Source organism: Ideonella sp. FW305-24 (assembly GCF_058788035.1).
On the sequence record NZ_JBYTAI010000009.1, the window covers coordinates 56314 to 112106 of the forward strand.

A 55793-nucleotide genomic window follows, 5' to 3' on the forward strand; every position below is an offset into this window, starting at 1 on the left:
TGATCGGCTGCCGCATCAATGCCCTGGGCAGCGCGTCCACCCACGTCAATCCCGAGGCTGACCGGACCAAGAAGCTGCTGCTGCACAAGGAGCAGATCAAGCGCCTGGTCGGCAAGGTCGAGCAGCGCGGCTTCACGCTGGTGCCGCTGAACCTGCACTACAAGGGCGGCCGCGTGAAGGCCGAGATCGCGCTGGCCAAGGGCAAGGCCCAGCACGACAAGCGCGAGACGGAGAAGAAGCGGGATTGGGAGCGAGAGAAGGGGCAACTGATGCGCCACAAGGTCTCATCTCCCAGCAAGGACTGACCCTCCTGACTCGGGCCAGTCCTTTCGGTTTTGCTCAGGGCGTGAGCGTCACCTTGTACAACGTGCCGTTGCTGTACTTGCTGCCGCCGCCGGCCGTCATGCCGTAGAGGTTGCCATCGGCTGCGAGCGTGGTGCCGCCCCACGGGAAGCGCCCGTCCTGCTTGCCGCCTTCACCGAAGTTATGCAGGATCTGGAAAGTGTTGTTCTTCGGCTTGATGGCATACAGCACGCCGCGCTTGTTGTGGCCGCCCCAGCGGGTCGTGCCGAACAACACGCCGTCTTCGCGGCGCGCCAGCCTGGTGGTCGGGCCATACGGGTGCACGCCGTGGTGGATGAACGAGGACAGCGTGGTGATCGTGCCGTCCGTGCCGCGCTTGAAGACCGCGCCGTCGCCAAATTCGCCGCCGTATTCAGACACGCCGTAGAGGTTGCCCTCGGCATCCTCGATCAGCGCAGCGGATGACAGCGCCGGGTCCTGTTCACCGCCGCTGTGCATGTGGTTCACGGTCTGGAAGCTGCCGTCGGCCGGGTTCAGGCGGAAGATCACGCCGACGTTGCTGTCGCCACCGCTGCGCGTCGTACCGTAAAGCCAGCCGTCCTTGCTCAGCATCATGGGCGCCAAGGGATGCGCGCCATCGTCGCTGCCACCGGTGAAGTTGTGCAGCACCTGATAGCCGCTGCCGTCGGTGCGCAGCTTGAAGATCATGCCGTTGTCACTGCTGCCGTCATTGGCGGAGGTGCCATACAGCCAGCCATCCGGCCCGGCCGTGAGGAAGGTGTAGCTGACGATCGCGAACGGCTGCAGCGGCGAGAACGCGTGCAGTGTCTTGACCTCGTGGGTCTTCTTGTCGAAGCGGTAGACCGTGCCGTAGTTGTTCGCACCACCGAGCTGGGTCGTGCCATACAGCGCGCCGTCTGCGCCTTCCACCGGCGTGGAGCCGGGCTGGCCGCCCATGGTCTCGTTGCCCGGGAATCCGGCCAGCATCTTGACGATGCCCTTGTCATTGAGCCTGAACATCGCGCCATGCAGGTAGTCGCCGGTGCCGCCAATCGTCACGCCATACCAGGCGCCGTCGCTGCCGCGGACCAGTTCGGTGCGGCCGTCCTGGCCATCGTCCAGCTTGAAGGCGTACAGCTGGCTCATGGTCGCCGGGATCGGCGTGGTGGCGATGGCCACCTTCGCTGCGCCGCCCGCTGCTTGCGCCGCCTGCATCGGCAGGCCCAGCAGCATGGAGGCGGACAGGGCCAGTGCGGAGAATTGCCAGCCGCGGGCGCGTGAAGAGATGAAACGAGATGCCATGGTGAAGATTCGGCCTCCTGTGCCGGAAATCGCTGAGGTCTGGAACTGCGCGCCGAGGTTCGGCGCTTCATGAGGCGTGCCTTTTGGGCTGCCCTCGCTCGTGCCTGCGCACTTTGCAATATTGGGACCTGTTGTACGACAACCCACACTTCATTTGTGGGGGTATCTTCAAAATAACGCCAAGGTGCAAACGCCAACCGCAGGCCAGGCCGCCGCGAGGGCGCAGTGGCTTGCCGGACAATGCGACGATGCGCACCGCCCTCACCTCTCTGGACCAAGTCCTCTACCCGCCCATCGAGCCCAACCGCACGGGCCGGCTCGCCGTGGACGAACTGCACACGCTGCACTGGGAAAGCTGCGGCAACCCGGCCGGCATCCCGGTCGTCTTCATCCACGGCGGGCCGGGGGCCGGCACGTCGCCCAAGAGCCGCCGCTTCTTCGACCCGGCGAAGTACCACATCGTGCTGCTGGACCAGCGCGGCGCGGGCCAGTCCACACCGCTGGGCGAATGCCGCGAGAACACCACGCCGCTGCTGATCTCGGACCTGGAACGGCTGCGCGAACTGCTGGGCATCGAGCGCTGGCTGGTGTTTGGCGGCTCCTGGGGCTCGACCCTGTCGCTGGCCTATGCGCAGGCCCATCCCGAGCGCTGCCTGGGCCTGGTGCTGCGCGGCATCTGGCTGGTCAGCGACGAGGAGATCGACTGGTGGCTCTACGGCATGCGCCAGTTCTTCCCCAAGGAATGGGAAGCCTTTGCGCAGCAGGTGCCTGAAGACGAGCGCAGCGACCTGCTGGCCGCCTACCACCGTCGCCTCGCCAATGACGATCCTGCCGTGCACACGCCCGCGGCGCGCGCCTGGAGCCGCTACGAAGGCTCCTGCCTGCAACTGATCCCCGATCCGGTGACGGTCGATTCATTCGGCGAAGATGCCATCGCGCTGGGCGTGGGCCGGCTGGAAGCGCACTACTTCCACCACCGCGCCTTCCTGCAGCCCGGCCAGTTGCTGGCCGGCGTGACCAAGATCGCCCACCTGCCCTGCGTGATCGTGCACGGCCGCTACGACGTGATCTGCCCGGTGCGCTATGCGTTTGCATTGGCGGACGCCTGGCCCAGCGCGAAGCTGGTCGTCGTGCCGGACGCCGGACACTCGTCCTACGAGCCCGGCATCGCCGCCGAGCTGGTCAAGGCGACCGACGCCTTCACGCTGGAAGACGGCGGCGGCTTCGTCGCCTAGTCTGCGGTCGTGGTGACGGCCGGAAACGTCGCCGGCGCCGCGGTTGCCGCGAGCTTCGTGAGGCCTTGCGCCAGGTCGGCAATCAGGTCGTCGGTCGCTTCGAGGCCGATGCACAGGCGCACCAGCGTGCCCTGGTAAGGCGTTGCCAGCTTGCGCATGCCCTTGGCTTGGTAAGGCACCGCCAGGCTGACCGGGCCACCCCAGCTCCAGCCGATGTGGAAGTAGCGCAGCCCGTCGACAAATGCATCAACCTGCGCCGGCGTGTACTGCGCGTTGATCTCCAGCGTCAGCAGGCCGGCCGCGGCCTTGCAGTGCGAGGCCCAGTGCGCATGACCCGGCGAGCCGGGCAGCGCCGGGTGCAGCACCCGTGCCAACTGCGGCTGGGCCTGCGCCCATTCGGCGATGCGGCGGGCCGAAGCGTCTTGCGCGGCATAACGCAACGGCAGGTTCGGCAAGGCGCGCAGCACCAGCTCCACGTCGTTCATGCCCACGCCAATGCCAAGGCGGCTGTGGGTCCACGTCAGCTTGTCGTTGAGCGCGTCGTCGCGGCAGGCGATGGAACCCATCAGCACATCACCGCCGCCGGACGGGTACTTGGTCAGCGCGTGGATGGTCACATCCACGCCCAGGCCTTCGCCCAGGTCGAAGGCATTGAAGGCAATGCCGGCGCCCCAGGTGTTGTCCAGCGCAATGACGGCCTGCGGCGCCTTCTCGCGCACCGTGCGTACAAGGGCGCGCAAGTCCGGGAACTCCAGCGTCACCGAGCCGGCAGCTTCCAGCCAGACCAGCTTGACCTCGCGGTCCAGCTGCGCCGCCAGCGAGGCCGGCTGCATCGGGTCGTACAGGCGCTGACTGATGCCCCAGCGCGCCAGTTCGTTGCGCGCAAAGTCCTTGCTCGGGTTGTACACGTTGTCCGGCAGCAGCATCGCATCGCCCTGCTGCAGCAGCGCCATGTCGACGATGGTCAGCGCCGACAGCCCGCTGGGCGCCAGGATCACATGCCTGGCGCCCTCCAGGCTCGCCAGGCGCGCCTCCAGCGTGAAGCTGGTCGGTGTGCCGTGCAGGCCGTAGGTGTAGCCGCTCTTGTCGGCCCAGGTGCGCTCGCGCAGTGCAGCCACCGTCGGGAAATAGACGGTCGAGCCTTTGAAGACCGGGACCGCAGGGGATTCAAAATCCGCCGGAGGCTTGTACGGGTGATGGATCAGTTCGGTGGCCAGCGTGTCGTCACGCGGGGTCGTCGGGGCGCTGCCGGCGGAGGATTCGCTCATGGGTGAGTGGGCGGTGTTCAGATCGGTTCACCGACCAGGTCATGGCCTTCGGCGGCCACGATGCGGGCACGGGCGAATTCGCCCATGCGCAGCTGGGTCGAAGCCTTGGCCGGTGGCAGCAGCCGCACCGTGCCGTCGATCTCCGGCGCATCCGCATAGGTGCGCGCCACGCCGCCGCGGCGGCCCATGGCCGGCGCGCTGTCGACCAGCACCTGCATCGTCGAGCCAATGCGACGGCGCAGCCGGTTGATCGACACCTCTTCGGCCACCGCCATGAAGCGCGCGCGGCGCTCTTCGCGCAACTCGTCGGGCAAGGCACCCGGCAGCTCGTTCGCCGCAGCGCCTGTCACCGGGCTGTAGGCGAAACAACCGGCGCGGTCGATCTGCGCCTCGCGCACGAAGTCCAGCAGGTACTGGAACTCCTCTTCGGTTTCGCCAGGGAAGCCGGCAATGAAGGTCGAGCGCACGACGATCTCCGGGCACAGCTCGCGCCAGCGCTGGATGCGTTCCAGGTTGCGCTCGCCGCTGGCCGGGCGCTTCATGCGCTTGAGCACGTCCGGGTGCGCGTGCTGCAGCGGCACGTCCAGGTACGGCAGCACCAGGCCTTCGGCCATCAGCGGCACCACGTCATCCACGTGCGGATACGGGTAGACATAGTGCAGCCGCACCCAGGCGCCGTGCTGTTTGGCCAGTTCGCCCAGCTTGGCCACCAGGTCCAGCATGCGGGTCTTGACCGGTTGGCCGTCCCAGAAGCCGGTGCGGTACTTCACGTCCACGCCATAGGCCGAAGTGTCCTGGCTGACGACCAGCAGTTCCTTCACGCCGCCTTCGAACAGCGCCTTGGCTTCCTTCAGCACATCGCCCACCGGCCGCGACACCAGGTCGCCGCGCATGCTGGGGATGATGCAGAAGGTGCAGCGGTGGTTGCAGCCTTCGCTGATCTTCAGGTAGGCGTAGTGCCGCGGCGTCAGCTTGATGCCGGCGCCCGGGATGCCACCGGGAATCAGGTCCAGGAACGGGTCGTGCGGCTTGGGCACGTGCGTGTGCACCGCGTCCATCACCTCCTGCGTAGCATGCGGCCCGGTCACGGCCAGCACCTTGGGGTGGATCTCCCGCACCAGGTTGCCACCGCCGTCGCCCTGCTTGGCGCCCAGGCAACCGGTGACGATCACCTTGCCGTTGGCAGTCAGCGCCTCGCCAATCGCGTCCAGGCTTTCCTTCACCGCGTCATCGATGAAGCCGCAGGTGTTGACGATCACCAGGTCCGCGCCCTGGTAGGTCTTGCTGGTGCGGTAGCCCTCTGCGGAGAGCTGGGTCAGGATCAGTTCGGAATCGGTCAAGGCCTTGGGACATCCAAGGCTGACGAACGCAACGGTAGGCGGCTGCTGGCTGGTGACGGGCACCGGCGGGCTGGCGAGGTCTTGGCTCATAGACCCCGATTGTCGCAAACCCCACCACCCAGCGCCCGGCCACCGGCCCAAGCCCGGCACCGATTTAGCTCATTTGTGGCTCACTTGGGCGGTTTGGGCCCCACGGGCGGCACAGGAAACACCGGAAAGAGCCCACCAGCCTGCTTCTGCATCTGCTCCTGCATCTGCACGAACAGGTTCTTGGACTGTTCAAGGTAGTTGCCCATCAGGCCCTGCATCATCGGGGCCTGGCCGCTCATGAACTGGGTCCACATTTCGGGCGTGAAAGCTGCGGGATCGTAGAGGCCGCGGGCCTGGTCGCCCAGGCGGCTCTGCATGTCGACGAAGGTCTGCAGGTTCTTTTCGAGGTACGAGCCCATCATGCCCTGCATGGCGTGGCCGTAGAAGCGGATGATTTGCGCCAGCATGCGGGCGCTGAACATCGGCATGCCGCCGGCTTCTTCTTCCAGGATGATCTGCAGCAGGATGCTGCGGGTCAGGTCTTCGCCGGTCTTGGCGTCGCGCACCTCGAATTCCGCCCCCTCGAGCACCATCACCTTCACATCGGCCAGCGTGATGTAGCTGCTGGTGCGCGTGTCGTAGAGGCGGCGATTCGGGTACTTCTTCAGGATGCGGGGCGCACTGGCCGACTCAGCGGCAGGCTCGGCACTGCCGGGTGCATCCGGGCGGGGTTCGGTCATCAGCAAAAGCTCCCTTCGCGGCCCTGGCGGGCCCGCACGAAAACACGGAATGCAAAAAACCGGGGGAGCTCGGTCAAGCCTGCGCTGCCAGCGCCGACGCCTGAGGCCTCACGGCACGTTCAACCATGCAGCACAAGCAAGCTGCATGCGCTGCTGTGTTCGATTCTAGGGTGCGCGCCCTGACGTGCCGCCGGGATTTGCCCTTGTCCTGCCGCGCCAGTTGCGCGGCCGCCGGAGCCAGAAGCTACCGGTGGCCGCGGCGACTCGGCGTTTTCAGTCGAGCGCGTTCAGGCCGTTGCGAACGGCGTCGTTGATGACGTGCAGTTCGGCCAGCGTCGCATCGATGTGCGCGCGTTTCTGCGACAGGTCGGCAATTGCCTGGCTGGTGCGGTCGAACACGTACTGCATCTGCTGGCGCCGGCCTTCGCCTTGGGTGCCATACAGGTCCAGGTAATGCTTGATTTCGGCCAGCGACGAGCCGATGGCCTTGGCGCGCAGGATCAGCGCCAGCCGCGCGCGGTCGCGCCGGGTGTAGACCCGCGTGCCATTGACGCGGCGCGGGCTCAGCAGGCCCTTGTCCTCGTAGAAGCGGATGGCGCGCAGCGAGATGCCGAAGGCCTTGCACAGTTCGGTGATGCCAAAGAGCTCGGCAGTGTCGTCGTCATGGTGGGCGGCCACCGCGTCTTCGGCCGACAGGCCTTGCATCGCGGCGTCTGAGGGCACGAGGTTGAGGACGGGGGAGGCAGACAAGCTGTTGGCCACGCTGGTGGCGAAGTCGGTCGCTGCCATCACAGCACCCGCTGCAGTTTGAGGGCCACGCTCATGTCGCCCGAGACCTTGAAACGGCCGGTCATGAAGCCGGTGGTCGGCTCCAGTCGCCCTGCAATCAGGTCGTCCAGTGTCGACAGGTTGAGTGCCACCGTGCAGGCGGCGTCGCGGTTGTGGTTGTCCACCGTGTTGGGTTCGGCGCTGCCATCGATCAGCACGACGCCTTCGTCGCCGCAGTCGAATTTCAATGTGGTGTTCAAGCCGCTTTGCGTGCCAACCTTCTCGCGCAAAGATGCGGTCGCGGAAGCCAGATCCATGGTTGTCTCCTGTGCTGTTGTATCGCGGGTGTGTTCGCTTTGTTATGTCATCTGGGCGACGAGCACCCGGGCCGCATCGTAGGCCTGCGCAACTGGCGCAACATCAGCGTATTTCCCTATCAGAAATACAGTTGACGTTAACGTCACCCTGTCGCCAAATCCGGCGCAGAAGCAGCGCTGTGTTCACCGCAGCCGCCGCTCACGCCAGAAGCCCGGCCATGACCGGGTGCACGGCGCTACACAGGAGACAAGACATGACGGCCCATTCCGCGCCGCGCCCTGCCCTGGGCGTTCCCGCAAGCGCTTACGACAGCGTGTTCCGCCCCGGCCTGCTGGCCGGCCAGCGCATCTGGGTCACCGGCGGTGGCAGCGGCATCGGCCGCTGCGTCGCCCATGAACTGGCTGCGCTTGGCGCCGAACTCATCCTCAGCGGCCGCAGCGAAGACAAGCTGCGCCGCGTGGCCGGCGAGATCGCCGAGGACGGCGGCCAGTGCAGCTGGCGCGCCTTCGACATCCGCGACGAAGCCGCCGTCAAGGCGCAGGTGGCCGAAGAGTGCGCCAGCGGCCCGGTGCACGGGCTGGTCAACAACGCTGGCGGCCAGTTCCCGGCGCCAATGATGGCCATCAGCCAGCGCGGCTTCGATGCGGTGGTGGCCAACAACCTCACCGGCGGCTTCCTGATGATGCGCGAGCTGTACCTGCAGAGCATGCAGGCCCACGGCGGCGCCATCGTCAACATGACCGCCGACTTCCGCAACGGCATGCCCGGCATGGCCCACTCCGGCGCCGCGCGTGCCGGCATGAGCAACCTGACGATGAGCGCGGCCTACGAATGGGCGCCGGCAGGCGTGCGCGTCAACGCGGTGGCGCCCGGCTGGGTGGCCTCCAGCGGCATGGACACCTATGGCGGCGCGATGAAGGCCATCATCCCGCAGCTGAAGCAGCATGTGCCCATGGGCCGGCTGGCCTGGGAGGCCGAGGTCAGCGCGGCCATCGTCTTCCTGCTCTCGACGGCCGCAGGCTTCATCACCGGCGTGACGCTGCAGATCGACGGCGGCGCCTCGCTGGGCAGCGCCATCTTCCCCATCCAGGACGCGACCCGCTCCACCGCCTGGAACGGCTTTCACCGCGCCAGCGTGCCACAGGTGTTGCAGCAGGATGGGCAAGACGGGGAGGCGCGCTGATGCCCGCGCTTGTCTCGCAGCTGGACCTGCAAGCGCCCGCCTTCCAGGCCAATGTGGCGCGCATGGCCGAGCGCTTGGCGGAAGTGCGGCAACTCGAAGCGCTGGTGGTGGCCGAATCGGCCGGCAAAGCGGCGCAGTTCGAGAAACGCGGCCAGTTGCTGCCGCGCGAACGCGTGGCCAGGCTGCTGGACCGCGGCAGCAGCTTCCTCGAACTCTCGGCGCTGGCGGGCCTGGGCATGCACGACGACGATGGCAAGAAGGTGGTGCTGGGCGGCGGCAGCATCGTCGGCATTGGCCAGGTAGCCGGCAAGCGGGTGCTGATCTCCGCCAGCGACTCGGCGCTCAAAGGCGGCACCGTCTCGCCAATGGGCCTGAAGAAGGCGCTGCGGGCGCAGGAGATCGCTGCCGAGAACAAGCTGCCGCTGATCTACCTGGTCGAGTCCGGCGGTGCCAACCTGATGTACCAGAGCGAGATGTTCGTCGAGGGTGGCCGCAGCTTCGCGAACCAGGCGCGGCTCTCGGCCGCCGGCATTCCCCAGGTCGCCGTGGTGCACGGCTCGTCCACCGCCGGTGGCGCCTACCTGCCGGGGCTGTCCGACTACGTGGTGCTGGTGCGCGGCCAGAGCAAGATCTTCCTGGCCGGCCCGCCGCTGGTGAAAGCGGCCATCGGCGAAGACGTGACCGACGAAGAACTCGGCGGCAGCGACACGCACGCCAGCGTCACCGGACTGGGCGAATACGTGGCCGAGAACGACGCCGACGCCATCGCGGTCACTCGCGAGCTGTTGGACAAGCTGGCGTGGGACGAAGCGCCAGCACGCGCCGCCGCGCCAGCGCCGCTGTACGACCCCGAAGAACTGATGGGCCTGGTGCCGGCCGACGACAAGACGCCGTACGACGTGCGGGAAGTCGTTGCCCGGCTGGTGGACGGCTCGGACTTCCTCGAATTCAAGGCCGCTTACGCCAGCGAGACCTTGTGCGGCCACGCCCGCATTGACGGCCACCGCGCCGGCATCCTGGGCAACAACGGCCCGATCCAGCCGGCGGGATCCACCAAGGCCGCGCAGTTCATCCAGCTGTGCGACCAGAGCGGCACGCCGCTGGTCTTCCTGCAGAACACCACTGGCTACATGGTGGGTCGCGAGGCCGAACATGCCGGCGCGATCAAGCACGGCAGCAAGATGATCCAGGCCGTGGCGAACGCACGGGTGCCGAAGTTCACCATCGTGCTCGGCGGCTCGTTTGGCGCCGGCAACTACGGCATGTGCGGCCGCGGCTTCGACCCGCGCTTCATCTTCAGCTGGCCCAGCGCCCGCACCGCGGTAATGGGCGGTGCGCAGGCGGCGCAGGTGATGGAGATCGTCAGCGCCGCGAAGCTTGAGCGCGCCGGCCAGCCGGTCGTGCCCGAGGCCTTGCAGGCCATGAGCGGCCAGTTGCGCCAGCGCATCGACCGCGAGTCGCATGTGCTGTTCGGCACCGCCCGGCTGTGGGACGACGGCGTGATCGCCCCGCCCGACACGCGCCGCGTGCTCGCGCTGTGCCTGGCGCTGGCCGCAGAGGCCGAGATCCGCACGCTGCGGCCCAACGCCTTTGGCGTCGCCCGCCTCTGAACAGTTTTCCGGTTCCGACAAGAAGAGGAGACCACCATGCAATTCACCCCCGAACACCGCGCGCTGGCGGACACCGTGACCCGCTTCGTCCAGCAGGAGATCAACCCCTTTGTGGCCGAATGGGAGGCTGCCGAGCAGTTCCCCAGCCACGAACTCTTCAAGAAGCTGGGCAACCTGGGCCTGCTGGGCCTCAAGTACCCCGAGCAGTTCGGTGGTGCCGGGCTGGATTTTGGCTACTCCATGGTCATGGCCGAAGCGCTGGGCGAAGCCAACTGCGGCGGCGTGCCCATGGCGATTGGCGTGCAGACCGACATGTGCACCCCTGCGCTGGCCCGCTTTGGCTCCGACGAATTGCGGCACGAATTCCTCGCGCCGACGATTGCCGGCGACTACGTGGGTTGCCTGGGCGTGAGCGAAGCCGGCGGCGGCTCGGACGTGGCCGCGGCGAAGACGACGGCCCGCGTCGAAGGCAGCGACTACCTCATCAATGGCAGCAAGATGTGGATCACCAACGGCCTGAAGGCCGACTGGTGCTGCCTGCTGGCCAACACCAGCGACGTGGCTGCCGCCGGCGGCCCGCACAAGAACAAGAGCCTGATCGTCGTGCCGATGGACGCCCCCGGCATCTCGCGCCAGAAGATCCACAAGATCGGCATGGACAGCTCCGACACCGCGCAGCTGTTCTTCGACAACGTGCGCGTGCCCCGCCGCAACCTGATCGGCCAGGAAGGCATGGGCTTCATGTTCCAGATGCTGCAGTTCCAGGAAGAGCGGCTGTGGGGCGCGGCCTCTTCGCTGCGCAGCCTGGACCGGCTGATCGACCAGACGATTGACTACACCCGCCAGCGCCAGGCCTTTGGCAAAAGCATCCTGGACAACCAGGTCGTGCACTTCCGCCTGGCTGAGCTGCGCACCGAGGTCGAAGCGCTGCGCGCCCTGACCTACCAGGCGGTGGACCTCTACCTCTCCGGCAAGGACGTGACCCGCCTGGCCTCGATGGCCAAGCTCAAGTGTGGCCGCCTCTCGCGCGAAGTGGCCGACAGCTGCCTGCAGTACTGGGGCGGCATGGGCTTCACGCGCGACAACCCGATCTCCCAGGCCTTCCGCGACAGCCGCCTGATCTCCATCGGCGGCGGCGCCGACGAAGTGATGCTCAGCATCATCTGCAAGCTCGAAGGCACCTTGCCGAAGGCGGTGAAGGCATGACAGAAGCGCTGTTGCTCGTGCGCCGAAAGGTGCTGCAACCGGCGAGCGCCGGCGCGGTGCTGCACCTCACGCTGAACCGCCCCGAGGCGCGCAATGCCATGTCGCTTGCGCTGGTGGACGCATTGCTCGCCGCGCTGGCCGAGGCCGAGGCCGCCGGCAATGTGCGCGCCATCGTGCTGCGCGGCGCAGGCGGCCATTTCTGTGCCGGCGGCGACCTGAAGGACATGGCCGCCGCGCGCGCCCAGGCCATGAACGGCAGTGGTGACGGTGAAGACCCGTTCGAGCGCATCAGCGCGCGCTTCGGCGAGCTGTGCGTGGCCTTTGCCAACACCGGCATCGCGACGATTGCGCTGTTGCAAGGCACGGTGATGGGCGGCGGCTTCGGCCTGGCCTGCGTGGTGGACGTGGCACTGGCCAGCGCCGACGCGCGCTTTCGCCTGCCCGAAACTTCACTGGGCGTGCTGCCGGCGCAGATCGCGCCTTTCCTGGTCGAGCGCCTGGGCCCGGCCGAAGCGCGCCGCCTGGCCGTTACCGGCGCCACGCTGGACGGCGCAAAGGCGCTGGCGATGCGCCTGGTGCACGAACTGCTTCCAGATGCGGAGTCGCTGGAAGCCGCGGCCGAGCAAACGCTCGCCGGCATCCTGCGCTGTGCCCCGCAGGCGCTGGCCGCGACCAAGCGCTTGATCGCCCAGGCCCGCTGGCAACCCGCACCCACGCTGGTGCCCGCCGCCGCGCAGGCCTTTGCCCGCGCGCTGCAAGGCGACGAAGGCGTGGAAGGCACGCTGGCCTTCCTGCAGAAGCGGCCGGCCTATTGGGTGCCGCAATGAGGGTGCCGCAATGAGCAAGCCGTTCACAAAAATCCTGATCGCCAACCGCGGCGAGATCGCCTGCCGCGTGATGCGCACCGCGCGCGCCATGGGCTACCGCACCGTCGCCGTCTACAGCGAGGCGGACGCGCAGGCGCCGCACGTGGCCCAGGCCGACGAAGCCTTGTGCATTGGCCCGGCGGCCGCGGCCGAGAGCTATCTGAACATCCCTGCGCTGCTGGACGCTGCGCGCCGCACTGGTGCGGATGCTGTTCATCCCGGCTACGGCTTCCTGTCCGAGCGGGCCGACTTCGCGCAGGCCTGCGGCGACGCCGGCCTGGTCTTCATCGGCCCACCGCCGTCGGCCATTGAAGCCATGGGCGACAAGGCCGGCGCCAAGCGCCGCATGCTGGCCGCGGGCGTGCCCTGCGCGCCCGGCTACCTGCCCGCAGACGGCGAGCCTCAGGACGATGACGAATTGCTGATCCGCGAGGCCCGCCGCCTCGGTGCGCCGTTGCTGGTCAAGGCCGTGGCCGGCGGTGGGGGCCGTGGCATGCGCTTGCTGCGCGAAGACGCGGACCTTGCCGATGCCTCCTTGGCCCAGGCGCTCAGCGGCGCCCGTCGCGAAGCCGAGAACGCCTTTGGCAACGGCCGGCTGATGCTGGAGCGGCTCATCGAAGGTGGCCGCCACATCGAGGTCCAGGTGTTTGCCGACGCGCACGGCCAGGCCGTGCACCTGGGCGAGCGCGACTGCACGGCCCAGCGCCGCCGGCAGAAGGTGATCGAAGAAGCCCCTTCGCCCAGTGTGTCGCCCGAGATGCGCGCGGCAATGGGCGCGGACGCGGTGGCCGCGGCGTTGGCCGTCGGCTACGTGGGCGCCGGCACAGTGGAGTTCGTCGTGGACGCCGATGGCCGCCACTTCTTCCTGGAGATGAACACCCGGCTGCAGGTCGAACACCCGGTCACCGAGGCGGTCACCGGCTTTGACCTGGTGCAGTGGCAGCTGCGCGTGGCGGCCGGCGAGCCGCTGCGGCACTGGCTGCCGCGCGGGCAGGACGACGTGCGCTTCGAGCCGGCGCGCATGGGCCATGCCATCGAGGTGCGGCTCTACGCGGAAGACCCGTACCAGGGCTTCCAGCCGCAGACCGGCACGGTGCTGCACTGGCAGCCGCGGCACGCCGTGGCCGCCGGCCAGCTCGCCGGCTGCGGCCAGCTGCAAGGCTCGGCTTCGGTGCGCATTGACGCCGGCATTGCCGAGGGCGGCCAGGTCTCGCCCTGGTATGACGCGATGGTCGCCAAGTTCATCGCCCATGGCACGACGCGCGAAGACGCCCGCCGCCGGCTGATCGCCGCGCTGCAGGACAGCCCGTTGCTGGGCCTGGCCACCAACCGCGGCTTCCTGATCGCGCTGCTGCAGCACCCGCAGTTCATCGCCAGCGAACTGACCACCACGCGGCTGGACGAATGGGCCGCCGAAGGTGCGCCGCTGCTGCGGCGCCCGGCGCCCAGTGACGCCGACTGGCGCCTCGCCGCCGCATTGCGCTGGTGGTCCGCGACGTCGCCTGGCGGCCTGGCCGACGGCTGGCGCGGCGCCGGCATGGCCAGCCAGAGCGTCACGCTGCGCTGGCGCGAAACCCAGCGCAAGCTGCGCCTCTCGTTGTCCGGCCGGGGCGATGCATTGACCGTGGCCGACGACAGCGGCGAGCAGACGCTGAAGCTTCTGTCCCGCGACGGCGCCCGCTGGCGAATTTCCGCTGATGGCGTGGCGCAGAACTGCATCGCGCTGAGTGACGCGCAAGGCGCCCTGCACCTGGCCGCCGCCAATGCCGACTTCGTCTTCACCGAACCCGCCGCCGCACCGCGCGCCAGCGACACGCCAGATGCCAGCCGCCTGTGCTCGCCCGTCGCTGGCACCGTTGCCAGCGTTACGGTGCAGCCGGGCGAGCGCGTGGCCCTGGGCCAGCCGCTGGTCTGCGTCGAGGCGATGAAGATGGAGCTGTGGCAACACGCCCGCGCCGCAGGCACGGTGCGCGCGGTGCACGTGGCGCCCAAGGCCTCGGTGCGCAGCGGCGCGCTGCTAGTCGAACTGATCCTGGAGGAGTCCTGAGATGAACGACAACGTGATCCTGACCTGCGCGCTGACCGGCGTGCTGACCGACCCCAGGCAGCACCCGGTGCCGGTAACGCCTGCACAAATGGCCGCCGAGGCCCGCGACGCCTTCAACGCCGGCGCCTCCGTGATGCACGTGCACCTGCGCCAGCAGCAGGACGGCATGGGCCACTGGCCCAGCTGGGATCCGGACGTGGCCGAGGCGGTGATCGCCGCGATCCGCGCCACCTGCCCCGGCGTCATCATCAACCTGACCACCGGCGTGATCGGCCCGGACATCAGCGGCCCGGCCGCCTGCATCCGCCGCGTGAAGCCGGAGATCGCCGCCTGCAACGCCGGCAGCCTGAACTACCTCAAGCTCAAGGACAACGGCCAGTGGGCCTGGCCGCCCATGGTCTTCGACAACCCGGTCGCCAAGGTCCAGCAATTCCTGGACGTGATGGCCGAATGCGGCACGCACCCGGAGTTCGAATGCTTCGACGTGGGCATCGTGCGCTCGGTCGCGATGTTCGTGAAAAGCGGCATGGCCCCCGCCGGCCAACCGGTGGACGTGAACTTCGTGATGGGCGTGGCTTCCGGCATGCCGTGCGACGCGGACCTGCTCGCACTGCTGCCACGCTGGCTGCCCGACGGCGCGCTGTGGCAGACCACGCTGATCGGCCGCGCCGAGATCTGGCCGGTGCACCAGAAGACCGCCGAGCTCGGCGGCATGCTGCGCACCGGCCTGGAAGACACCTTCTACCTGCCAGACGGCAGCCGCGCCAGCGGCAACGGCGCGCTGATCCAGCACCTCGCCGCCTGCGTCGAACGTGCCGGGCGCCGCGTGGCCTCCCCGGTCATGGCGCGCGCCCTACTGGGGCTCGCAGCAACATGACAGCGCCCCGAACGCGCGGTTGGCTTAATTTCAAGGCTTCGTGCAAGCACTTCAACGTGAATTGATCTTATAGCCCCTGTCCCTCCATAAGGTTGAGGACAGGGAAGCCAATTCCCGGCATCCAGCCGGGTAAGTGCTCCATTTTTTTGTCGTTCTCGGTTACACAATTGCTTGCATGCAACCTGATGTCATCAGGGCCGCTGACAACAAAAATCTGGAGGACTTTCTTGCCAAAAGATTCGCTGCAACTTCGCGACGACCTTCTCGCGTGCCTACCAAGCTTGGTGATCAATCGACTGCTTGCCGAATCTGGTCAGCGTGTGGTCTATCTTGCACATTTTGACGACTCAAAGATCCCACCGGACGTTCTGAAGCCAGCAGGGGACGATCCGGACGAGAAACCATTTCTGCACGGATGGGAGGCGTGGGCCGACATTGTCGTGAAAGTCGTGTCGGGCGCCGACTCACAAACGCTTGCGCGACTTCAAGCGGAGACCTCGATCTTGGAGGACGTCCGCCCATCCAACTTTCCTAAACTGCTTTATAGCAATCTCTTCACAGAAAACCCCGTAACAGAGGACCGATTGCCGGAACGGCTCTACATTAGCGTTGAAGAGTTCATTGACTCGAGGCCACTCAACGAACTATTCGCTCAATGCTACCGGGACCAGAACCGCGTGGCCGAACTAGCGCTCGGCATAGCCAATGCATTGCTACCACTATGGCAACATCCCAAGCGATTTGTGCATCGCGACATCAAGCCGGCAAACATCCTTATTCGTCGCACGGGCGAGGTTGTTGTAATTGACTTGGGCATTGCGCGGGAAACCGGTGCCGAAGGCTTGACGGACACCGGATGGGGCCGGGCACCATTCACCGCTGGCTATGCAGCACCTGAGCAAATTGCCAATGACAAGGTTGCAATTAGCTTCAAGACGGACTTCTTCTCCATAGGGGTTCTGATGTATCGGCTCCTATCAGGCTTCGAGCCTTTTCGACCCAGAGCGGGCATGAGCGAACATGAAGTAATGATGGCCGCCCAGGGCCACCATCCGCCCGCTCTGACGGCTGCAGCCAACTCCTCGCCGGCATTTTCTGATTTCGTCGCGAAGACGCTGCAAAAGGAACCCTTTAGAAGACACCGCACACCCGCGATGTTTATTCAAGAATTGCAAGCTTTGCGCACAAAGTAGAAGGAGAAATCATGACGCTTGGGCTGCTTCATCAAGTGGGACATAACAGCAACTGGAACGTCGAATCATTCGAACGGGAGTCTTGCGGGGACGGACTGATCCTAAGTCCGCTGCATCAAGCAATGGCCACAGTCGAGCGGCTAAGCACCCAGACGCGTGCAGCATCGATTTTCGACCCACAGTTCTATTTACCAAATTCAAGAAAGCCGAAGCTCCAGACGTACCCATTCTTCCCAGAACAAGTTGACGGTGGATTCCAGACGTCAACGTTTGCAACGCATGCCGTTGCAGTAGCAAAGGATTGTATCAATTTCCAAGTTCTACAAGGCTTCCGAAAAGTCGTCGTCCCAACGCGCTTCATAAGCCAACCTTTCCCGGATTATTTTGATCAGCACAATGCGTTTACGGTGGACGCTTTTGTGGAACATGCCGGCGAAAGGCCGCTTTGCCTCTCCCTGGCAGTCACTGCCCCTATGATTCAGCATAAGGCATGGAGGCAGAGTCTGCTGAACTGGATAACCTCATTCCCGGCTGTAGATGAGGTCTACCTTATGTACGAGCATGCGCGTGACTACAAACAAGTCCAAGACGGCGAGTTCCTTCGAGATTGCCTGCGATTTTTTTCTGATATCTTGGACACGGGCTTGGCCTTAACCGTTGGCTATACCAACACCGAGGGCCTTTTGTTCTCTTCTTCCGGTAACCTTAATATTACAATGGGGTCGTTTGAGAACACCCGAATCTTCTCCGTGGACAAGTTTATTGAGTCTGAAGGCGAGCGTCGCGGGCCGAGGGCGCGTATCTACCTCGCAGGCCTATTGAACTGGGTTCAGTTCGAAGATGCAAATCGGATCCGACAGCTGGCGCCAAAGGTTTGGAATCGAGTCTATATGCCGACCCAATGGGCGGAAGCTGCCCTTGCCCAACCCGTTGAACCGACGTTCAATCAACCGTCGCTATACAAGCATTACTTCCTGAACATGCAGCACCAAATAAATTCTTTGCGCCAGATTCCCATTGGAGATCGACGGCGCTATCTGCTTGAAAGGGTCGCGGAGGCTATGGCTGCATATCGGGAACTGCCGGCAGGCCTTGAGTTGGAAAAACATGGTCGTGCAACGCACCTGCTCGGCTGGCAGACCGCATTAAAGGATTTTTGACGGCCTCAATGCGGGCTGAGAAAGCGCTGCGTGGAGTACTCATCCGACTGAAATATTTGCTCTACCGAGCACCGGTCATGATTTGCCTCGTCAGTACGCGAGAGGCAAGCACTGCTTGAGCCTGCCAGCGCTTCCCAACGCTTACAGGTCCCTGAGATGCTGCACCGTGGTGGATGAACAAGCCCCGACTACGATCCATTGACGCCAGTCCTACGCCGGCGACCCTGAAACGGTCAATCTGCGCGATCGCTGGTCGTATACACGCGTGATCAAGTACAGCCCATGACTCGTCAGCGAATTGAAGATTGCGGTACGCCTGGACCAGCACACGCTGCCAGTCGCTGATTTTTGCCTCTACCGCAATGAGGCGCTCGAAGGGCAATGCCTTGATCGTCGAAAGATGCAATGAGTCTCGCGATTGCTTTGCCGCACCAACTGCGGACAGTTGGCTGATGACACGCTGAGCCGCCGATTCCGAGGAGCCCAAAGATGCCGCAAGCATCTCACGACTTTTGATAGAACCGCCGACGCTTTGACTAAGCAGCACCGCCAGGCGCGGCGACACGCTACCAAGCACTCGTAGGCCCTTGGTGCTGCGCTGAGCGCGCTTGGTCAGAACCAGGTCGGCGACTCCCACTCCCGCGTCCACCTCTAGCTCCACCCTATATTCGCGGCGACGCGCACGCTTGGTACAGGCCACGATGGCCCGTACCAGTTGCTCCTCCGAATCGAAGCCTTGGCTTCTCAAGATTTCAACCTTGTGCTCTGAAATAGGTCACTTACAGCTCCCTCGTAGGCCATCGCCGTTTTCCAGTGGAGCGCGACTATACCGAGGCAGTGGCGGACTTGCTGTCGCCGGGCACTGTGGCAGACCACGCTGATCGGCCGCGCCGAGATCTGGCCGGTGCACCAGAAGACGGCCGAGCTCGGCGGCATGCTGCGCACCGGCCTGGAAGACACCTTCTACCTGCCCGACGGCAGCCGCGCCAGCGGCAACGGCGCGCTGATCCAGCAGCTCGCCGCATGCGCCGAACGCGCCGGGCGCAAAGTGGCTTCGCCCGCCATCGCCCGTGAATTGCTGGGCTTGCCGGCAGCTTGACGCTGCCCCGCCCATGACTGCGACATTGCACAACCGTTCACGCCCGTCGTTGATGCGGAGAACCAGCAACGCAGTGGCCGCATTTGCCGTTCTGGGCGATTGAGGCGGTTCACCTGCTGCGCCACAGCGCCCACAGCATCAGGTCGGCCAGCAGCAGAGTGGTCACCCCCTGCAGCGCCAGGAAACCCTGGCCCAGCGCTGTGGTTGCAAACGCAGCGCCAAAAGCAACCCAGGCGCAGTCCAGCGTCCAGCCCAGGTTCAAGAGCGCCACGGTCCACAGCGACGGCCGAGGCAGCCGCTCGCGCGTGGCCAGCCAGGCCAGCGCCGCCACCCATGCGAGCAGGAACAGCCCGGCACCGAACAGCAGCGCGGTGGGCAGGCCGGTGAGCCCGCCCAGCCAGTTGGATGCGACCAGCATCGGCAGTGCGCTGGCGGCGCTGAGCGCGGCATCCACCTTCAGCAGGCGACGAAGAAAGGCCGTCTGCGGCGTGGCGCGTTCGGCGGCCGGGAAGGCAGAGGTCGAAGAGATCGTGGTCATGGCAAGACTCCTTCAAAGTGGATGAGGACAACGGCTTTGATGCTGAGCGCCAGCCCGCCCCGTGGCGATGACCTCCCAGGTCATGGCCGCTGGCATGCAGGCGCGCTAAGGTGGCGGCCATGCTTGCTTCCTCTTCCTCCCCTTCCCAGGCGGCCCCGGTCGGCACGCTGCTGCGCGAATGGCGCCAGCGCCGCCACTGGAGCCAGTTCGAACTGGCCGACGAGGCGGGGTTGTCCACCCGCCACCTGAGCTGCCTGGAAACCGGCCGCGCGCTGCCCAGCCGGCAGATGCTGCTGCGCCTGACCGAGCGGCTGCAGGTGCCGCTGCGCGAGCGCAACCGTTTGTTCACGGCGGCAGGCTACGCGCCGATGTACGCCGAGCGCGCCTTGGGCGACCCCGCGCTGCAGGCCGCGCACGACGCGGTGCAGCGCGTGCTGCAGGCGCACGAGCCCTACCCCGCGCTGGCGGTGGACCGGCACTGGCAACTGCTGAGCGCCAACCGGGCCATTGCGCCGCTGCTGGCCGGCGTGGCGCCCGAACTGCTGACCGGCCCGGTCAACGTGCTGCGTCTGTCGCTGCACCCCGGCGGCCTGGCGCCGCGCATTGCCAACCTGCCCGCCTGGCGCAGTCATTTGCTGGCCCGGCTCGCGCAGCAGATCCAGGCCAGCGGCGACTCGGTGCTAGCCGCCCTGGCCGAAGAACTGCGCGCCTACCCCTGCCCGGCCGACGACGAGCCGCATGCCGCGCCCGGCATTGCCGTGCCGCTGCAACTGAACACGCCTGCCGGCCTGCTGTCCTTCATCAGCACCACCACGGTTTTCGGCACGCCGGTGGACATCACGCTGTCCGAGCTGGCAATCGAAGCCTTTTTCCCGGCGGACGCGCAGACCACGCAGGCCCTGCAGGCGCTGATGGCCGCCGAAACCCCGCCCGCCCCCGGGACAACCACGAGGTGACAAGGTCGCGTGGGTGACGGACAACCGGGCAGTCGCAGGCGATAACGCTTGCCAGGAGACAGACATGCGCCACACCCACGTTCCCGCCGCTGACGGCACCACAACCCACTACCGCATCTGTCCACTCTGCGAGGCTTGCTGCGGGCTGGACGTGCAGGTGCAGGACGGCAAGGTCATCCGCATCCGCGGCGCGGAGCACGACGTTTTCAGCGCTGGCTTCATCTGCCCAAAGGGCTACGCGCTGAAAGACCTGCACGAAGACCCGGACCGGCTGCGCCAGCCTATGATCAAGCGCGACGGCCAGCATGTGACCGTGAGCTGGGACGAGGCCTTTGCGGAAGCCGAGCGGCTGCTGAAACCCGTCATCGCCCAGCACGGGCGGGACGCGGTGGCGCTGTCGGTGGGCAACCCTTCGGCCCACAAGATCGGGCTGCTGCTCTACTTCGCCAAGTTCGCGCGGGTGCTGGGCAGCCGCAACATCTTCTCAGCCTCCACGCTGGACCAGATGCCCAAGCAGTTGCAGTCCGGCCTGATGTTCGGCCACTGGCTCAGCGTGGCGGTACCGGACATCGAGCGCTGCGACTACCTGCTGGTGCTGGGCGCCAACCCCATGGCCAGCAACGGCAGCATGTGGACCGTGCCCGACTTCCGCGGCAAGGCCAAGGCGCTGCGCGCGCGCGGCGGCAAGCTGGTGGTGATCGACCCACGCCGCAGCGAAACCGCCGCGGTGGCCGACGCGCACCACTTCATCCGCCCAGGCGCGGACGCCTTCCTGCTCGCCGGCATGCTGCACACCGTGCTGGCCGAAGGCCTGGAAAAGCCCGGCCGGCTCGCGCCCATGCTCAACGGGCTGGATGAAGTGCGCCACGCCGTGGCGGCGTTTTCACCCGAGGCCGTGGCCCCGCGCTGCGGCGTGCCGGCCGAGACCATCCGCCAACTGGCGCGAGAGTTCGCTAACACACCGCGTGCCTGCATCTACGGCCGCATCGGCACCTGCACCCAGCGCTACGGCACCGTGGCCAGCTGGCTGATCGACACGCTCAACGCTGTCACCGGCCACCTGGACAGCGAAGGCGGCGCGATGTTCCCGCAGGCCGCCGCTTTCGCCGCCAACACGCAGGGCAAGCCCGGCCAGGGCCGCGGCGTGACGCGTGGCCGGCACGCCAGCCGGGTCAGCGGCGCGCCCGAGGTCTACGGCGAGCTGCCGATGACGCTGCTGGCCGAGGAGATCGAAACCCCGGGCGACGGCCAGGTGCGCGCGCTGATCAGCGTGGCCAGCAACCCGGTGCTCTCCAGCCCCGGCGGCCCGCGGCTGGCCCAGGCGCTGCAGAAGCTGGACTGCATGATCAGCCTGGACATCTACCTCAACGAGACCACGCAGCATGCGCACGTGATCCTGCCCGGCTTGTCACCGCTGGAAGAGGGCCATTACGACGTGGCCTTCCCGCAGCTCTCCTTCCGCAACCATGCGCGACACAGCGCGCCGGTCTTCGCGCCGCCCGCCGGCCATTCGCCCGAATGGCAGACGCTGCTGCGCCTGGCCGCGATGGTCGCGCCCGAAGGCAAGCTGCCGGCCGACCCGCTGCTGGCCGACGACGCGCTGCTGATGGACGACCTGAACCGCACCACCGGCGCACAAGCCGAGGCGCTGATGGCTGCCCTCTCGGCCGATGGCCTGCGCGGCCCGGAACGGCTACTCGAACTGGCACTGCGCAGCGGCCCCTACGGCGACCAGTTCGGCCGCAAGCCAGAAGGCCTGACGCTGGCCAAGGTGAAGGCCGCGAACGGCGGCATCGACCTCGGCCCGTTGCAACCCCGGTTGCCGGAACTGCTGCGCACGCCCAGCGGCAAGGTGGAACTGGCGCCCGCGCTGTGCCTGGCCGACCTGGCCGAAGCCGCGAAGGAACTGGTGCCGGCAACATCGGCGACGTCAGAAGACGAACTGCTGCTGATCGGCCGCCGCGAGCTGCGTTCGAACAACAGCTGGATGCACAACCTGCCCACGCTGGCCAAGGGCCCGATGCGCTGCACCGCACTGGTCCACCCTCGGGACGCCCAGCGCCTGGGCCTGTCAGACGGCGGCCACGCCGAGCTCTCGCGCGGCGGCCAGTCCATTGAGGTGCCTGTGGTGCTGAGCGACGAGATGATGCCAGGCGTGATCAGCCTGCCCCACGGCTGGGGTCACGACCAGCCCGGTGCGAAGCTCGGCCTGGCCGCCCAGCGCCCCGGCGCCAACCTGAACGCCGTGCTGGACGACGCGCTGCGCGACCCTCTCTCGGGCAACGCCGTGCTGTCCGGGGTGGCGGTCAAGGTGCGGGCCTTGCAGCCCGCGGAAGTGACCTGAGGCCTCTGCGCGCCGCTGAACAAGGCTCTCAAGCGCGAAGGCGGCGCCCGGGATCGGTTTCGTGCAGGTGCACCGCCAAGGTGTCCCAGGGCAAGTCCGCCGGAATCTGCTTCAGGATGCGCCCCACCTCGCCGCGGTGGTAGCCGCCATGCGTGACCACGTGCAGCAGCATTTCCTGGCGCGTCATGCAGCCCTGGTCGCCATCGGTGAAGGTGAAGGCAACGGGTTCCGACAGCTGCGCTGGCGTGGCCGTCTCGGCGTAGGTTTGAAACCAGTCGTCCAGGGCCGCCAGCGAAGCGCGCAAGGCCTGCGGCGTGGGCGTCTCGGGCGTGTTGTCGGCCGTGAAGCCATGCGCGGTGCCGGTGAGGTGCGCCTTGAAGATCTGGTTCACCACGAGGCAGTGGTTCAACAGCCGCAAGGCCGTGCGACGTTCCTCGGGATGCCGATCAGCATCCAGGATCTGCTGGGCCTGCAGGCCCAGGGCATGCCCGTGCTTTCGTCAAACCAGTGACCGCCGCATCAGCACATCGGCGCGAGCGTAGTAGTCGGCCACGGGCAGCTCGTCTCGCGTGATGCGCTCGAAGCCTGCGGCTTCGTAGAGGTGAATGGCCGGCTGCAGGCGCGAGTTGGTGCCGAGGAAAAGGCGGGTGCCACCGAGTTCGGCGGCCCGGGCGATCGCGGCGTCGACCAGCCGGCGGCCGATGCCGGCCCCTTGCGCCTCGGGCACGACCCCCATCTTCGCCATCTCGAAGATGCTGCCTCCGAGGGACAGCAGCGCCACGCATCCCACCACCTCGCCTTCGCCGAGGCGAGCCAGCAACACGTCTCCGCCGTGCGCCAGGATGCGGTCTTGCGGGTCACCCAGCACCCGTTGGTCTTCCTCGGTCAGGGAAAACAGGCGCGAGATCCATGCTTCGTTGATGTTGCGAAATGCCAGCGCGTCAGCGGGTGTGGCGAGGGACGAGACGGTGACTTCGGTTTGGACGTTCGGCATGCGGTAAGCCTAAGTCCGCGGGATTCATGCGTCCAATACAAACGAATGCGCCCATCCATACACTGGAAGTATGGATGCCCGAATCGAACTGCGCCATCTGCGCTATTTCCTGGCCGTGGCCGAAGAACTGCACTTCGGTCGCGCTGCGCACCGCCTGCACATCGCCCAGCCGGCCCTGTCGCAGCAGATCCGCCAGCTCGAAGGGCTGATGCACGTGCCGCTCTTCACGCGCACTTCAAGGGCCGTGGCGCTCACCGAAGCGGGGCGCAGCTTCCGGCCGCGCGCCAGCGAACTGCTTGCGCGGCTGTCGTCCGACCTGGACGAGGCCCAGCGCGTGGCTCGGGGTGAATCCGGCCGCATCGACCTGGCGTTCATCTCCTCTGCCTCCGGCATGCTGAGCGCAATGCTGCGCTGCTTCATCGCGCAGCGCCCGGGCGTGCAGGTGCAACTGCATGAGGGCTTCACCGCGGAGGTGATGGAGCGGCTGGCCCGCGGCACGGCCGACCTCGGCATCGTCCGGGATGCGGAAGCACGCGAAGGCATCGCGCTGACCACGCTGCTCGAAGAGCCGTTCATGGCGGTGCTTTCGACGGACCACCCACTCGCTGCGGCGGCGAGCGTCACCGCCGCAGAGCTGGCCTTGTCACCCCTGGTGCTGTTCCCGTATGCCGCAGGCTCTCTGGCCCATGCCCGCAACCTGCAGCCCTTCCAGGAGGCGGGGCTGGAGCCGGAGATCCGCTTTCGCGGATCGCAATGGCGAACGATCTGCCAGCTCGTGGCCCAGGGCCTGGGGGTCACCGTCGCGCCGGCCAGCGCGGTCGAGCCGCTGCCAGCGGGCGCCAGGGCCATTCCGCTGGGCGCCACCGAGGCCCGCAGTGCCATCCAGATCGCACACCGCGTCGATGACGACAACGGCCTGGTGCGCGCGTTCAAGGCCCTGGCCACCGGCACGGCCGGGCCCGTGACCTGAGCGCGGGGGTCCAGCGCCCTGGCGCTGGTTCACCCAAGCCTGGCCGCTCAGCTGCCCTGCGCAAACGCCTCGTCGAAGAAATAGTCCTTCCACGACGCAGCCTTGTTCTTCAGCACGCCGAGCTTGAAGAGTTCGTCGGCGTAGACGGCTGTGCGGAATGGGACGATGGTGAAGTCGTTTTCCGGGTCTTCGATGATCTTGCGCACGAAGTCCAGCGGTAGCTTGGACTTCTGCGCGCGGATGAAGAGCTGGGCGGCGCGGGTCTTGTCGGCCTTCACGTACTGCTCGGCTTCCTTCAGCGCGGCGTAGAAGGCCTTGTAGGTCTTCGGGTTCTCGTCGTGGAACTTCTGCGTGGTGTAGAGCACGTTGAAGGTCGCCGGGCCGCCGAGGATGTCGTAGCTGCTCAGCACCTTGTGCACCGCCTTGTTGGCGTCCATGGCCTGGTAGTAGAACGGGGCGCTGGAGAAGTGCGAGTTGATCTCCGAGCCGCCGGCGATCAGCGCGGCGGTGGCGTCCGGGTGCGGCAGGCTGACCGAGATGGTGTCGAAGCGCTTGAAGTCGTCCTTGCCGAACTGCTTGGCGGTTTCAATCTGCAGCGTGCGCGCCTGGAAGCCGGTGCCTGCGGCCGGCACGGCAATGCGGTCCTTGTCGCTGAAGTCCTTCAGCGTCTTGACCTTGGGGTTGTTGGTGATCAGGTAGTTCGGCAGCGAGCCCAGCGCCGAGATGGCCTTGACGTTCTGCTTGCCCTTGGTGCGGTCCCACAGCGTGAGCATGGGTGGCACGCCGGCCGAGACGACGTCCAGCGAACCCGACAGCAGCGCCTCGTTCATCGCGGTGGCGCCGGAGATCTGGTTCCACTCCACTTCCACCTCGCCCAGGCCCTGCGCCTTGGCGTGTTTTTCGATCAGCTTCTGGTCCTGCACGACGTCGAGCAGCAGGTAGGCAATGCCGAACTGCTGGGCGATGCGGATAGTGCCTTCGGCCCGTGCAGCCAGCGGGCTGGCGAGCATTGCAACGGCTGCGATCAAGGACGGAATTCGGTACTTCATGGCGGTACTTTTGGAGAGAAACGGAGCGGGTTGGGGACTGGGAATTCGGAGGCGATCACTGGTTCGTGCGCTGCATGCCCCAGCGTTGGACCGTCAGCCTTTCAAGCGTTCGGAAGACCAGCGCTTCAACGACGAGGCCGATCACCACGACCATCGCCAGGCCGGCGAACACGCGGTCGGTGTAGAGCTCGTTGCGGTTCTGGAAGATGTACCAACCCAGGCCGCCTTTGCCAGACGAGGCGCCGAACACCAGCTCGGCCGCGATCAGCGTGCGCCAGGCAAACGCCCAGCTGATCTTCAGGCCCGAGAGGATGGCCGGCAGCGCCGCGGGCACGAGGATCTGCAGCACGTAGCGCAGCCCGCGCAAGCCGTAGTTGCGACCCGCCATGCGCAGGGTTTCGGGCACGGCCTGGAAGCCGGCATGCGTGGCCAACGCAAGCGGCCACAGGACAGAGTGCACCAGCACGAACATCAGGCTGCCCTGCCCCAGGCCAAACCACAGCAGCGCCACCGGCAGCAGCGCAATCGCAGGCAGCGGGTTGAACATCGCCGTCAAGGTGGACAGCAGGTCCCGGCCCACGCGCGTGGCCGCCGCCAGGCTGGTCAGCACAAAGGCCGCGGCAATGCCGATCACGTAGCTCTTCAGCAGCACCGAGAGCGAAATGCCGGTCTTCACCAGCAGCTCGCCCGAGGCCACGCCTTCAACGAAGGCGCGCAGCGTCTGTACGAAGGTCGGCAGCAGCAAGTCGTTGGCCTGCCAGCGCGCCAGCGCTTCCCACAGCCCGGCCAGCACGACCAGCACGATGCCGCGGCGCACGCCATCGTGCTGCAGCACACGGCGCCAGGCCGGCAGCGCGCGGGGCTTCAGCGCGGGCGGTGCTGCGCTCAGCACGTATTCCACGTCGGGTCGAGCGGTCAATACAGCGGCGTTCATGCTTACACTCCTGCAGCCGCGCGCGGCGTTTCAAACAGCAGGCCGTGGATGCGCTGCGTGGTGGCCTGGAAGTCGGCGCTGCCGGCGTTGTTGAAGCCGAAGCGCTCGCTGTCGATCTCTGCACGCAGCCTGCCCGGGTGCGGCGACAGGATGGCAATGCGGTTGCCCACCACCAGCGCCTCCTCGATGGCGTGCGTGACAAACACCAGCGTAAAGCGGAACTCGTCCCACAGCGCGAGCAGCTCGTCCTGCATGCGGCGGCGGGTCAGCGCATCCAGCGCGGCGAAAGGCTCGTCCATCAGCAGCAGCTCGGGCTGCATGGCCAGCGCACGCGCAATCGCCACGCGCTGCTTCATGCCGCCGGAAAGCTGGTGCGGATAAGCGTCCGCGAACTTGGCCAGGCCCACCTTCGCCAGGTACAGCTCGGCCCGCTCGGCCGCTTCCTTGCGGCCGCAGCGGCGCGCCGCCAGCAGCGGGAACAGCACGTTCTCGCGCACGGTTTTCCATGGCGGCAACTGGTCGAATTCCTGGAACACCACGGCCCGGTCCGGCCCCGGCTGCGTGATGCGCCGGCCGGCCAGCGTGATGCTGCCTTCGCTGGGCGTGACGAAGCCGCCAATCGCCTTCAGCAAGGTGGACTTGCCGCAGCCCGAGGCGCCCAGCAGCACGAAGCGGTCGCCCTGCATCACGCTGAGGCTGATTTGATGCGTGGCGCGCACCCAGTGCTCGCCTTGTGGGTAGTCGATGCTGACCTGGGCCAGCTGCAACAGCGGCGTGGCGGACAGGGCCTGGGGCGGCGCATCGGCGCCGGCTTGGGTCAAGGGCAACTGCATGGTCAAAACCTTCAAAATGGCGCGTCGCCTTCGACAGTCGTGCGATTCAGGCGGCGGCGCAGATGGTCCGGCGTGCCTGCCGCCAAATGCATCACCGAGCGGTTGTCCCAGAACACCATGTCGTGCGGCTGCCAGACGTGGCGGTAGACGAACTGCGGCTGCACGCTGAAGGCGAACAGCTCGGCCAGCAGCGCGGCGCTTTCCTCTTCCGGCAGGCCGACGATGCGGGTCGTGAAATGCTCGCTGACGAACAGCGCCTTGCGGCCCGTCTCCGGGTGCGTGCGCACCACCGGATGCACCGCAGGCGGCACCTCGGCCAGTTGCGCGGCGGTCAGCTTGGGCCGCCACGGGCTCTTGGCGCGCAGCTCCTCGTACTTGGCCAAGTAGCTGTGCTCGGCCTTCAGGTCGGCAATGCGCGCCTTCAGGTCTTCGGGCAATGCGTCGTAGGCCGCATGCTGGTTGGCGAACAAGGTGTCGCCACCCTCTTCCGGCAGCTCCTGCGCGTGCAGCAACGAGCCCAGGCTGGGCGTTTCCTTGTACGACAGGTCCGAGTGCCAATACTGGCCCGCATCGCCCAGCCCAATCGGCTGGCCCTGCTCGTTCTTGATGTTCGAGACGACCAGGATCTCCGGGTGCCCGGCCAGCTGGAAGTTCTTCAGCACGTGGATCTGCAGCGGCCCGAAGCGCCGGCTGAAGTCCACGTGCTGCTGCGGCGTGATGCGCTGGTCGCGGAACACCAGCACATGGTGGTCCAGGTGCGCCTGGTGGATGCGCCGGAAATCAGCCTCGCCCAGCGGCAGGTTCAGGTCCAGCCCAATGACCTCGGCGCCGACGCCGCTGGGGCTCTCAGACAGGCTGCGGATCTGAATCTCTTGCGGCGCGGCCGCGGAGTCACCCGGGGTGGCAGTCAATACAGCAGACATGGGGCCATGAGTTTTGTGTCGTCGAAGCGGCCACTCTAGAAGCGCAGCGCGTATCGGCGAACAAAGCTTTCCGGCATAGGCCATGCGGGATTCGAGTAAGTCGTCAGACAACCTCGTGCGCGCCGCTTTTGTCAGGCTTGACTCTGTCGATTACATGCGTAATCATCGCTTCATGTTTACACCCGTAATCGAAACACCATGACACCACCTGCCTCACCCGTCAGCGACGCCGAAGCCCAGGTCATGGAAGTGCTCTGGCAATCCAGCCCGCGCAGCACCGACGAGATTGCCGCTTCCCTGCAAGGCCAGCGCGAATGGCAGATCGCGACCATCAAGACGCTGCTGAACCGGCTGTTGAAGAAAGGCGCCGTGGCGGCAGAGAAGGACGGCAGGCGCTACCTCTACAGCGCCGTGCTGTCGCGCGAGGCTTGGCTCAGCCACCAGAGCCTGGGCCTGGTGGACCGTCTGTTCAATGGCAGGCTGGCGCCCCTGGTGGCGCACTTTGGCGCAGAGCGCGGGCTGTCGCAGGCCGACGTGGACGCATTGAAGGCGCTGGTGCGCACATACGAGAAAGCGCCCAAGCCATGACCGCCGCTCGTTTCGTGGATGTGCTTGCGAGCCAAAGCCTTTGGCTGAGCGCGCTGGTGCTCGTGACCGGTCTGGTGCAGCGTGTGCTGCTGCACCGCTTCGGCGCCGGGCCGGTACTGGCAACTTGGTGGCTGGTGCCGCTCGGTCTGCTTGCCACCTGGTTGCCGGCGGCGCGCGTGCCGGCAGACGTGGCGCTGGTGCAGTGGCTGCAATCCCCGGTGATCACGGTGCCCCAGTTGCGTGGGCCGCACACCGCCCCGCCCTCCTCGTCGCCCGCCGTGGCAATCGGCTTGGCCGTTCTATGGGCCGCGGGCGTGGTCACATCCCTTGCTGTGGCCTGGCGAGCCCAGCACCGCTACCTCAGTTCCCTGCGCCGGGCCGCTGTCGGCCCATGGCGCGCACCTGCTGGCAGCAGCCCGGCCGAGGCCGGCGTGTGGCACAGCCTTCTGGTGTTACCGGAAGACTTTGAGCAGCGCTTCAGTCCCGCCGAGCAAGCCCTGGTGCTGGCACACGAAGCCGTGCACATCCGGCAACACGACAACGCCTGGCGCTTACTGGCGCTGCTGCTGTGCGCGATGCACTGGTTCAACCCGCTGGCCTGGCGCGCGGCGCGCCGCTTTCGGCAGCACCAGGAACTGGCTTGCGACGCCGCTGTGCTGCGCCAACAACCAAAAGCGCTGGCCACCTACGCCAATGCGCTGATGAAGTCACACGCCCCGGTTACCGAAGTTCCCACCGCCAGCAGCGCCTGGCATTCCACCCACCCCTTGATCGAAAGAGTCCACATGCTCGAACTTCATGCCACCCACGCTGCCCGTCAGCCCGCTGGCCGATGGCTGGCCGCCACATTCGCCGTGCTCGGTGCTGGCGCCGTCTACGCCACCCAAGTCCAGCCCACGGAACCGGCCGCCAAGACGACTTCGGTGATGCTCACGCTGAACCTCGTCAACGACGGGCTGCCTGGCGGCTCGCCGCAGGTGCTGACCCAACTCGGTCAACCGGCCACGGTCCGGGTGTCGCCCAAGAATGGCACGCCCGGCGCGAGCTGGGAGATCGAGCTCGTGACCACCCAACTGGCCGATGGCCGGCTGCAGGTCGAAAGCCGCTACCGCACCGGCGAGCCTGCCCAGGATGTGGCGAGGTACACCCAGGTCATGGCGTCGGACCAACCGTTCCAGTTCGTCGTGGTCTCAGACGAGCATGTGCTGAGTGGCAATCAGACGGCGCGCCTGCTTGCAGCACGCTGAACGCACCGCTCAGCGCTTGCCCTTCGCCTTCACCGTCAAGTCCGCCGGCGCCACCGGCCCCTTCACCGCGGCCTGGGCCAGCTTGAAGAACACATCCGTGTTGTCGATCACGCCGACGAAGCTGAAGGCGCCGGGGCCGAAGGCGGACAGCGGGACGTCGGTGGCGGTGTGCACGGCCGATTCGCCGGGGACCTGGCCCGTGATGAGGTAGTTGCCCAGGCCGTCGCGTTCGGCCGGGTTTTCGGGGTACCACTTCAGCGGCTCGGCCTTCACCAGGGGCTGCTGGCTGTCCTTGACCGGCTGCGGGTTGCTGCGCCAGTCTTCGTAGCGGTCGGCATTGGCGCCGTAGGCCACCAGCAGGCGGAAGTCGATGTCGGTGGTTTCGGGGTAACCGTCGGCGGCAATGCGGTACTTCGGGAAGCCGGCCTGCTCGTAGACGCCCACCACCTTGTCGCGCAAGTTGGCCGAACCGCCGGCCTTGCCGAGCTGCTGCAGCACGGCGTCGGTCACGCGGCTGGCGCCGATCAGCGCGGCGCCGGAGCATTCGTGGTCGGCCGTGACGATGACCAGCGTGTCGCCGCGGTCGCGGGCGAAGTCCTGCGCCACCTGCACCGTGCGGTCGAACTCGATGGTGTCCAGCATCCAGCGCTCGGTGTCCATGTTGTGCGCCTGCTTGTCGATGGACGCGCCTTCGATCATCAGCACGAAACCTTGCGTCTGGCGGGCCAGCGTGGACAGGGCCTTCTCGGCCATTTCGTCCAGCATGGGCTGGTCGGGGAAGCCGTAGTCGTCGACCACGCTGCCGGTCAGGCCCTGCTTCTTGCCGCGCCGGCCGTCGATCTTGTCCAGCGCCACGTTCATGTTGGACAGCGAGAACAGGCCCAGCAGCTTGCCACCCTTGGCTGCGTCCAGCTCGGTCTTGCTGGCGGCGTACTGGAAGCCGGCACCCTGGAAGTCCTTGATCAGGTCGCGGTCCTTGTCCAACGCGCCGGGCGAGATGCCCCAGCGCTTGGCGATCTCGGCGCGGTGCGGGTCGGCCGCGTCGAATACATAGTCGGTCTTGTCGCCGCGGGCCGAACCCGGCGTGGCAGACGGCAGGAACCACTTGCGGCCGCCGCCCATCAGGACCGTCAGCCCGGTGGCGCCGCGGTCGTCGAAGAACTGGTCGACGATGCCGGTGCCAGCGCCGCGGTTGCTGGTGTGCACTGCGTTGCCGGCTGGCGTGGCGTCGAACACATCGGCCGTGGTGACGATGCCCAGCGCCTTGCCCTGCGTGCGGTGCAGGTACTCCGAGAGGTACTCGATGCGCGGGTTGTCGAAGGCGTCCGTCGTGTCGTCCGGGAACACGCCTTCTTCATTGTTGTTGTTCTTGTTGCCCAGCACGTAGGAGGTCATGCCCGGCGAAGAATCGGTCACCACCGAGTTCAGCGACGAGGTCTTGACCAGTGCGGTCGCCGGGAAGGTGTCCATCGCCAGCGGCGCAATGGCCTTGCCCTGCGCGTAGCCGTTCTTGACGATGCGCGCCGCAGTGCGCTGCGCCGCGCCCATGCCGTCGCCCAGCAGGATGATCACGTTCTTCACCGGTTTGCCCTGCGGCGTGCTGAACGGGATCACATCGAAATTGCCACGCGCGCTGAGCTTCTGCCCATCGTCCTGTTCGGCCTCGACGCTGAACTCATGCCGCCCCGTGGCTGCCACGCTGAACGCGCGCAGCGAGGCGATCACCGCATTCGCCGGCACGCCGGTCGTGCAACCACTCGCGCAGTCGCGCAAGGTCACGTTGCCCGCCACCGGTTTGCCATCCAGCAGGAAACGCGCACCACGCAGGCTGCGGCCAGCGTCGGGCCGCAAGGTGGCCTGCAGGTCGAAGCGCTGGCCGGGCAGGAAGCGCGCAATCACCGGCTCCGGCCGGCCCGAGCTGAACAACTCACTCGGCGGCGTAAGCCGGCTCACGCTCGGCGCAGCCATGGCACCGAGCGGCGCCAATGCCAGCACAGCGATCAACTTGAGACGGTGGATGCGGTCAGCGTTCATGGTGGGCATGGGTTGGATTGGGGGGATGTCTTGCGCGAATTCAGGGTTGCGCCAGCTGCAGTTCCAGCCAGGCCACACGCCCGTCCGGCGCCACCGTGTGCCCGTAGTGCAACCTGCCCTGCAGCTCGATCAACCCAGGCTGATGCGGCAGAACGCGCTTGGCATCGGGCAGCCGCACCAGCACCGTGGCGGGCGGCAGGTCATCCGCATCGCCATCGGCGTGCTCGCTCATCTGCACCGGCCTGGCCGTCAGCAGGAAAGCACCCGGCACCGGGTCTTCCTGCGCGACCATCCAGCCGACGAGCCGTACCTGCTGATCCTGCGCAGCGAGCAGCCGCTCGGTGGGCTGCAGGCCGGCGGGGCCGACGGGGGTTTGGAAGAAATCGGCGAAGCGGAGGGTTTGGGGGGCCTTGTCCGCGGCGTGGGCGACGGACAGGCTGCAAGCCAGGATCAGGCCCGTGGCGACAAAAATCAGGCGGGGTGTTTGGGTCATTGCATGGTTTGCGCCATTGGGGCGCAGATCAACCTGCAATGATCGGCGCCGCGCATGACCGAACCGTGACAATCATTGACGCAAGGCCGATCGCGCTCGAACGAATTTCCTTCGATCCAGCTGCGGCCTGTGTCAGCCCCTCGCGGGCCTTTCACGAACTGCGATGGCATGGCTTGCTTGCAAAAGCCTCGACGTCGCCCAAGCTCCGCGACGAAAACTGTCCAGTCCAGACAGCTGCCCGCTCCGAGGTGGACGCAGCATGCCGCCTGGGTTGCTGGGCCCGGACGCCTGGCTAGCGCGTTCGGCCTGGTCTGCCGAGGCTGATTCGTTCAGCCCCCCGCCTTCAACCGATCCAACTGCCTTCTCGCCAACTGGAACTCGGTGAACTCCGTGACCCCCGTGTCCACGCTCTGCTGGAACAAGCGCCGGGCCGCATCCCGCTGGCCGTCAAGCAGTTGCCATTCGCCGAGGAAGTAGGCGAGTTCGCATTGTTGGCCGAGGGCCTGGTCCGAGGGTTTGGTGGCAGCGCTACGGGCTTCGGCTTCGGTTCGCTGGCCGAGCAGGGTTTCGAGGATGGGTTGGGGCCAGGTGGTGGCAGGGCTGCCGGGCTGGGACTTGAGGGCTGCGTTCACGTCGCCGCCCAGGCGCTTGGTGAGCAGGGCCAGCCAAAGGCGGGCGTAGGTGGCCTGGTCGCCCATGGCTTGTTTCAGCGCTTCCAGCACGTCGCCGCGGGCTTCCTCGAAGCGGCCGGTTTCGTACAGCGCGCGGGCGCGCAGCATGTGCAGGTGCACATCGCCTGGCTGCTGGGCCAGGCCGCGGTCGGCCAGGGCGATGGCTTGGGCGTCGTCGCGCCGCTGGCTGGCGTTGACGGCGGCGGCGGCCAGCACTTCGGGGTCGTCCGGCAGCAGGGCCAGGGCTTGCGTGAGGTTGCGCTCGGCTTCCAGCGCATGGTCCAGGTTGTCGAGCTGGATGGCGCGGCGCATCAGCAGTTGTCCGCGCGCGGTAGGCGGCAGGCGGTCGCCGGCCAGGGCCTTGTCCAGCACCATCAGCTTGACGGCGGCGCTGACCTGCTCTGACGTGCGCGGCTTGACCTTGCCGCGCTTGAGCTCGTCTTCATAGCGCGCCAGCTGCGGCCTCAGCTGCTCCACGGCCGCGGGCGACAGCACGCCAATGCTCAGCGAGTTGCCCAACCGTGGCCAGAGCTTGTTGAGTGCGTCGCGGTGGGCTGCCCATTCGCCGGCGGGCAGGTCCTGCTCGCGCACCAGCAGTTCGGCGCGCAGCTCGGCTCGTCGGGCCGTGAGCTGCTGGCTGGTGTGCAGCGCGGTGAAGCGGTCGCCATCGTCGCGCTGCTGCTGTTGCGGCTGGGTGAACACGTCTTCCGGGTACAGCACGGTGACCTGCTGGCGGTAGCTGCCCAGCGCGGCCAGGCGCAGGCCCTTGCTGCGCGGTGCCTGGTCCGGCAGCCGCAGCGTCGAATACAGGCCGACCATGCCCAGCTCGCCAACGAGTTGCTTGTCTTCGACCAGGCGCAGGTACTTGGGTAGACGGAAGCGCATGCGCAGCCGCAGCGCGTCATGGTCCGGCACTTCCTCCAGCACCAGCTCGCCCACCGGCTCGGCGCCGGGATACTGGCGGGCGTAGTCCGAGTTTTGCTGCTTGCGGGCCTCTTCGATGCGCTCGCCGCTGAAAAAGGCGCGCGCCCAGTCGGCGTATTCGCCGTGGTAGGTCCACACGCTTTCCAGCTCCGGGTCTTCGGCCAGCGAGCGGAAGCTCAGCGTGTCCTGGATGTCCATGCGCAACACACCGGCCGCCGTGGGCAGCGTGAGGGCCGCAGCGTCCGCCACCGCCGGCAGCGCCCGGCCCATGCCCACGGTTTCGCGTTCGGCCAGCGGGCCGCGCTGCTGGCTGCGGGTCGGGTCCAGCACCAGGGACTGCTTGTCCAGCGCCACGCGGATGATGGCGTGGTTGAAAGCCAGCGGGCTGGGCAGCAGGTCCAGCGCGCCGCCGCGGTGCAGGGTGGAAACCAGCAGCGGCGTGGCGTCAATGCCTTGCAGCCGCAGCAGCGCGGTCATCAGCGCGACCTTGTCCTTGCAGTCGCCAAAGCGCTGGCGCAGCACCACGGCCGGGCTGGCCGGCTGGTGGGTGTTGGCGCCAATCTCGGTGCCGAAGTAGCGCACCTCGTTCTGCACGAAGTCCAGCACCTTGGCCACGCTGGCGGCCGGGGTGTCGCCCACCAGCGCCTGGGACTGGGCCTTCAGCTCGGGCGTGTCCTGCCCGGCCGCGCTGCCGCGGAACAGCTGCTCGGCCCAGCGGCCCACGTCGGCCCAGCTGGCGTATTCGCTGAACTGCAGCATGTCGCCCAGCACCTCGGCCGGCGGCTGGTCCGGATCCCAGGCAAACATGGGCACTTCGCGGCGGCGCACCTGCAGGTCGCGCCAGCCGGCTTTCACCTGCTCGGTGATCTCGTGGCGCTGCGGGTCTGCGCGGTAGCGAATGTCGCGCTGCACCGGGCTCAGCAGCCGGTAGCGCATCAGGGCCAGCGGGCCGCGGATGGAGACGCTCCAGTCCGTGTCGGCGAAGCGGCCGGCGAAGACCGGGTTGGCGCCGCGCACGCTGAAGGCCAGCTCCACCCTGTCGCCCACGCGGATGTCCTCCAGCACGGCTGAGATCGTCAACCGGCCGTCGTACATCTGGCGCTCCAGCTGGGTCTCGCGCTGCAGCACCTTGAACTGCACGCCGTGCAGCCGGTCCAGCCGCTGCGCGCCGCGCCACACCACCAGCCTGTGCAGCGCCAGGCGCTGGTAGCTGGGGTCGAATTCCAGCTCCCACTGGGCGGCCTGCTCCAGCCCGGCTGTGGTCTGCGCGCGGCGAACGATGCGGCGGAAATGTTCCTCACCACCCTTCTCGTCCAGCCGGACCTGGTCGTCCGACAGCAGCACCTGCAGCGGCGCGCTGGCAACCGGCGGGTTCTGCAGCTCGGTCGCCGGGATCTCGTCGACCCAGGCCGGCATGGCCTCGAAGGTGTAAGGCGCGGCGGCGGCCTTGACAGGCGGTTTGGCAGCCGCGGTGGCCGCCTGCGCGGCGTGGCCGAGCAACAGCAAACCCGACAAAACCAGCAACCCCGAAACCCGCGGCGCGCTGCACCGAAGCCATGCGTGTGACATACCCCTCCCTGTTCCCCCGGCGTGGACATCGCGCGCCTTGTGTCACCGATGTTAACCAAGCCCCACGGCAGACGACGCCAGTGCCAACAAGTTGGCCCCCTGATGGCATCGGGGCCGGCTTTCCGCATGGACAATGCGCGCCATGTTTGCGGAAGCCCCCCGTTCGCCGCCCTCCTCTTTCCTGCCCGACCTGGACCGCCTCGGCGACGAGGCGACCGACCTGGCGCTGCGCCGCGAGGCCATTCGTTTCACGATGGGGTTTGTCTGGCACAGCGTGCCGCTGATGGCCCTGGTCGTGGCGATGATGCTGTGGCTGGTGCGCCACCGGCCGGAGGCCTGGCCGCTGGCCGCGCTGGTGGCCTTGCTGGCCCTCGCCAGTTGCACAGGCCGCGTGCTACTGCAGCGTGAGAGCCGGCAGGCGGAGCTGCAGGAGCCAGCCGAACTGCGCCGCTTCGAGCGCCGCATGGCCTGGTACCACGGGCTGTGCTGCGCGGCGTGGATCATCGCCACGCCAGGCCTTTATGCGTTCCTGGACGCAGAGGGGCGCGCAATCTACACGGTGCTGCTGGCCGGCTCGGCATCGCTGTCCTGCTTCTACATGGCCATGGCCGGGCGCTGGGGTGAAGGCGTGCTGCTCGCGGTGCTGGTGCCGCTGGTGGTCCAGACCCTGTTGCCGGGCACACGTTCGTGGCCGATGGCGCTGGTGGCGCTGGCTTTCCTGGCCGGGCTGTGGCGGGTGCTGCATGCCGTGCGCCGCACCACCATGCTGGCCATTCGCCGCGGCTTCCAGGCGGACGTGCACAACCAGGCGCTGCGCGAGGCCATGGCCCAGGCAGAAGAAGCGGCGGCGGCCAAGTCGCGTTTCCTGGCGACCATGAGCCACGAGATTCGCACGCCGATGAATGGCGTGCTGGGGGCCTTGAGCCTGCTGGGCAGCGCGCCGCTTTCGCCCGAAAACGCCAAGCTGCTGGAAGTGGCGCGGCAGTCCAGCGAAAGCCTGCTGGACGTGCTGAACGACGTGCTGGACTACTCGAAGATCGAGGCCGGCCACCTGGATCTGCACGACAACCCGGCCCAGCTGGCGCAACTGGCCGGCGGCGTGCACGCGCTGTTCGCCGCCAGTGCAGACGCGAAGAGCCTGCCGCTGAAGCTGGCGATGGCCCACGGCCTGCCGAGCTGGATCAGCGTGGACGAGCACCGGCTGCGCCAGGTGCTGATGAACCTGGTGGCCAACGCACTGAAGTTCACGCCTTCGGGCAGCGTCACGCTGCGGCTGCGGCCAGCCGGCATCAGCGGCGGCCAGCCGCTGATCCGCTTCGAGGTCGAGGATACCGGCATCGGCATTCCGCCCGAGCGCATGTCGCAGCTGTTCCAGCCCTTCCAGCAGGTGGACCAGGGGCACCAGCGCGCGTTTGGCGGCAGCGGCCTGGGGCTGGCCATCTCGCAGCGGCTGGTGGAGCGCATGGGCAGCCGCATCGATGTGCGCAGCGTGCCCGGCCAGGGCAGCTGCTTCGGCTTCACGCTGCGCCTGCCGCTGGCCCATGCGCCGGCTGCGCAGCCGGTGGCGCCGGTGGCAGAGGCCGCGTCCACGCTCAGTGGCCGCGTGCTGGTGGCCGAAGACAACGCTGTGAACCTGATGATCGCCGCGCAGCTGCTGCGCGACATGGGGCTGACGGTGCTCGAAGCGCACGACGGCGAAGAAGCGCTGGAAACCCTGCGCAGCGAGCCGGTCGACCTGGTGCTGATGGACGGCCAGATGCCGGTGATGGATGGCTACGCGGCCACCCGCGCCTGGCGCGCCCACGAGCAGGCCAACGGGCTGCCGCGCCGGCCCATCATGGCGCTGACGGCCAATGCACTGCCGGAAGACGTGCGCATGGCGCTGGACGCCGGCATGGACGACCACCTCGCCAAGCCCTACGGCCCGGGTGAGCTGAAGGCGCTGCTGGCACAGTGGCTGCCGCGCACGCCGGGTTGAATTCCGGCCCTCAAGCCGCGGCGCGATGCTGCGGCGGGTTCACCGGCACGGCCCTGTCCGCATGCTGGGCCAGCCACTCGTGGGCCAGCTCGTCGTCCTGCTGTGAGGGATGGAAGTCGGTGCGCAGGTAGCGGCGCCAGGGTCCAAACAGCTCGCGCACCAGTCCGCCCTGGCCGAACAGGAAGCGCGCGCCGCTGGACCATGTGGACAGGCGCCACAGGCTGCGGTCGTGCCAGAGGTTGTTCACCGTCTGGCGCAACAGGTCGGTGGTGAAGTGCCAGGTCACGATGTAGAACAGCCGGCGCCGCCAACGCACGTCGCCGCCCAGCGCGTAGTACAGGTCGAAGGCCGTGCAGCGGTGTTCGGATTCTTCGCTGGCATGCCAGCGCCACAGCAGCTGCAGCCGCTCCTCGGTGCCGGCCAGCGGCGCCTCGAAGCTCAGCAGGTGCTCGGCCATGATGGCGGTGAAATGCTCGGTGGCGGCGGTCAGCCCCAGCCAGACCCGGGGCTCCATGCCTTCGAGCCGCTTCAGGCGATGGCGGATGCGCCCTTCCCAGTGGTTCACCAGGCCTTGTTGCTGCAGGTGCTGGTTGAACAGCTGGTGGATGCGCCGGTGCGTGGCCTCCTGGCCGATGAAGCCTTTGGCCTCGGCTTCGTGGCGCTCACGCAGCTCGGGCGAGAGCGTCTGCAGCCCGAGCTTCACCGAGTCGATGAAAAACTGCTCGCCCAGCGGGAAGCTCATCGACAGCGCATTGAAGAAGGCCGTGCGGAAGGCATCTCCCCCGTTCCAATGACGCGTCAGCGGCGTTTCCATGTCGATCAGCAATCGACGAATCACCAAATCTGTCATGACGGCTCCTTTCGGGGGCATGAGCGCCGCAATCAGTAGTGCGGCGGCAGGTCGTCTCGCAGGCTGCGGAATTCGCCATTGCCGCTTTGCGTGGGCACTTGCTGGCGCAGTTGACGCAGTTCGTTGATCAGCAGGTCGAGCTGCTGCTGCTGGCGCACGATGACCTCGTTGAGCTGTTCGACCAGGTCTTCGGTGAAGCTGGCCTTGATTTCCAGCGCCACGAGGCGTTGTTCGACTTGTTCTGAATCTGCAGGCATGAAGGTAAAGGATAGGCCGGCACAACGGATCGGGAAAATCCCCGCCGTCGGATGGGCCATGCACTCTAACAATCGCCGGTTGCCCAGCTTCAAGACCATCACCCCATGTCCACGCCCTACCCTCATTTGCTGCAACCGCTGGACCTGGGCTTCACGACGCTGAAAAACCGCGTGCTGATGGGCTCGATGCACACCGGCCTGGAAGACGGCCGCGACCTGCGCAGGCTGGCCGCCTATTTCGCCGAACGCGCGCAGGGCGAGGTCGGCCTCATCGTCACCGGCGGCTTTGCGCCCAACATCGTCGGCTGGGCCAAGCCTTTTGCCGGCATGCTGGCCAGCAGCGGCGCAGCCCGGCGCCACCGGGTGGTGACCGATGCCGTGCATGCCGAAGGCGGCAAGATCGCGCTGCAAATCCTGCACACCGGGCGCTATGCCTACCACCCGCTGGCAGTGGCCCCTTCGCGCATCAAGTCGCCGATCTCGCCGTTCACGCCGCATGCGCTGTCTGGCGCCGGCGTGGAGCGGCAGATCGCCGCGTTTGTGCGCTGTGCCCGGCTGGCGCGCGAGGCGGGTTATGACGGCGTGGAGATCATGGGCAGCGAGGGCTACCTGATCAACCAGTTCATCGCCGCGTCCACCAACCAGCGCGAGGACCAGTGGGGCGGCGCCTACGAAAACCGCATGCGCCTGCCGGTGGAGATCGTGCGGCGCACACGCGAGGCGCTGGGGCCGGACTTCATCCTCATCTACCGCCTCTCGATGATCGACCTGATCCCCGGTGGCTCCAGCTGGGAAGAGGTGGTGCAGCTGGCGCAGGCCATCGAGGCGGCCGGTGCCACGCTGCTGAACACCGGCATTGGCTGGCACGAGGCCCGGGTGCCGACGATTGCCACCAGCGTGCCGCGCGCCGCCTTCGCCTGGGTCACGCGCAAGATGCGCGAGCACGTGCGCATTCCGCTGATCACCAGCAACCGCATCAACACGCCCGAGGTGGCCGAGCAGTTGCTCGCCGCGGGGGATGCCGACATGGTCTCGATGGCCCGCCCGCTGCTGGCCGACGCCCAGTTCGTCAAGAAGGCACGCGAAGGCCGGGCGCAGGACATCAACACCTGCATCGCCTGCAACCAGGCTTGCCTGGACCACATCTTCGTCAACAAGCTGACGAGCTGCCTGGTCAACCCGCGGGCCTGCCACGAGACGGAGATCCGCCTGCTGCCCACGGTGCGCCGCAAGCGGATTGCCGTGGTCGGTGCCGGGCCGGCAGGGCTGTCGGCCGCAACCACGCTGGCCGAGCGCGGCCACGAGGTGCACCTGTACGACAGCGCGGCTGAGGTGGGCGGCCAGCTGAACCTGGCCAAGCGTGTGCCGGGCAAGGAGGAGTTCCACGAGACGCTGCGCTACTGGGCGCGGCGCGTGGAAGTGACCGGCGTGCGGCTGCACCTGAACACGCGCGTGGACGCCGCGGCGCTGCAGGCCGAAGGGTTCGACGAAGTGGTGATCGCCTCAGGCGTGTTGCCCCGGGACCCGAAGATTCCCGGCCAGTCGCATGCCAAGGTGCTGCGCTACCTGGAAGTGCTGCAAGGCGCGGCTGTGGGTGAGCGCGTGGCGGTCATTGGTGCCGGTGGCATTGGCTTCGACGTCGCCGAATTCCTGGTTCATGACGGTCACTCCAGCACCTTGGACCTGCCGGCCTGGCAGGCCGAATGGGGTGTGACCGACCCGGCGCTGGCACGCGGTGGACTGGCCGCCGAAATGCCGCCGCAGGTGCCGGCCAAACGCCAGGTGACGCTGCTGCAGCGCAAGGCCGGCAAGCTGGGTGCGGGGCTGGGCAAGACGACCGGCTGGATTCACCGCGCCGCACTGAAGCAGCGCGGCGTGCGCATGCTGGGCGGGCTGAACTACGAGCGCATCGGGGACGAAGGCCTGCTGGTCAGTGAAGGCGAGCAGCGCGAGAACCAGCGCTGGCTGGCGGTGGACCACATCGTGCTGTGCGCCGGCCAGGAATCACTGCGTGAACTGCAGGCACCGCTGGAGGCCGCGGGCATCAAGGTCCATGTGATCGGTGGCGCGAAAGAGGCGGGCGAGCTGGACGCCAAGCGCGCGATCGACCAAGGGGTGCGGCTCGGCGCGATGCTCTGAGCCCTCCGGAGATCCCATGGGAAGGCTGGTTGCACCGGCCGAGCCGCAGCGGCCTGCACAAGGCAGGCCGCGAACTCGAAGCAGGAATTACTTCTTGCTGTTTTCGTTGCCGATCACACCACCGATGACGCCGCCAGCAACAGCGCCGCCGGTGGTGCCGCCGGTGATGACGGAACCTGCAATCGCGCCGAGGCCGGCACCGACTGCCGTGTCACGGGTCTGGTTGGACATGCCGGCGCAAGCCGTCAGCGAAATCAGCGAGGCGCTCAGGGCGGCCATGGCGGCCAGACGGAGGGATGAAGACATGGTGTGAACTCCTTTGGGGTTGGCGGCACTGCGATGCCTGGATCAGGCGCCGACCCATGTGCCGAGGTCAGTGAAGTGGAGTCTGGACCTGCGCAAGCGTCTCGCTCATCGGTCATGGCCCTCTCCGGCTGTCAGACCAGGACGACGCGCGGCCAGGCAGGTCTTTGCAACCCATGCGGACCTGCAGGCGCGGCACCTCGCTTGCCCTGGGGCAAAACGATCGTGCGCGACCGCGCCAACCTCCGCTCAAAGGACTCCCATGAAAAAGACCGACGCTCGCTCTGCCAGCCCGCCCACCGCCGCGCCCACCCGGCCTGCTGCGGCCAGCCGCGGTGCCGCTGGCGCCAGCCAGGGCGCCGCCCAGCCCGGACCCGACGGCATTGCCGCCCAGGCCAGTGCCACGCAGGCGCTGGTGGCCAGCCTGCCGCACAACAGCAACAAGCCCGGCGAGATCGGCCATGCGAACGCCATCTCGCCGCCACAGGGCCAGCACGCAGACGGCGCGCAACCGGTCGTCTCGGCCAGCACGCTGAGCGAAGCCAATGCCTCGGACAAAACGCGTGGCCCGCATGCCCCAGGCACCAACGCCTGGCAAGGCGACCTGGAAGCCGCGCGCGCCGACGCCAGCGGCCAGGTGCTGACGACCAACCAGGGCGTGGCCATTGCCGACAACCAGAACTCGCTGAAGGCCGGCCTGCGCGGCCCGGCGCTGCTGGAAGACTTCATCCTGCGCGAGAAGATCACGCACTTCGACCACGAGCGCATCCCGGAGCGCATCGTGCATGCCCGCGGCTCGGCCGCGCACGGTTTCTTCGAGTGCTATGAGGCGATCCCGGACCTGACCAAGGCCGCGCCCTTCCAGGCCGCCGGCAAGATCACGCCGCTGTTCACGCGCTTCTCCACCGTGGCCGGCGAGCGCGGCTCGGTGGACACCGCGCGCGACATCCGCGGCTTCGCGGTCAAGTTCTACACCGACGAAGGCAACTGGGACCTGGTGGGCAACAACATCCCGGTCTTCTTCATCCAGGACGCGATGAAGTTCCCGGACCTGATCCACGCGGTGAAGCCCGAGCCGCACCACGGCATGCCGCAGGCCGCTTCGGCACACGACACCTTCTGGGACTTCGTCTCGCTGATGCCCGAGAGCACGCACGTGCTGATGTGGGCCATGAGCGACCGGGCGATTCCGCGCAGCTACCGCATGATGCAGGGCTTCGGTGTGCACACCTACCGGCTGGTGAACGCAGAAGGCCAGTCGCAGTTCGTCAAATTCCACTGGACGCCCAAGCTCGGCGTGCATTCGCTGGTCTGGGACGAGGCACTGAAGATCGCCGGCATGGACCCGGACTTCCACCGGCGCGACCTGTGGGAAGCCATCGAGAGCGGCCAGTATCCGGAGTGGGAACTGGGGTTGCAGGTTTTCAGCGAGGAACAGGCCGAACAGTTCAGCTTTGACGTGCTGGACGCCACCAAGATCGTGCCGGAGGAGCTGGTGCCGGTGCGCCCGGTCGGCCGCATGGTGCTGAACCGCAACCCGGACAACTTCTTCGCCGAAACCGAGCAGGTGGCCTTCTGCGTGGCCCACGTGGTGCCCGGCATCGACTTCAGCAACGACCCGCTGCTGGCCGGTCGCATCCACTCCTACGTGGACACGCAGATCTCGCGCCTGGGCGGGCCGAACTTCCATGAGCTGCCGATCAACGCGCCGCTCGCGCCGGTCGCCAACAACCAGCGCGACGGCATGCACCGCCGCACCGTGAACCGAGGCCGCGTGGCCTACGAGCCCAACTCGCTGGCAGGCGGCTGCCCGTTCCAGGCTGGCGCGATGAAGGGCTTTGTGTCCTTCCCGCAGCCGGTGCAGGAAGACAAGGTGCGCGGCAAGCCCGAGAAGTTTGCCGACCACTACACCCAGGCCACCCTGTTCTTCGACTCGCTCACCCCGCCGGAGCAGCGCCACCTGGCCGCCGGCTTCCGCTTCGAGCTGAGCAAGCTGACGGTGCCGGCCATCCGCGAACGCATGGTGGCTTCGCTGGTCAACGTGTCGCCTGAACTGGCAGCCGCGGTGGCGGAAGGCCTGGGCATTGACGTGCCGGCCCCACTGCCACGCGCGCTTGAAACGCCGGCCAAGCCAGAGGTCACGCAATCGGCCAGGCTGTCGCAAAAGGCCTTCCCGGGCGACGGCCGCATTGCCACACGTCAGGTCGCGATGCTGGTGGCCGACGGCGTGGACGGCGCCGCGCTGGCCGCGGTGAAAAGCGCGCTGGAGGCCGAGCAGGCTGCGGTCACCTTGATCGCACCCAAGCTGGGCCAGGTGATCGCGGCGGACGGCAGCAAGCTGGCCGTGCGCGGCACGCTGGAGAACTCGCCGCCGGTGGTGTTCGACGCGGTGGTGCTGCCGGCTGGCGAAGCCGCCGTGGGCGCGCTCTCGCAGCTGGGCCACACGCAGGAGTTCATCGTCAACCAGTACCGGCATGGCAAGACGCTGCTGGCCCTGGGCGAAGCCAGCGCGCTGCTGGACCAGGCGGGCATACCGCGCAACCTGCCCGATGGCAGCGCCGACCCCGGCGTGATCGAGCAAGCGGCTGGCGATGCGGCTGCTGCGGCGAAGGCCTTCATTGCAGCACTGGCGCTGCACCGCCATCCTGCACGGGAAACCGACCCGCCGCGGGTCTGAGTCAGCCGGCGGCCGTCACCGTGCCTGTCGCGGTGACGGCCGCCATTCACTCGGTGGTCATCAGGCGGACCTTGTGCGCCAGCTCCGCCACCTCGAAGGGCTTGGTCATGACGGACATGCCAGGCGCCAGAAGCCCGTTGCCGACGGCTGCGTTCTCGGCATAGCCGGTGATGAACAGCACCTTGAGTTCCGGCCGATCGACGCGCGCCTGGTCGGCCACCTGGCGGCCATTGAGCCCGCCGGGAAGGCCAACGTCGGTCACCAGCAGGTCGACCCGGACGTTCGACTGCAGCGCCGCCAGTCCGCTGGGCCCGTCCGCCCGGCAGATCACGTGGTATCCGGCCTCCTGAAGCACCTCGGCGACGAGCTGGCGGATGTTCTCTTCGTCTTCGATGACCAGGATGGTCTCGCCGTCGCCTGTCTCGACAGCGGCCACGGCGCTGGCGTCCTCCTCGTCCTGCGCAGCGCCAACGTGGCGCGGCAGGTACAGGCACATCGTGGTGCCGCGGCCCAGCTCCGAATAGATGCGCACCTGCCCGCCTGATTGCCGCACGAAGCCGTAGACCATGGACAGGCCCAGCCCGGTGCCCTGCCCCAAGGGCTTGGTCGTGAAGAAGGGGTCGAACACGCGCTCGATGACGGCCGGGGCCATGCCGGAACCCGTGTCCGTCACCGACAGGGCGACGTATTGCCCGACCGGCAGATCGTGTTCTTCGGCTGCGCGCTCGTCCAGCCACTTGTTGGCGGTTTCGATGGTCACCCGGCCGCCATCGGGCTGCATCGCATCGCGGGCATTGATGCACAGGTTGAGCAGCGAATTTTCCAGCTGCGAGGGATCGACCCGAGTCGGCCAGAGACTCGCCGCGCCCACCACTTCGACCTCCACGTTCGGGCCTACCGAGCGGGCAATCAGGTCCGCCATGCCGGCGACCAGCCGGTTCACGTCGGTTGGCTTGGGATCGAGCGTCTGGCGGCGCGCAAAGGCCAGCAGGCGCTGGGTCAGTGCGGCGGCCCTGCGCACCGAATCCCGGCCAATGCCGATGTAGCGCTCCGCGCCGTCCAGCTTGCCCTGCGCCAGCTTGCGCTGCAGCACCTGCAGGCTGGCGCTCATCGAAGCCAGCAGGTTGTTGAAGTCGTGGGCAATGCCGCCGGTGAGCTGGCCCACGGCTTCCATCTTCTGGGCCTGGCGCAGCGCGTCTTCCGCGCGCTGCAGTTCCTGCGTTCGGGACTGCACGCGGGCTTCCAGCGTCTCGTTGGCCTCGCGCAGGCGCTGTTCGCTCGCCCGCAGCGCCGCTGCATTGCGGGCCCGCTCCATCACCGCACGCGTCCTTTCGGCCACCTCGCGGAGCAGGTGAACCTCCTCCGCGGACCACTGGCGAACCTGCGCATGGTTGACGAACATCACGGCCACCAGCCGCCCCTGCTCCATCAACGGCACGTTCATGAACGAGCGGCTGCCCAGGCGCTCCAGCACGCCGGCCGACATGGCCGTGCGCACGTCCTGCCGCACGTCGGCGATGCAGATGACCTCGCCCTTCTTCAGCGAGTCGACGAAAGAGCCGTATTCGCGCAGCGGCACTGCGCCCGCCAAGGACTGCACGCCAGGGGCCGTCCAGTCCCGCCGCACCTGCAGCATCTCGCCGGCGTCGTCCCATGTGCCGAAGCCCACACGGCTGGCCCCCAGGACTTCGCTGACGATCTCCGCGGCATCGAACTCCAGCTCCGCCGTTTCATCGAGCTCCCGAAAACGGTCGCTCAGGCGGATCAGGGCGCCCTGGCGCATGTCCGCCCGGCGCCGCTCGGACACGTCGCGCATGACGGCCAAGGTGCCGATGACGCTGCCCGACGCATCCTTCAACGACGAGACGCTGGACTCGACCTCGATGCTGCCGCCATCGGCCAGCCGGTGAACGGCTGAGACGCGCTGGCGGCCATTGTCTGGTGCACCTGCGTCCATCTCGCCCACGACACTCGCTGCAGCCTCGGTGAACACCTCGTGCCGGCCACGGCCCAGCACCTCGGCCGCCAGCACGCCGTAGCGGCGCTCTGCCGCGGCATTCATGTAGATGACGTGGTCCGAGGTGTCGAATGCGAAGACCGCGTCGTCCATCTGGCCCAGCACGTCCTGCCGAAGACGGTTGGTGGCCGCGTGCGCGCTTTCCAGCACGTAGATGTCGTCGTTGACCACGATGGCATCCACGTCGCCACGCTGGATGGAGCCTATCGTGTCCTCCAGCTCGCCCAGGCGGATCCTCAGCTCGGCGTTTTCCGCTGCGAGCGCCTTCAGGTCCGACGTGGAGGCATTCGCCTGGCGCGGGCTGTCGATGGAGGATGGCATCGCGGTCAGGCAGGATCCAACGGCTTCAGGCCCAGCGTGCTCCGAAGCCGTTCAGTGTTGGACATGTCGCCAATGAATTGGCGGCGAGGCAGCGGCAACAATCGGATGAGGGTCGGCGATGCCACGATCTGGTCGCCGCGGGCGGCTTCGACATGGGAGGCAATGTCGAGCACCTCCAGGCGATGCTTCCCCGGGAGATGGGCATCGAAAAAGACCCGGGCGTTCACGATGGCCCTCGAAGACACCGGCGACGCCGAACTCACGTACAGGCGATACACATGCCTGCCATCTTCGGCGAGGCTTGCCTCGGAAGACGAGCTCCGTTGCGCGGAAGGCTGGGTCATGCTCTCGCCACGATGGGCCGGACATCCAGGCCGACCAGCACCCGTTCCTCGTTCGACAGGTCGCCGATGATCTTGCGGATGGGCTCCGGGAACTTGCGCACCAGCGTCGGCACCGCGAGGATCTGGTCACCCGCGGCCAGCCTGGGGTTGACCAGCAGGTCCACCACTTCGATGCTATAGCGGCCGGCAAGGTGGGTCTCGCAAAGCCGCTTCAGGTTCTCGAGCGCAGCTGTGGACTTGGCGGTGTTGCCAGCCACGTAAAGCCGCAGCTGCCACTCGGGCTTGCCTGCCGGCTTCGCGGCTTTCGGTCCGGCAAGCTTGGCCTTGGCCGCCGCCGGTTCGGCACCTGTCAGTTTCGCAACCTTCGGCCGGGCGCGCTTGACCGCCACTGTCTTGACGCCCGTGGTCTTGCCTGCCATCTCAGGCCCCGCCCGACTTGCTGCGTTTGGTGACCTTGGGCGGCGGGGCAGCGCGCGCTTGGGCAATGTCGCGGACCCGCGCAGCGATGCCCTCGGCTTCGAAAGTCTCGCGGGCGATGGCAAATTCGACCTCGCCAGCGCGCTCATCGGCTTCCAGCAGCAGGCTCGCGATCTGTGCATCCAGCGCCTTGCGGCGGTTCGCCAGGTCGCGCATGCGGCGTGCGTGGTCGCGGCCCCGCAGGTCGGTGGCCGCCTGGAACCGTGCTTCGTGGGCAATGCGGGCGGTGCCGGTCAGCACCTGGTCGCCGTGCAGATAGACGTCGACCAGGCCGACGCCTTCATCGGAGAACGTGAATTCACGGACCTGGTTCGAGTGCGCCATGCCGCGCGACTTCAGGACCTGCAAGGTGCGGGTGCGCTCGCCGTTGTAAGCGAGGTTGGTGAGCAGCAGCCAGCTGTCCATCAGCGACGACACGCCGACTTCCGAAGACGCGACGGCCTGCGGGCCACCGTCCGGCGTCAGGGTGGTGAACATTGCCGTGGCGTTGGAGGTCTTGAGGAAGTCGATCAGCCGCATCAGGGTCAGCTGCAGGCCAGCGTCGTCGCCGCCCGCGGTGAGGTTGCTGATCGGGTCGACCGCCACCACGTCGGGCTTGAATGCGCGGACCAGGTCGTACATGTGCACCAGGTGCTGTTCCAGTCCATGCAGCGTGGGCCGGGTCGCCTCGACGTGGAGCAGGCCCTTGTCGATCCAGTGCTGCAGGTGCAGCCCGATGGACTGCATGTTGCGCAGCAGCTGGCTCCTGGACTCTTCGTAGGAAAAGAGCAAGGCCCGCTCGCCCCGTGCGCAGGCGGCGTCGGCAAAGCTGGCGGCAACGCTGCTCTTTCCGGTCCCCGGGGCACCCGAAATGAGCACGCTGCTGCCCCGGTAGAAGCCCAACCCGCCGAGCATCTGATCCAGGCCCGGGATGCCGGTGGGCACGCGCTCATGAGAGGCCGTGTGCAGAAGCGCAAGCGACGTGATCGGCAGCACGGAGATCCCGTTGGTGCCGATCAGGAACGGATACTCGTTGGTGCCGTGTGCAGAGCCACGGTACTTCACCACCCGCAGCCGCCGGGTCGAGATCTGGTTGGCGATGCGCTGGTCCAGCAGGATCACACAATCGGCCACGTATTCCTCGAGACCGTAGCGCGTGAAGCTGCTTTCGCCTCTCTCGCCGGTGATGACGGCCGTGAGCCCCCTGTCCTTGAGCCAGCGGAACAGGCGACGCAACTCCGCGCGAAGGATGGCGTGGTTGGACACGCCGGCGAACAGCGCCTCGATGGTGTCCAGCACGACCCGCTTGGCGCCGATGCGGTCGACCGCATGGCCCAGGCGAATGAACAATCCTTCCAGGTCATATTCACCGGTTTCCTCGATCTCGCTGCGCTCTACGCGCACGAAGTCGATGGCGATCTTCTTCTGGCGCTGCAGCTTCGCAAGGTCAAAACCCAGCGAGCGCATGTTCTCGGTGAGTTCAGCCGCGGTTTCCTCAAACAGCATGAAGACACCGGGCTCCCTGAACTGGGACGCGCCCCGCACCAGAAATTCTGCGGCCAGCATGGTCTTGCCAGACCCGGCAGCGCCGCACACCAGCGTGGGCCGTCCCGCCGGAAGGCCGCCCTGGGTCAACTCGTCCAGGCCGGCAATGCCGGTCGGCACCTTGGAGATCGACTGGACAAAGCTTTCAGATGAGGAAGTCGATTGACGTGGCATGGATGGAATGATGGAACTTGCTGTGAGGGCGCAGCCTGAGACGGCCGGGCGATCTTCGGGCCCACGGCTGTGACGCCCCCGGCAACGTGTTTGTCAGAACGACAGCAAGCCATGCAAGTTCTCGGAAATCCATCAGCCCTGCGCTCCAAAATGCGAAACCGTTGAACTCCGGGGCACACGGTGTGCCCACGCCCGTTGCGCCTTGGCGCTCAAGCGCTGGAGCTGCGCAATTGATCGCGCTGGGCGACGGAGCGCGCGTCGCTGCACCACACGTCAATGCGGAAGTCCGGCTCGACCAGGCTGCTCAGCCGGCTCAGGCCCAGCGCGCCGTGCAGGCGCTGGTGCAAGCCATCGGCATCCAGCGCGCAGCCATCGATCTGCGGGCGCCAGTGGCAGGCCAGCACGGTGCCGCCTGGCAGCAAGCCACTGCGCAGGCGCTGCAGCAGTTGCTCGAACTCGGGCAGCGTCAGGTAGTACACAAATTCGCTGAGCACGATCAGGTCGAACTGCCCGCCGACCGGCCAGTCCTGCGGCACCCAGCCCTGGCTGACCTGCACATGCGGCTGGTCCGCCAGGCGTTCGCGGGCGATCTGCACCGCACGCGGCACGCCGTCGCTGCAGCACAGCTGTTCGCAGCGCAGTGCCAGCAGCAGGCTGAGCTCGCCGTTGGCGCAGCCGGGCTCGAAGGCGGACCGGTAGCGTGGCGCCGGCAGGCAGGCCATGGTCAGCGCGCGCTTCCTGTGTTCGTACCAGGTCGAGCGGAAATGCCAGGGGTCTTCTTCGGCGGCGAACATGGCCTCGAAGTCGTCGCGGGTCGGGGCCATGCCGTGCCTTCAGCAGAAGAAGAATTCGGCATGCCGCCCGGCACGCGCAATGATCTGCTCGCCCAGCACCGGCAGTTCGTCGCCAGGCCTGGGCGTGAGCTGGCTGCTGTGCGCGGCCAGCGCCTGCAGCTTGGCGGCGCGCGGTGCGATGGCAAGCGGCAAGGCATGCAGGCGCTGCCATGGCACCCGGGCATCGTCCGGCCTGGCCCAGTGCCACATCCACACCGGCGCCGCGGCGAAGCGGCAGCCGAGCTGGCGCGCCGCGGCCTCGGCGGCGCGGCCGCAGGCCTCGTGGTCCGGGTGCCCGTCCTGCGACCAGGTGCTGATCACCAGGTCCGGCACCGGCGACGCGCGCAGCAGCGCCGCGAGCCGCACCTGCAGCGCGCCTTCGTGCCGCGCAATCTGCCCGTCCGGCAGACCCAGCCGCACGACCGCGGCTGGCGAGACGCCCAGCCTGGCCAGGCCGGCGTCGCTCTCGGCCCGGCGCACGGGGCCCAGCACTTCGGCCGGCCACGGGTCGCGGTCGCCGTGGCTGGCTTCGCCGTCGCTCACGGCAATCACGAGGCTGTCGCCCCCCTGCCCGGCATGGCGTGCCAGCAGGCCACCGCAGGCCAGCACTTCGTCGTCCGGATGAGGGGCCACCACCACCAGGCGGCAGTTCGCGGGCAACCAGGTGGCCAGGTCCAGCGCCGGCAGCCTGGCCATGCCGGGCCAGTCCAGCCAGGTGGCTTCGTCGGTGCCTTCGCCGCGGATGGCACGGTCGGGCAAGCCAGGATCGCGTGCGACCGGGGGCGCAATGTCGGAGAAGGTTTGCAGGTCCATGTCACAGGCTCCAGGGTTCGGTGGCTGGCGTGAGCAGGTTTTCGCCGAGCGCCGCCAGATCGCGTTCGGCATGGCTTTGGCGGATGAAGACGGGCAGGTCGGCGGCCAGGCGGGCGAAATGCGCATCACGGCAGAACGGGCCGGCACCCAGGGTGCGCCCCACTTCGTCCAGCACCTGCCGGGCGCAGGCTTCGGCCGATTGCCGCACGCGCAAGGCCAGCGCACGGGCCTGCACCTGCGGCTGGGCGTCGATGCTCGCCGCCGCCTGGCGCAGCAGCGCTGCAGTGGCCTGTAGCGCCACGTCGACCTTGCCGAGCGCCGCCAGCCGCAAGGCGTCACGGCTGGCATTCGGCGAGCTGAGCTGGGCGTACAAGGCTCGCGCCACGGCTTGCGCGCCGCCATACCAGCAGGCTGCAATGCCGGCGCCGCCGTGCCAGAAGCCGGGCCGCGACAGGTAATCGCCCGGCTGGCCCACGCGCACGGCCAGCACCGCATCGAAGCTCACGTCCAGGCTTGCACTGCCGGCCATGCCAACCGCCTGCCACGCCTGTGCAGAGACCGACACCCCAGGCTGACGCAGCGCCACCGCGACCAGTTGCGGCCCGTGCCCTGCCCGGTCGCCTTCCGGCCAGGCCGTGAGCAAGGCATGGCTGCCGCTGGCCGCGCCCGAGCACCAGCATTTCAGGCCACTCAGTCGCAGCGTGCCATCCGGCCGCTCGTGCAGCGTGACACGTGCACCCGGCGGCTCGGCGGCCCACACGCCCCATGCGCAGCGGGTGTCGGGAAAGGGTTCTGCCTTGAGTTCGTGCAGGATGGCCAGCGCGTCGGTGTGGCCCTCGTAGAGCTTGGCAAGCGACAGGTCGAAGGCAGCGGCCCGGGCCAGCGCCTGCCAGCGCAGCAACGTCTGCCCGTGGCCGGGCAGCGGCAGCGTGTCCAGCCCGGCGGCCAGCAGCCGGGCCAGCGCATGCGCCGGGGTGGTCTGCAGGTCGAGCTCGCCCAGCGCGCCGTCAAGCCGTGGCAACAGCCCGGCAAAAGCGGCGTCGGCCTGGATGCCGGGGGCGTTCATTCGGCTTGCTCCCGGCTCAGCTCGTGCGCCATGCGCAGCAGCGTTGCGCCGAAGCCGGCCGGCGCTCGGTGGTCGCGCCGCGCACTGGTCGTCACCCGGGGCCGGGCCGACCAGGCGATGCGCGCGCCACGCTGCTGCAGCGCGGCCACCAGCGCCACGTCTTCGCTGCTGACCAGCGGCGGGAAGCCGCCTGCGTCCACATAGGCCCGCGCACTGACGGCGAGGTTGGCACCGTGGATGTGCCGGTGGCCATCGGCGTCGGTGTAGAGCGCGTCGTGGTGGCGGCGGGTTGCCTCGCAGTGCAAGCCCCAGTCGGTGATGGCCACGGTGCCGCAAACGGCGTCGCAATTCAGATCCAGCTGGGTGCTGAGCCAGTCGGGCGCGACCAGGGTGTCGGCGTCAGTGAAGGCCAGCCAGCGGGCGCCGAGCGACAGCGCACGCATCGCACCGGCAGCCCTGGCAGCACCGACGTTGCGTGCCTGAACCGCGATGACCTCGGCGCCGTGGCGCAGCGCAATGGCTTCGCTGCGGTCGCTGCAGCTGTCCAGCGCCACGATCAAGGCCACCGGCTCGCCATGGAGCTCGGGGCAGGCGGTGGCCAGCCGCAGCGCGGCCAGGCAGGCATCCAGGTGAGCCTCTTCGTTGTGCGCAGGCACGATGACAGCGAGCAAGAGCTTCTCCAACCACTGACCGGCGGCCAGACGGGACCGAGTATCAAAGCGCGGCCTGTCTCCCAGCGTCGGCCGCAGGCGGGCCTTTGCGTAGGCTGGGCCCTACTGCTGCGGCGAAGGCAGTGCCGCGGCCGTCATCGGACTGAGCCTACAGCCGTTGCGCGGTCTGGCCGACTTGAAAGCCGACCGCCGGGGCGTAGCCTCGCAAGGTCGCGTGGTCAACAACCCGCGACTGCATCGGCAGCGTCCCTTCCTGGCCGCAGCCGTGCCTGCTGTTCGCCGGAGGATCACTTGCTACAACAACCCGCTGCGGAACTTGAACCGGCCACCTTGTCCGTGCCGGTGCCTGCCCATGTCGACATGCAGGTGGCACCGCCGCGCTGGCGCCCCACCGGTCCTTCCGCGGCGCTGACCATCATGGCCACGCTGTTGTGCATCTACACGCTGCACTGGGCAGCGGCTGTGTGCATCCCGGTGCTGTTCAGCGTGATCTTCAACTACGCGCTGTCGCCGGTGGTGACGCGGCTGGCCAGGTGGCGGCTGCCGCGCTGGCTGGGCGCCGCGCTGGTTGTTTCATCCATCGTCGGCGGGCTGGGCTGGACCGGCTACGCGCTGGCCGACGACGCGTCGCAGCTGATGGAGTCGCTGCCCGAGGCCGCGCAGAAGCTTCGCCAGACGCTGAAGGCCCGCCACAGCAACGAGCCCGGCGCGCTGGAACGTGTTCAGAAGGCTGCGGCCCAGCTGGAGCAGGCCGCTGACGAAAACGCCCTCACCGCCAGCGCCGCCAACACCAAGGGCGTGCTGATGGTGCAGACGGTCAAGCCCAAGTTCAACGTCAAGGACTATGTGTGGACCGGCACGCTGGGCTTGCTCGGCCTGGGCGGCCAGGCCGCCGCGGTCTGCCTGCTGACCTACTTCCTGCTCGCCTCTGGCACCAACTTCCGCCGCAAGATGGTCCGCCTCGCCGGGCCGACGCTGACGCACAAGAAGGTCACCGTGCAGGCGCTGGACGAAGTGGTGCGCCAGGTCCAACGCTATCTGATGGTGCAACTGGTGCTGAGCGCCATCGTCGGCCTCACCACCGGCCTGGCCTTCTGGGCCGCTGGGCTGCAGCACGCGGCGGTCTGGGGCCTGGTCGCCGCCGTCTGCAACCTGGTGCCTTACGTGGGCACCGTGGTGGTGACCGGCGGCGCGGCGCTGGTCGCGCTGATGCAGCTGGGCACGCTGGAATCCACCCTGCTGATCGCCGGCCTGTCACTCGGCATCCGCTTCATCACCGGCCAGTTGCTCGCCCCCTGGCTGACCAGCCGCACCAGCCGCCTGAACCCCGTGGCCGTCTTCATCGGCATCCTGTTCTGGGGCTGGCTCTGGGGCGTGTGGGGCATGCTGCTGGGCGTGCCCATCCTGATGATCGTGAAGGTGTTTTGTGACTCGGTGAAGGGGCTACACCCAGCGGGGGAACTGCTGGGAAACTGAAGTTCAGGGATGTCCTGCTTCGGTTGGTGCGTGCAGACGCATTGGGTAACTGCTTCCGCTCATGTCCCCCGACTGGACTGCGCCCAGTCTCCTCCTTTACTTCGCTTCAGCAGTCACCCAACGCCCTTGCCTGCAAAGGCTTGGACTTGGCGACCGTCGCACAGCCAATACCCGTGCCGGATCAGGACGGTGGGGCGTGTTGCGCAGCGAAGTAAAGGGGGAGACCGGGCGCAGCCTGGTCGGAGGACATGAGCGGAGCAATACGCCCCGGCGGCCTGATCTCGCTCAGGCTTCACCAGGTTTTCAGCCCACCCACTTCCGCGCATTGCGGAACATGCGCGTCCACGGGCTCAGTTCGTCCACCGAACCGCCAGTCCAGCTCATCAGCACATTGCGGAACACGCGCTCCGGGTGCGGCATCAGCACGGTGAAGCGGCCGTCGGCGGTGGTGACGGAGGTGAGGCCGTCGGGGCTGCCGTTGGGGTTCAGCGGGTAGACCTCGGTGGGCTGGCCTGCGCCGTCCACCCAGCGCATGGCGCGCTTCACGGTTGCTGCGTTGCCGCGTTGCGAGAAGTCGGCAAAGCCTTCGCCGTGGGCGACGGCAATGGGCATGCGGCTGCCCGCCATGCCCTGGAAGAAGATGGACGGGCTTTCCAGCACCTCGACCATCGCCAGCCGGCCTTCGAACTGCTCGCTTTTGTTGCGCGTGAACTTCGGCCAGTCCTGCGCGCCGGGGATGATGGGCGACAGCGCCGCCATCATCTGGCAGCCGTTGCAGATGCCCAGCGCGAAAGTGTCCTGGCGGCCGAAGAAGGCCTCGAAGTCTTCGGCCAGCTTGGGGTTGAACATGACAGAGCGGGCCCAGCCTTCGCCTGCGCCCAGCGTGTCGCCGTAGCTGAAGCCGCCGCAGGCGACAAAGCCCTTGAAGTCGGACAGCTTGGCACGGCCGCTCTGCAGGTCGCTCATGTGCACGTCGTGCGCGTCGAAGCCGGCCAGGTTGAAGACGTAGCTGGTCTCCACGTGGCTGTTCACGCCCTGCTCGCGCAGGATGGCGATCTTCGGGCGGGTGGCGCTCTTCAGGATGAATGGCGCGGCCACGTCTTCCTTCGGGTCGAAGGTGAGCGACAGGTGCAGGCCCGCATCGCCGCTGCCGGCCAGCGCATGTTCGCTGTCGGCGCAGACGGGGTTGTCGCGCTGGCGGGCTATGCGCCAGCTGACCTCGTCCCACTGCTGCTGCAGCTCGGCCAGCGGTGCGCTGAACTGGCTCTTGGCATCGCGCCAGACTTCGATCACGCCCTTGTCGTTGGTCTTGCCGACGACGTGGCTGTGCTTGGACAGGCCATGCGCGCGCAGCGTGCCCAGCACGGCGTCGCGGTCGGTGGTCTTGACCTGGATCAGCGCGCCCAGCTCTTCGTTGAACAGCGCCTTCAGCGTCAGTTCCTCGCGGCGGCCGCTGACCTGGCTGGCCCAGTTCTTCGAGTCGCCCATTTCGGCGCGGCTGTCGGAAATGCCGTCGCCTTCGGTGACCAGCATGTCCACGTTCAGGCTCAGGCCGCGTCGGCCGGCAAAGGCCATTTCGCAGGCTGCTGCCCACAGGCCGCCGTCGGAACGGTCGTGGTAGGCGAGCAGCTTGGCGTCGCCGCGCAGCGCGTTGATGGCGGCGACCAGGTTCTTCAGCAGCGCGGGGTCGTCCAGGTCCGGCACGCTGTCGCCGAAGCGTTGCAGCGTCTGCGCCAGGATGGAGCCGGCCATGCGGGCCTGGCCCTGGCCGAGGTCGACCAGGATCAGCGTGGTGTCACCGTCCTGCAGCTGCGGTGTCAGCGTGCCACGCACGTCTTCCAGCGAGGCGAAGGCGGTGACGATCAGCGAGACCGGCGCGACCACTTGCTTGGTCTGGCCGTCGTCCTGCCAGCGGGTGCGCATCGACAGGCTGTCCTTGCCGACCGGCACCGAGATGCCCAGCGCCGGGCAGAGTTCCATGCCCACGGCCTTGACGGTTTCGTACAGCGCGGCGTCTTCGCCCGGCTCGCCGCAGGCGGCCATCCAGTTGCAGCTGAGCTTCACGCGGCTCAGCTCGAAAGGTGCGGCCAGCAGGTTGGTGATGGCCTCGGCCACGGCCATGCGGCCGGAGGCCGGTGCGTCGAGTGCGGCCAGCGGCGTGCGCTCGCCCATGCTCATGGCTTCGCCGCGGAAGCCCTTGTAATCCGCCAGCGTCACGGCGCAGTCCGCCACCGGCACTTGCCACGGGCCGACCATCTGGT

48 protein-coding genes and 1 pseudogene (2 of these 49 only partly in view) are annotated in these 55793 nt (G+C 67.5%); 20 read left to right on the forward strand and 29 right to left on the reverse strand.

The features are described 5' to 3' along the window. Positions 1-305: the 3' portion of an SsrA-binding protein SmpB gene (gene smpB, locus AC3WR5_RS22445; protein WP_492487287.1), read on the forward strand. 175 nt of this gene lie to the left of the window's left edge; the window shows 305 of its 480 coding nt (coding positions 176-480); its start codon lies off the left edge, out of view; the stop codon is at positions 303-305. A gap of 34 nt (positions 306-339) precedes the next feature. Here smpB and AC3WR5_RS22450 read toward each other — a convergent pair whose 3' ends face one another. Next, positions 340-1605 (reverse strand): choice-of-anchor tandem repeat GloVer-containing protein, encoded by a 1266-nt coding sequence (locus AC3WR5_RS22450; protein ID WP_492487288.1) that lies wholly within the window; start codon positions 1603-1605, stop codon positions 340-342. A gap of 248 nt (positions 1606-1853) precedes the next feature. On the opposite strand from AC3WR5_RS22450, the gene pip reads away from it, so the two are divergent. Continuing rightward, positions 1854-2840 (forward strand): prolyl aminopeptidase, encoded by a 987-nt coding sequence (pip, locus tag AC3WR5_RS22455; RefSeq protein ID WP_492487289.1) that lies wholly within the window; start codon positions 1854-1856, stop codon positions 2838-2840. Here the strand turns inward: pip and AC3WR5_RS22460 are convergent. From AC3WR5_RS22460 to AC3WR5_RS22480, 5 genes are all read right to left on the reverse strand, one after another. Beyond that, on the reverse strand, positions 2837-4108 hold the full coding sequence (locus tag AC3WR5_RS22460) for a PLP-dependent transferase (protein WP_492487290.1): 1272 nt from the start codon (positions 4106-4108) through the stop codon (positions 2837-2839). The genes pip and AC3WR5_RS22460 overlap by 4 nt on opposite strands. Positions 4109-4125: 17 nt before the next feature. Continuing rightward, on the reverse strand, positions 4126-5538 hold the full coding sequence (gene rimO / locus AC3WR5_RS22465; RefSeq protein WP_492487291.1) for a 30S ribosomal protein S12 methylthiotransferase RimO: 1413 nt from the start codon (positions 5536-5538) through the stop codon (positions 4126-4128). 80 nt (positions 5539-5618) lie between these two features. Continuing rightward, a complete protein-coding gene (gene phaR, locus AC3WR5_RS22470) occupies positions 5619-6218 on the reverse strand; it encodes a polyhydroxyalkanoate synthesis repressor PhaR (protein ID WP_492487293.1) in 600 nt (199 codons plus the stop codon). 273 nt (positions 6219-6491) lie between these two features. Continuing rightward, on the reverse strand, positions 6492-7007 hold the full coding sequence (locus tag AC3WR5_RS22475) for a MerR family transcriptional regulator (protein WP_231011139.1): 516 nt from the start codon (positions 7005-7007) through the stop codon (positions 6492-6494). After that, the gene (locus AC3WR5_RS22480; RefSeq protein ID WP_141287381.1) at positions 7007-7303 is read right to left on the reverse strand and encodes an SCP2 sterol-binding domain-containing protein; all 297 of its coding nucleotides are present in this window, start codon (positions 7301-7303) and stop codon (positions 7007-7009) included. Before AC3WR5_RS22480 ends, AC3WR5_RS22475 begins: the two co-directional genes overlap by 1 nt. A 254-nt stretch (positions 7304-7557) precedes the next feature. On the opposite strand from AC3WR5_RS22480, the gene AC3WR5_RS22485 reads away from it, so the two are divergent. The 8 genes from AC3WR5_RS22485 to AC3WR5_RS22520 all read left to right on the forward strand — a co-directional run bounded on the left by AC3WR5_RS22485 (position 7558) and on the right by AC3WR5_RS22520 (position 17446). Then, complete coding sequence (locus tag AC3WR5_RS22485; RefSeq protein ID WP_492487295.1) at positions 7558-8487, forward strand: SDR family oxidoreductase; 930 nt, start codon at positions 7558-7560, stop codon at positions 8485-8487. Continuing rightward, complete coding sequence (locus AC3WR5_RS22490) at positions 8487-10097, forward strand: acyl-CoA carboxylase subunit beta (protein ID WP_492487297.1); 1611 nt, start codon at positions 8487-8489, stop codon at positions 10095-10097. Before AC3WR5_RS22485 ends, AC3WR5_RS22490 begins: the two co-directional genes overlap by 1 nt. 36 nt (positions 10098-10133) lie before the next feature. Then, a complete protein-coding gene (locus AC3WR5_RS22495) occupies positions 10134-11303 on the forward strand; it encodes an acyl-CoA dehydrogenase family protein (RefSeq protein ID WP_492487299.1) in 1170 nt (389 codons plus the stop codon). Continuing rightward, the gene (locus AC3WR5_RS22500; protein WP_492487300.1) at positions 11300-12130 is read left to right on the forward strand and encodes an enoyl-CoA hydratase/isomerase family protein; all 831 of its coding nucleotides are present in this window, start codon (positions 11300-11302) and stop codon (positions 12128-12130) included. The genes AC3WR5_RS22495 and AC3WR5_RS22500 overlap by 4 nt, the downstream gene beginning before the upstream one ends. Before the next feature lie 10 nt (positions 12131-12140). After that, positions 12141-14216, forward strand: coding sequence for an acetyl/propionyl/methylcrotonyl-CoA carboxylase subunit alpha (locus AC3WR5_RS22505; protein ID WP_492487302.1), 2076 nt, complete (start codon positions 12141-12143; stop codon positions 14214-14216). 1 nt (position 14217) lies between these two features. After that, positions 14218-15093 (forward strand): beta-keto acid cleavage family enzyme, encoded by an 876-nt coding sequence (locus AC3WR5_RS22510; protein WP_492487304.1) that lies wholly within the window; start codon positions 14218-14220, stop codon positions 15091-15093. A 227-nt stretch (positions 15094-15320) separates the two neighbouring features. Beyond that, on the forward strand, positions 15321-16286 hold the full coding sequence (locus tag AC3WR5_RS22515) for a serine/threonine protein kinase (protein WP_492487306.1): 966 nt from the start codon (positions 15321-15323) through the stop codon (positions 16284-16286). An 11-nt stretch (positions 16287-16297) separates the two neighbouring features. Further along, entirely contained in the window at positions 16298-17446 is a 1149-nt protein-coding gene (locus AC3WR5_RS22520) for a hypothetical protein (protein WP_492487307.1), read from the forward strand. Between the two features lie 61 nt (positions 17447-17507). Here AC3WR5_RS22520 and AC3WR5_RS22525 read toward each other — a convergent pair whose 3' ends face one another. Next, the gene (locus tag AC3WR5_RS22525) at positions 17508-18194 is read right to left on the reverse strand and encodes a hypothetical protein (RefSeq protein WP_492487309.1); all 687 of its coding nucleotides are present in this window, start codon (positions 18192-18194) and stop codon (positions 17508-17510) included. A 117-nt stretch (positions 18195-18311) separates the two neighbouring features. On the opposite strand from AC3WR5_RS22525, the pseudogene AC3WR5_RS22530 reads away from it, so the two are divergent. Then, positions 18312-18545 (forward strand): annotated as a pseudogene (locus AC3WR5_RS22530) (3-keto-5-aminohexanoate cleavage protein); the annotation flags it as partial. 109 nt (positions 18546-18654) lie between these two features. On the opposite strand, the gene AC3WR5_RS22535 reads toward AC3WR5_RS22530, so the two are convergent. Next, positions 18655-19083, reverse strand: coding sequence for a hypothetical protein (locus AC3WR5_RS22535; RefSeq protein ID WP_492487310.1), 429 nt, complete (start codon positions 19081-19083; stop codon positions 18655-18657). 119 nt (positions 19084-19202) lie between these two features. Between AC3WR5_RS22535 and AC3WR5_RS22540 the strand changes: the two genes are divergently transcribed. Further along, positions 19203-20039, forward strand: coding sequence for a helix-turn-helix domain-containing protein (locus AC3WR5_RS22540; RefSeq protein WP_492487312.1), 837 nt, complete (start codon positions 19203-19205; stop codon positions 20037-20039). Positions 20040-20103: 64 nt separating this feature from the next. After that, the gene (locus AC3WR5_RS22545) at positions 20104-22383 is read left to right on the forward strand and encodes a molybdopterin-dependent oxidoreductase (RefSeq protein WP_492487313.1); all 2280 of its coding nucleotides are present in this window, start codon (positions 20104-20106) and stop codon (positions 22381-22383) included. A gap of 28 nt (positions 22384-22411) precedes the next feature. On the opposite strand, the gene AC3WR5_RS22550 is transcribed toward AC3WR5_RS22545, so the two are convergent. After that, positions 22412-22864, reverse strand: a complete 453-nt coding sequence (locus tag AC3WR5_RS22550; protein WP_492487491.1) for a DinB family protein — start codon at positions 22862-22864, stop codon at positions 22412-22414. An 18-nt stretch (positions 22865-22882) separates the two neighbouring features. Beyond that, positions 22883-23377: a GNAT family N-acetyltransferase gene (locus AC3WR5_RS22555; RefSeq protein ID WP_492487315.1), complete on the reverse strand. Its 495-nt coding sequence runs from the start codon at positions 23375-23377 to the stop codon at positions 22883-22885. Positions 23378-23447: 70 nt separating this feature from the next. Between AC3WR5_RS22555 and AC3WR5_RS22560 the strand changes: the two genes are divergently transcribed. Beyond that, positions 23448-24347 carry a LysR substrate-binding domain-containing protein gene (locus AC3WR5_RS22560; RefSeq protein ID WP_492487317.1) on the forward strand — a complete coding sequence of 300 codons (900 nt, stop codon included), beginning with the start codon at positions 23448-23450 and terminating at the stop codon, positions 24345-24347. A gap of 47 nt (positions 24348-24394) precedes the next feature. Here the strand turns inward: AC3WR5_RS22560 and AC3WR5_RS22565 are convergent, their stop codons facing one another. From AC3WR5_RS22565 to AC3WR5_RS22580, 4 genes are read right to left on the reverse strand one after another with little or no spacing between them, the layout of a single operon-like run. After that, positions 24395-25396, reverse strand: a complete 1002-nt coding sequence (locus AC3WR5_RS22565) for an ABC transporter substrate-binding protein (RefSeq protein WP_492487319.1) — start codon at positions 25394-25396, stop codon at positions 24395-24397. A gap of 55 nt (positions 25397-25451) precedes the next feature. Then, entirely contained in the window at positions 25452-26330 is an 879-nt protein-coding gene (locus tag AC3WR5_RS22570) for an ABC transporter permease (protein ID WP_492487321.1), read from the reverse strand. A 2-nt stretch (positions 26331-26332) separates the two neighbouring features. Then, complete coding sequence (locus AC3WR5_RS22575) at positions 26333-27163, reverse strand: ABC transporter ATP-binding protein (protein WP_492487323.1); 831 nt, start codon at positions 27161-27163, stop codon at positions 26333-26335. A gap of 11 nt (positions 27164-27174) precedes the next feature. After that, positions 27175-28086, reverse strand: coding sequence for a TauD/TfdA dioxygenase family protein (locus tag AC3WR5_RS22580; RefSeq protein WP_492487325.1), 912 nt, complete (start codon positions 28084-28086; stop codon positions 27175-27177). A 198-nt stretch (positions 28087-28284) separates the two neighbouring features. Between AC3WR5_RS22580 and AC3WR5_RS22585 the strand changes: the two genes are divergently transcribed. Both AC3WR5_RS22585 and AC3WR5_RS22590 read left to right on the forward strand, forming a co-directional pair. Then, positions 28285-28674, forward strand: a complete 390-nt coding sequence (locus AC3WR5_RS22585) for a BlaI/MecI/CopY family transcriptional regulator (RefSeq protein ID WP_492487327.1) — start codon at positions 28285-28287, stop codon at positions 28672-28674. Beyond that, the gene (locus AC3WR5_RS22590) at positions 28671-29921 is read left to right on the forward strand and encodes a M56 family metallopeptidase (protein ID WP_492487329.1); all 1251 of its coding nucleotides are present in this window, start codon (positions 28671-28673) and stop codon (positions 29919-29921) included. Before AC3WR5_RS22585 ends, AC3WR5_RS22590 begins: the two co-directional genes overlap by 4 nt. A 9-nt stretch (positions 29922-29930) precedes the next feature. Here AC3WR5_RS22590 and AC3WR5_RS22595 read toward each other — a convergent pair whose 3' ends face one another. The 3 genes from AC3WR5_RS22595 to AC3WR5_RS22605 all read right to left on the reverse strand — a co-directional run bounded on the left by AC3WR5_RS22595 (position 29931) and on the right by AC3WR5_RS22605 (position 35567). Beyond that, positions 29931-31964 carry an alkaline phosphatase gene (locus AC3WR5_RS22595; protein ID WP_492487330.1) on the reverse strand — a complete coding sequence of 678 codons (2034 nt, stop codon included), beginning with the start codon at positions 31962-31964 and terminating at the stop codon, positions 29931-29933. Positions 31965-31995: 31 nt separating this feature from the next. Beyond that, on the reverse strand, positions 31996-32448 hold the full coding sequence (locus tag AC3WR5_RS22600; RefSeq protein WP_492487332.1) for a hypothetical protein: 453 nt from the start codon (positions 32446-32448) through the stop codon (positions 31996-31998). Positions 32449-32777: 329 nt separating this feature from the next. Beyond that, positions 32778-35567 carry a DUF3857 domain-containing protein gene (locus tag AC3WR5_RS22605; RefSeq protein ID WP_492487333.1) on the reverse strand — a complete coding sequence of 930 codons (2790 nt, stop codon included), beginning with the start codon at positions 35565-35567 and terminating at the stop codon, positions 32778-32780. A 187-nt stretch (positions 35568-35754) separates the two neighbouring features. On the opposite strand from AC3WR5_RS22605, the gene AC3WR5_RS22610 reads away from it, so the two are divergent. Continuing rightward, positions 35755-37590, forward strand: a complete 1836-nt coding sequence (locus AC3WR5_RS22610) for an ATP-binding protein (RefSeq protein ID WP_492487334.1) — start codon at positions 35755-35757, stop codon at positions 37588-37590. 10 nt (positions 37591-37600) lie between these two features. Here AC3WR5_RS22610 and AC3WR5_RS22615 read toward each other — a convergent pair whose 3' ends face one another. Both AC3WR5_RS22615 and AC3WR5_RS22620 read right to left on the reverse strand, forming a co-directional pair. Further along, entirely contained in the window at positions 37601-38440 is an 840-nt protein-coding gene (locus AC3WR5_RS22615) for a metal-dependent hydrolase (RefSeq protein WP_492487336.1), read from the reverse strand. Positions 38441-38472: 32 nt separating this feature from the next. Continuing rightward, entirely contained in the window at positions 38473-38697 is a 225-nt protein-coding gene (locus tag AC3WR5_RS22620) for a SlyX family protein (protein WP_141288990.1), read from the reverse strand. 105 nt (positions 38698-38802) lie between these two features. On the opposite strand from AC3WR5_RS22620, the gene AC3WR5_RS22625 reads away from it, so the two are divergent. Next, entirely contained in the window at positions 38803-40836 is a 2034-nt protein-coding gene (locus AC3WR5_RS22625; RefSeq protein ID WP_492487338.1) for an oxidoreductase, read from the forward strand. An 87-nt stretch (positions 40837-40923) separates the two neighbouring features. On the opposite strand, the gene AC3WR5_RS22630 is transcribed toward AC3WR5_RS22625, so the two are convergent. Next, positions 40924-41142, reverse strand: coding sequence for a YMGG-like glycine zipper-containing protein (locus AC3WR5_RS22630; protein ID WP_325655180.1), 219 nt, complete (start codon positions 41140-41142; stop codon positions 40924-40926). Positions 41143-41401: 259 nt separating this feature from the next. On the opposite strand from AC3WR5_RS22630, the gene AC3WR5_RS22635 reads away from it, so the two are divergent. Continuing rightward, complete coding sequence (locus AC3WR5_RS22635; RefSeq protein ID WP_492487340.1) at positions 41402-43816, forward strand: catalase; 2415 nt, start codon at positions 41402-41404, stop codon at positions 43814-43816. Between the two features lie 46 nt (positions 43817-43862). On the opposite strand, the gene AC3WR5_RS22640 is transcribed toward AC3WR5_RS22635, so the two are convergent. The 8 genes from AC3WR5_RS22640 to AC3WR5_RS22675 form a co-directional block, all read right to left on the reverse strand. After that, positions 43863-46154, reverse strand: coding sequence for an ATP-binding protein (locus AC3WR5_RS22640; protein WP_492487342.1), 2292 nt, complete (start codon positions 46152-46154; stop codon positions 43863-43865). A 5-nt stretch (positions 46155-46159) separates the two neighbouring features. Beyond that, positions 46160-46498 (reverse strand): circadian clock KaiB family protein, encoded by a 339-nt coding sequence (locus tag AC3WR5_RS22645; RefSeq protein WP_492487343.1) that lies wholly within the window; start codon positions 46496-46498, stop codon positions 46160-46162. After that, positions 46495-46917 carry a circadian clock KaiB family protein gene (locus AC3WR5_RS22650; RefSeq protein WP_492487345.1) on the reverse strand — a complete coding sequence of 141 codons (423 nt, stop codon included), beginning with the start codon at positions 46915-46917 and terminating at the stop codon, positions 46495-46497. Before AC3WR5_RS22650 ends, AC3WR5_RS22645 begins: the two co-directional genes overlap by 4 nt. Position 46918: 1 nt before the next feature. After that, positions 46919-48673, reverse strand: a complete 1755-nt coding sequence (gene kaiC / locus AC3WR5_RS22655; RefSeq protein ID WP_492487347.1) for a circadian clock protein KaiC — start codon at positions 48671-48673, stop codon at positions 46919-46921. 209 nt (positions 48674-48882) lie between these two features. Further along, positions 48883-49497, reverse strand: coding sequence for an SAM-dependent methyltransferase (locus AC3WR5_RS22660; RefSeq protein ID WP_492487349.1), 615 nt, complete (start codon positions 49495-49497; stop codon positions 48883-48885). 9 nt (positions 49498-49506) lie between these two features. Then, positions 49507-50319, reverse strand: a complete 813-nt coding sequence (locus AC3WR5_RS22665) for a PIG-L deacetylase family protein (RefSeq protein ID WP_492487351.1) — start codon at positions 50317-50319, stop codon at positions 49507-49509. A gap of 1 nt (position 50320) precedes the next feature. Then, positions 50321-51385 (reverse strand): acyl-CoA dehydrogenase family protein, encoded by a 1065-nt coding sequence (locus AC3WR5_RS22670; RefSeq protein ID WP_492487353.1) that lies wholly within the window; start codon positions 51383-51385, stop codon positions 50321-50323. Continuing rightward, positions 51382-52056, reverse strand: a complete 675-nt coding sequence (locus AC3WR5_RS22675; protein WP_492487354.1) for a glycosyltransferase family 2 protein — start codon at positions 52054-52056, stop codon at positions 51382-51384. Before AC3WR5_RS22675 ends, AC3WR5_RS22670 begins: the two co-directional genes overlap by 4 nt. A 291-nt stretch (positions 52057-52347) precedes the next feature. On the opposite strand from AC3WR5_RS22675, the gene AC3WR5_RS22680 reads away from it, so the two are divergent. Beyond that, positions 52348-53532, forward strand: a complete 1185-nt coding sequence (locus tag AC3WR5_RS22680) for an AI-2E family transporter (RefSeq protein WP_492487355.1) — start codon at positions 52348-52350, stop codon at positions 53530-53532. Positions 53533-53835: 303 nt separating this feature from the next. On the opposite strand, the gene purL is transcribed toward AC3WR5_RS22680, so the two are convergent. Next, on the reverse strand, positions 53836-55793 hold the final stretch of the coding sequence (gene purL / locus AC3WR5_RS22685) for a phosphoribosylformylglycinamidine synthase (protein WP_492487357.1). It continues 2068 nt past the right edge of the window; only the last 1958 of its 4026 coding nucleotides appear in the window; its start codon lies beyond the right edge, outside the window; the stop codon is at positions 53836-53838.

What these genes read in the sequence shown, in the direction of transcription:
- AC3WR5_RS22450 (WP_492487288.1), bottom strand. Translation starts at nt 1,605, where the DNA reads ATGGCATCTCGTTTCATCTCTTCACGCGCCCGCGGCTGGCAATTCTCC.
- pip (WP_492487289.1), top strand. Translation starts at nt 1,854, where the DNA reads ATGCGCACCGCCCTCACCTCTCTGGACCAAGTCCTCTACCCGCCCATC.
- AC3WR5_RS22460 (WP_492487290.1), bottom strand. Translation starts at nt 4,108, where the DNA reads ATGAGCGAATCCTCCGCCGGCAGCGCCCCGACGACCCCGCGTGACGAC.
- rimO (WP_492487291.1), bottom strand. Translation starts at nt 5,538, where the DNA reads ATGAGCCAAGACCTCGCCAGCCCGCCGGTGCCCGTCACCAGCCAGCAG.
- phaR (WP_492487293.1), bottom strand. Translation starts at nt 6,218, where the DNA reads ATGACCGAACCCCGCCCGGATGCACCCGGCAGTGCCGAGCCTGCCGCT.
- AC3WR5_RS22475 (WP_231011139.1), bottom strand. Translation starts at nt 7,007, where the DNA reads ATGGCAGCGACCGACTTCGCCACCAGCGTGGCCAACAGCTTGTCTGCC.
- AC3WR5_RS22480 (WP_141287381.1), bottom strand. Translation starts at nt 7,303, where the DNA reads ATGGATCTGGCTTCCGCGACCGCATCTTTGCGCGAGAAGGTTGGCACG.
- AC3WR5_RS22485 (WP_492487295.1), top strand. Translation starts at nt 7,558, where the DNA reads ATGACGGCCCATTCCGCGCCGCGCCCTGCCCTGGGCGTTCCCGCAAGC.
- AC3WR5_RS22490 (WP_492487297.1), top strand. Translation starts at nt 8,487, where the DNA reads ATGCCCGCGCTTGTCTCGCAGCTGGACCTGCAAGCGCCCGCCTTCCAG.
- AC3WR5_RS22495 (WP_492487299.1), top strand. Translation starts at nt 10,134, where the DNA reads ATGCAATTCACCCCCGAACACCGCGCGCTGGCGGACACCGTGACCCGC.
- AC3WR5_RS22500 (WP_492487300.1), top strand. Translation starts at nt 11,300, where the DNA reads ATGACAGAAGCGCTGTTGCTCGTGCGCCGAAAGGTGCTGCAACCGGCG.
- AC3WR5_RS22505 (WP_492487302.1), top strand. Translation starts at nt 12,141, where the DNA reads ATGAGCAAGCCGTTCACAAAAATCCTGATCGCCAACCGCGGCGAGATC.
- AC3WR5_RS22510 (WP_492487304.1), top strand. Translation starts at nt 14,218, where the DNA reads ATGAACGACAACGTGATCCTGACCTGCGCGCTGACCGGCGTGCTGACC.
- AC3WR5_RS22520 (WP_492487307.1), top strand. Translation starts at nt 16,298, where the DNA reads ATGACGCTTGGGCTGCTTCATCAAGTGGGACATAACAGCAACTGGAAC.
- AC3WR5_RS22535 (WP_492487310.1), bottom strand. Translation starts at nt 19,083, where the DNA reads ATGACCACGATCTCTTCGACCTCTGCCTTCCCGGCCGCCGAACGCGCC.
- AC3WR5_RS22540 (WP_492487312.1), top strand. Translation starts at nt 19,203, where the DNA reads ATGCTTGCTTCCTCTTCCTCCCCTTCCCAGGCGGCCCCGGTCGGCACG.
- AC3WR5_RS22545 (WP_492487313.1), top strand. Translation starts at nt 20,104, where the DNA reads ATGCGCCACACCCACGTTCCCGCCGCTGACGGCACCACAACCCACTAC.
- AC3WR5_RS22555 (WP_492487315.1), bottom strand. Translation starts at nt 23,377, where the DNA reads ATGCCGAACGTCCAAACCGAAGTCACCGTCTCGTCCCTCGCCACACCC.
- AC3WR5_RS22560 (WP_492487317.1), top strand. Translation starts at nt 23,448, where the DNA reads ATGGATGCCCGAATCGAACTGCGCCATCTGCGCTATTTCCTGGCCGTG.
- AC3WR5_RS22565 (WP_492487319.1), bottom strand. Translation starts at nt 25,396, where the DNA reads ATGAAGTACCGAATTCCGTCCTTGATCGCAGCCGTTGCAATGCTCGCC.
- AC3WR5_RS22570 (WP_492487321.1), bottom strand. Translation starts at nt 26,330, where the DNA reads ATGAACGCCGCTGTATTGACCGCTCGACCCGACGTGGAATACGTGCTG.
- AC3WR5_RS22575 (WP_492487323.1), bottom strand. Translation starts at nt 27,163, where the DNA reads ATGCAGTTGCCCTTGACCCAAGCCGGCGCCGATGCGCCGCCCCAGGCC.
- AC3WR5_RS22580 (WP_492487325.1), bottom strand. Translation starts at nt 28,086, where the DNA reads ATGTCTGCTGTATTGACTGCCACCCCGGGTGACTCCGCGGCCGCGCCG.
- AC3WR5_RS22585 (WP_492487327.1), top strand. Translation starts at nt 28,285, where the DNA reads ATGACACCACCTGCCTCACCCGTCAGCGACGCCGAAGCCCAGGTCATG.
- AC3WR5_RS22590 (WP_492487329.1), top strand. Translation starts at nt 28,671, where the DNA reads ATGACCGCCGCTCGTTTCGTGGATGTGCTTGCGAGCCAAAGCCTTTGG.
- AC3WR5_RS22595 (WP_492487330.1), bottom strand. Translation starts at nt 31,964, where the DNA reads ATGCCCACCATGAACGCTGACCGCATCCACCGTCTCAAGTTGATCGCT.
- AC3WR5_RS22600 (WP_492487332.1), bottom strand. Translation starts at nt 32,448, where the DNA reads ATGACCCAAACACCCCGCCTGATTTTTGTCGCCACGGGCCTGATCCTG.
- AC3WR5_RS22610 (WP_492487334.1), top strand. Translation starts at nt 35,755, where the DNA reads ATGTTTGCGGAAGCCCCCCGTTCGCCGCCCTCCTCTTTCCTGCCCGAC.
- AC3WR5_RS22615 (WP_492487336.1), bottom strand. Translation starts at nt 38,440, where the DNA reads ATGACAGATTTGGTGATTCGTCGATTGCTGATCGACATGGAAACGCCG.
- AC3WR5_RS22620 (WP_141288990.1), bottom strand. Translation starts at nt 38,697, where the DNA reads ATGCCTGCAGATTCAGAACAAGTCGAACAACGCCTCGTGGCGCTGGAA.
- AC3WR5_RS22625 (WP_492487338.1), top strand. Translation starts at nt 38,803, where the DNA reads ATGTCCACGCCCTACCCTCATTTGCTGCAACCGCTGGACCTGGGCTTC.
- AC3WR5_RS22630 (WP_325655180.1), bottom strand. Translation starts at nt 41,142, where the DNA reads ATGTCTTCATCCCTCCGTCTGGCCGCCATGGCCGCCCTGAGCGCCTCG.
- AC3WR5_RS22635 (WP_492487340.1), top strand. Translation starts at nt 41,402, where the DNA reads ATGAAAAAGACCGACGCTCGCTCTGCCAGCCCGCCCACCGCCGCGCCC.
- AC3WR5_RS22640 (WP_492487342.1), bottom strand. Translation starts at nt 46,154, where the DNA reads ATGCCATCCTCCATCGACAGCCCGCGCCAGGCGAATGCCTCCACGTCG.
- AC3WR5_RS22645 (WP_492487343.1), bottom strand. Translation starts at nt 46,498, where the DNA reads ATGACCCAGCCTTCCGCGCAACGGAGCTCGTCTTCCGAGGCAAGCCTC.
- AC3WR5_RS22650 (WP_492487345.1), bottom strand. Translation starts at nt 46,917, where the DNA reads ATGGCAGGCAAGACCACGGGCGTCAAGACAGTGGCGGTCAAGCGCGCC.
- kaiC (WP_492487347.1), bottom strand. Translation starts at nt 48,673, where the DNA reads ATGCCACGTCAATCGACTTCCTCATCTGAAAGCTTTGTCCAGTCGATC.
- AC3WR5_RS22660 (WP_492487349.1), bottom strand. Translation starts at nt 49,497, where the DNA reads ATGGCCCCGACCCGCGACGACTTCGAGGCCATGTTCGCCGCCGAAGAA.
- AC3WR5_RS22665 (WP_492487351.1), bottom strand. Translation starts at nt 50,319, where the DNA reads ATGGACCTGCAAACCTTCTCCGACATTGCGCCCCCGGTCGCACGCGAT.
- AC3WR5_RS22670 (WP_492487353.1), bottom strand. Translation starts at nt 51,385, where the DNA reads ATGAACGCCCCCGGCATCCAGGCCGACGCCGCTTTTGCCGGGCTGTTG.